Genomic DNA, 57671 nt, shown 5'->3' on the forward strand with positions numbered 1-57671 from the left:
CTGGAATTCCCCAAATTTCAATTCCATTTCCCATTCTCGCTGGGCGATACATAAATATATTTTCTGAAACTAATTGCGCAAAATCTTTATCTGGAGTAACCATATACACCTTATAGTTTGCTTTTTCCGCTTGTTTTGCTAGCGTTCCAATAATATCATCGGCTTCGTATCCTTCTTTTACAATACAAGGAATATGCATTGCTTTTAAAATATCTTGAATAATAGGAACTGCTATTCTAATGGCTTCAGGGGTTTCATCTCGGTTGGCCTTATAAGCTTCAAACATTTCTACTCGGTCTACACTCCCTCCTTTGTCAAAAGCAACCGCTAGATGGTCTGGTTGCTCTCTTTTGATAACATCTAAAAGAGAGTTCATAAACCCCATAATGGCTGAAGTATCCATTCCTTTTGAATTGATTCTAGGGTTTTTTATAAAAGCATAATATCCTCGGAATATTAATGCGTATGCATCTAAAAGAAAAAGCCTTTTTTGCTCAGCCATATTTTTTTGTTTGAAATTTAAGATTTAGAAAAATAGATAGTTTGTAAAGTTAAAAAAGTTAAATGAGATTTAAATGGCTCGTAGTTGTTTACTTTTCTTTGACGAAGGATCCTGAAGGATTATTACTTTGTCCTGTGCCATCATATTTGCTATAGCTAAACCCAGGGTGTATGCAGTAAGATCCTGTTTCTCCTTTTTTATTGATGGCTAAAAATCCTATCTGGAAGGTATCATGATTTTTATTTTTTGCTATAATTCTGTTCACAGCTTCTTCACAAGCTTTTTGAGGCGATTTCCCTTGTCGCATTAACTCTACAATTAAAAACGAACCTACAGTTTTAATTACTTCTTCTCCAACTCCTGTTGCTGTTGCTCCGCCAACTTCATTATCTATAAAAAGTCCGGCGCCAATAATTGGGGAATCTCCAACGCGCCCATTTACTTTATAGGCCATTCCACTTGTGGTGCAGGCGCCTGCAAGATCTCCATTTTTATCAATAGCAAGCATTCCAATAGTGTCGTGGTTTTCAATATTAATAATGGTTTCATATTTAGATTCTTCTTTCCATTTTAACCATTCTTTTTTGGATTGTTCGGTAAGTAAGTTTTCTTTCTGAAACCCTTTTTCATAAGCAAATTGTTCTGCTCCTTTTCCTGCTAGAATTACATGTGGCGTTTCTTCCATCACTTTTCTAGCTACAGAAATTGGATGTGCAATATTTTGCAAATAAACTACCGAGCCACAATTTCCATCTTTATCCATAATACAGGCGTCTAATGTAACATTGCCATCTCTATCTGGTCGGCCACCTTTTCCTACGGTTTGGTTGTTTACATCGGCTTCTTCTACCATTACGCCTTGTTCAACAGCGTCCAGAGAGGTGCCTCCATTATTTAAAACTTCCCATGCTTTTGCAGTAGCGTTTTTAAAATTCCATGTGCAAATAGCAATAGGAATTATAGGCTTTTCAATAGATTCTGGAGTCACGTTAATTGTATCTTCCGTCCAAGAAGCTAAAAACGGAACAGATAGTATTCCTGTTGCTCCTAATCCTGTCTTTTTTAGAAATTTTCTTCTTTGCATGGGTATATCTTGTTTATTTTTACTTGATGATGAAGAGGTTTGAATATTTCAACGCTTGCATCATTACTTTTTTTGACAATAAGAAATGGTAAATTTGGGTTAAATATAAGGAATATGATTATAGAAATTTGTGCAAATTCTGTGGAATCTGCGTTAAATGCCGAAGAGGGAGGGGCAAATAGAATAGAATTTTGCGGAGAACTATCGGTTGGAGGAATTACGCCTTCTTATGGAATGTTAGTGCGTGCTGTAGAACAATTATCTATTCCTGTTTTTGTGCTCATTCGTCCAAGAAGTGGAAACTTTACTTATTCTGATGAAGAATTTGAAGTGATGAAAGAGGATATTCTTTTTTGTAAGAAAATTGGTTGTAGCGGAATCGTCTCTGGAGTATTAGATGCCGATAATAATTTAGATATTGACAGAACTCGGGAGCTAGTGGAGCTTTCAAAACCTTTAGAATTTACTTTTCATAGGGCATTTGATTGGGTTTCTCAACCTGAGGAAGCGCTTAAGCAGTTAATAGAAATAGGATGTAAGCGGGTATTAACTAGCGGACAAGCGGAGAAAGCTATTGATGGATTATCATTATTGAAAAAGCTAAAAAGTAAATACGGAGATAGCATAGTTATAATGCCTGGTAGTGGAGTGAATATTGATAATGTATTGGAATTTAAAAAGGATGGTTTTTCTGAAATACATTTCTCTGCAAGTAGTGCGTATAAAAATCTCACAGCAACTCCTAAAATATCATTTAACGGAAATGCTAGTGATGAAAGTTTTATTACAAAATCCGACTTAACATTAATTAAGCAGATGGTAGATAAAGTTAAATAATCTGTAAAAAAGGGTTATTTGTCTGTATATAAGGTAATTTTGTTAAAAATAGCGAAGAAAAATATATGTCACGTTTTTTTATAGTCTTAGGTATAATATACCTTATAGGAGCCTTTTATGGCTTTCAAGCTTTTAGAACACTAGTTAAAAATCCATATTTACAAATAGTATACGGAATTGTTTTTATAGCAGTTTTAGCAAATGTATATCTGCAGTTTAGTCATTTTGATAGGAGTCATGGAATGACTCATAAAATGGGATTTGCTGTAGGTTTGTTTTTGGCGTTTATGGCTTTAGGGTTTAGCGCTGGAATTTTTATGCTGATAGAAGATGTTGTTCGGGTTTTTACATGGATTTTCGGTAAGGTTTTTCAGTCAGGTGAAGCTGCATCATCTGGACTTCCATCTCGAAGAAGATTTATGAGTCAGATTGCAATTGGAGTTGCAGCAGTTCCTTTTTTATCGCTTTTATATGGGATGTATAAAGGAAAATATGATTATCAAGTTTTAAAGCACACGCTGGAGTTTGACGATTTACCAGATGCTTTTGATGGTTATACCATTACGCAAATTTCGGATATACATAGCGGAAGTTTTGATGATAAAGAAAAGGTAGCTTATGCAGTAGATCTTATTAATAAACAGGAATCGGATGTAATTTTATTTACGGGCGATTTAGTAAATAATGTTGCTTCGGAAATGCATACGTGGAAAGATACTTTTTCAAAACTTAATGCAAAAGATGGGGTGTATTCTGTTTTAGGAAACCATGATTATGGAGATTATGCCGATTGGCCTTCCGAAGAAGCAAAAAAAGCAAATTTGGATGAGTTAAAGCAAATTCAAAAAGATATGGGCTTTAACTTGCTATTAAATGAAAGTAGGTTTTTAGAAAAAGAAGGTCAGCGTTTGGCGCTTGTTGGGGTTGAAAATTGGGGAGAAGGCGGTTTTAAAAAAGCAGGAGATCTTGAAAAGGCTATTGAAAATATAGATAAAAACGACTTTAAAATTTTAATGAGTCACGATCCGTCTCATTGGCAGTATCAAGTTGTAGACCATCCATATCATTATCATTTAACCTTAAGTGGGCACACACATGGAATGCAATTTGGAGTAGAGATTCCGGGTTGGTTAAAATGGAGCCCAGTAAAATACAGGTATAAATATTGGGCAGGAGTTTATGAAAAAGCGGGACAGTTTATTAATGTAAATAGAGGCTTAGGTTTTATTGGTTATCCAGGGCGTGTAGGAATTTGGCCAGAAGTAACGGTTATAAAATTAAAAAAGAAATCTAAAGAAATAGTGTAAGTAAAAGCTAGCTAAAAAGCCTTGTTTAGAGCATTTTATCTGTTTTTTTATTACATTTGATTTATCAAGTTGTTAAAATTGAATATTTATGTCAAAGTTTGGTGAGCTAATTCACGGTAACATTCCGGTGTTATTAGACTTTTATACAGAGTGGAATGAATCTTCTACAGCAATGCATCCAGTTTTAAGAGATGTTGCAGCAGCACTTGGAGATAAAGCTAGAGTTATAAAAATTGATGTTGATAAAAACAGCGAATTAGCCGAGGCTCTACGCGTAAAAGGATTACCAACATTGATGATTTATAAAGCAGGAGAAATGGTTTGGCGCCAAAGTGGGGAGCAAGACGCAAATACCCTCATTGGTTTGTTGCAAGATTATGTGTAGTTTATATTGCTGAAAAGGAATATCCTTGATTTTGTAAGTTTTTTAAGATTTCAGGAAGGGCTTGTTGCAGTATGGGAAAGGCTTTTAGGCTGTCGTGAAAAACTATAATACTTCCAGATTTTACGTTTTTAATAACGTTTTCTATACATTTCTCTGCTGAAATGGAAGTGTCGAAATCGGCACTTAAAATATCCCACATTATAATTTTATATCCCTTTTGTTTAATTGTTTTAGTAGCTTTTTTAGAGATTCTACCATAGGGTGGTCTAAAAAGTTGTACTTGGTTTTTAGGATTATATTTAAGAATAGTTTCTTCCGCTAAAAGTACATTCTCTATATATAAATCTAGTTTATGCTCCTTGCAATTGTAATGATTGTGAGTATGATTTCCAATAGGGTGTCCATCATCTAAAATACTTTTAAAAATTTCTGGATGCTTAGCAACATTTTTTCCTATACAAAAAAAGGTGGCTTTAGCATTGTATTTCCTTAATTCGTCTAAAACAAAAGTGGTAACTTCTGGAGTTGGACCGTCATCAAAAGTTAAAAACACTTCTTTGTCTTCAGTGTTAAAATCCCAGATAAGGTTTTTAAAAATGAATTTAACTACGCTAGGTGTTTTTGTAAGATAAGGTTTCATTTAAATTAGAGTTTACTATTTGTTAACCCCTCACAGAGGGATTGATTCCTCAGCTTCTACCCAGAGTTTGCCGAAAGGCTCTGTGTCGAAATAAATTAAGGTTGTTTTGTTGGAATACTTCGGGTTAGCGCCGAGGTAGTTGATTCCTTACTAAATTAAGAAATTCAGCGTAGCCAAAAATACTTTTTTTTAACTACGCTGAATGTTGTTAAGAGGCTGTTTAAAAAGCTCCTAAATTTTAAATATCTTCCTGAGCTTGTCGAAGGATTCTCTTGAATGTTAGTTGCGAAACTTCGACAAGCTCAGTTCGACAAGCTCAGTTTTGACAGGTATAAATTGCTTTTTAGTCAGCTTCCTATAGGTTGTTACTAATTATTTAAAGGGATAGAATCTATCTCTGTTTGAGGAATTACCTTTCCATTTACTGGAGCATTTTCTATCACTGCTGAATCCATATTTGCAGGTATTGCATTACCGTCAATAACAGGTTCTCCTTCTGGCATTTCTGTAGGACTTGCATTTCCAGGTCTTCTATAGAAATGACTAAAACGCTCTAAATACTCATTAAAAGTGGTTGTTTCTGGTAATCCAAATTCCTTATCATCATTCGCAACAACAATGTCGAGAAGACTTCTGTAACGCTCAATGTCGCTTACTATATCTGATGCATAACTATATTGAGTGTCTATTGGAAGGTTGCTATAATAGTTTAAGCTTTCTTGATATTTTTTAGCAACCTCTTTGTAAAGAGCTCTTGCTTTTTCTTTTTCGCCTACTTTGTAGTAACCTTCAACATAAGGTTCTAAGAATACATAATACCCGAAATACCCAAAAGGCATTTTTTCCATAGCTAAATCAAGTACATCTTTAGCCTTTTCTTCTTTTCCAGTATTAATAAGCTTTCCTGTAAGTCTCGCTAAATTACCACGGTAAGAAATACTATTTTTTCGTGTCTCTGGATCGTGATAAATATCTGGAGATTCAGAATTTCCCCATTCCCAATCGATTACAATGTTGTACATTAAATCTTCGTCAATGCGACCCATTTCATAAGGATTGTTTTTATCTATAGGCGTTTTTATAGGAACTAATTTATAAACAAGTCCATCTAGTTGTAAATAATCTTTCATCCATAGGTATTCCGCAGGATCAAAACTACCACCAGTAAAGTAAATTGGGCGTTCCCAATCGTTGTTTGCTAATAAATCGAGCATTAAAAGTCTATTTTTAGGCAAAGCACTTTTTGGTAAATCAATGTCTATATAATCTACAATTTCTGCTGAATCCTTTTCTTTTACCAATCCTGTTGCTAAGGCATTTTTCTTATTTACAGGTACTCTAATTTTATTGGTAGGGTAGAAAGGAAGGTTTAGGTAACTTTCTGGATACTGACTCGTATCTCCGCCTCTTTTTTTGATGAGGTTTCGAATAGTGTTATCGTCATTAGCAATCCAATCCATGAATTTTTTAATATCCCAACGCTCGTCTGTTAGTTGTTGGTAATAAACAACATCTCGAACTCCAAAGGCATATTTATCATGTGTAAGCTGAGATGGAATTGGAGCACTTTCATAGGCGGCGCGTTTCATTTGATCTATATACCAATCTGTAGCAAACAAACTGGTATTGATAGTTCTAACATCGGTACGGTATCCTTCTATCTCTTGTGCATACCAAAGGGAGAATGTATCGTTATCTCCAATTGTAAATAACATAGCACCCGCATCTTCTTCAATAGAATCGAGGTAAGATTTCGCCATCGATTGTGCGGTATATCTGTCGGATCTGTCATGATCGTCCCAGTTCTGGTAAGCCATAACTGTAGGAACGGCTAAAAAGCAAATAACCGTTACGGCAGGAGCCAATATTTTTGGATTTAGATATTTTTTGAATTCTTCAAATAATGCATAAACACCCATTCCAATCCACATAGAGAATACAAAGAAGGAGCCAACGAGGGCATAATCTCTTTCTCTAGGTTCAAAAGGACGTTCATTTAAGTATATTTTTAAGGCAATTCCCATAAAAAGGAAAAGCGAAAAGAGAATCCAGAATTGTTGTTTACTAGATTTTAAAATAAATAGAAAACCTATGAGTCCTAATATTAAAGGTAAGAAGAAGTAGGTATTTCTTGCTTTGTTGTTTAGTACATCCGAAGGAAGATTCTCTTGAGATCCTAAACGCCACTCATCAATAAATTTAATTCCACTTAACCAATTTCCATGGTCGTCTAGTCTTCCTTGGATATCGTCTTGACGCCCAGTAAAGTTCCACATAAAATACCTCCAGTACATATATCCCATTTGAAACTCAAAAAGGTAATGCATGTTTTGTAGGAATGAAGGCTTTTCAATAACAAGGTATTCATTAAATTGCTTGATAAAGTTTAAATATTCGTCCTCATCAATAACTCCATTTTCAAGGTCGCGTTTAAACTGACTTACAGCATCTGTTAATTGTTTTTCACTTCTATATTCTGGTTTTACGGTAATGTTTAAAGGTCCTGTAATCTTCATGTAGTTAGCAGCGTGTTCACTACTCCACATTCTAGGAAGAAAACCTTCTTGAGCACTATTTGGAGCAACTCTAGAGTTTTTATAATTGTTTACAATAACATATTTGTTGCCTTTTCTTTCGTATTTAGGCTTATCATCTTTGTAAGGATTATCTGGATCCTGACCAGCAAAGGCATCAGAATACATTGGTCCATAGAAAAGATGTGTCTCAGGGTATTGCTCTAAATTGTAATAAGCCAAAAGTTGTCGTGCATCTGTAGGACTATTTTCGTTAATAACCGTTCCTGCATTTGCACGGATTGGAACCATTAACCAAGTAGAAAAACCTATTAGAATAAATAAAACACTTAAAACAATTGTATTTAGAAGTTTATAATTCTTTTTTCTTGTATAATTTAATCCGAAGTAAAATAATGCAATAATGATAATTCCAGCGATAATCGTTCCAGAATTAAATGGTAATCCGATGCTATTTACAAAGAAAACTTCCAGATAACCGAATACTTTTAGAACATTAGGAAGTAGTAATTTAAATAAGAATAAAAGTACAGCAATGGAAATAATATTTGCTATTATAAAGGATTTAGCATTATAGTCTTTGTAATTTTTGAAGTAATAAATCATTCCTAATGAAGGAATGGTAAGGAGCGCCATAAAGTGAACTCCAAAAGAAAGTCCAACAACAAGAGAGATTAAAATTAACCAACGATTTCCTCTTGGGGTATGCATTTCGTCTGCCCATTTTAATCCTAACCAAACCATCAAAGAAGTCATGAGCATAGCCATGGCGTATACTTCTGCTTCCACTGCATTAAACCAAAAGCTATCTGTATATGTAAAAGTTAAAGCGCCTACAAATCCGCTTCCTAAAATGGCAATATATTTTGCAGATGTAAGTTCTCCAGATTTAGCAGCCAATTTTCTTGTAACATTGGTTATTGACCAAAACATAAATAAAATTGTAAAAGCACTAGAGAAAACCGACATATGGTTTACGGTAACTGCCACTGCTTCAGCATCTGGTGAAAACATGGCAAAGAAAGCCCCCATCATTTGGAAAAAAGGAGCTCCAGGAGGGTGTCCTACTTGTAATTTAGCTGAAGTAGCAATATATTCTCCAGCATCCCAAAAACTTGAAGTAGGCTCAACCGTTAAATGATAAGTGATTAATGCGATCAAAAAAACGATCCAACCAAGGATAGTATCCCATTTTTTAAATTGATTTGCAGACATGTAACTGTTTTTCGTATATAGCAGGCGAATTTAATAAATTATAAATGAAAGTACCCCACTTTTGATAAATGTTAACACGGCAGTTTTAAATGATTTAAAAATTATTTAAAAAAATGTTTGCGCATATCAAAGTTTGTCTTAAATTTGCACCTGCTTTTACGGATGAGAGTTCAATAAGCAGGTTTAATGGCCTATGGTGTAATTGGCAACACAGCTGGTTTTGGTCCAGTCGTTCTAGGTTCGAGTCCTAGTAGGCCAACAAAAAAATCCCGATGAAAATCGGGATTTTTTGTTTTTAATAGGTTCGAAAAGAGTTGTGAGCTATTTAGGTTTTTTGTTTGGGTTTTTTCTTGTGGGGAATGTGCGATATATTTTTACAATGTTGTTGTCTATCCTATATACTAAAACGAAAGGGTATTTTTTTAAAGGAACTTGTCTAAAATCTTTATAGGTAATCTTAAATTGTAAGGGATTGACCTCTAAGTAGTCAATAGTTTTTTTTATTTCTAAAAGAAAGTTGTTGGCTAAGGTCTCAGAAATTTTTTTGTACCAGTCATAAGAGTCAGCAATATCTATCTTTGCGCCATCCTCAAATAGGACAGTAAATCTAGACATTATCAGGATTCCTTACATAAGATTCAATTTCTGACCAAGAATGAAACCTAGATTCTCCTTTATCTTCTTTTGCTAAAGCTTTATCTAAATTAGCCTTTTGTTGTTTGGTAAATTCATGTTCTTTTTTATCAAACCATTCTTCAGGAAGTAAATTAAGGAGCTTTATCTTTTCTTTGTTAGATAATTCTTTTAGCGCTTGGGCTAATTGTTCTACTGTTAAATTTGAAGTTGTTGCCATAAGTCAAAGATAATTACATTATTGTAAGTTTTTTTAAAAATGTTTAGAGACAAAAAAAATCCCGATGAAAAATCGGGATTTTTTGTTTTTATCTACTTCTTAGTTTATTTGCTGTCTTCAGAAATTTCTTTCTTATTTTTTACATAAGTATCAAGCCATTGGTCTTGTTCCCAAATAACATGTAAAATACTTTCTTTGGCTCTGTATCCATGACTTTCTTTTGGAAGCATTACAAGTCTTACGGTAGCGCCTAGTCCTTTTAAGGCGTTAAAATAACGCTCGCTTTGCATAGGGTAGGTTCCAGAATTATTATCAGCTTCCCCATGAATTAAAAGGAGAGGGTTATTCATTTTTTCGGCATGCATAAACGGAGACATTGTGTTGTAAACTTCTGGAGCTTCCCAGTAACTTCTTTCTTCACTCTGAAATCCAAATGGAGTTAGGGTTCTGTTGTAGGCGCCACTTCTAGCAATTCCTGCTGCGAATAAATCGGAATGAGAAAGTAAATTGGCAACCATAAAAGCACCATAACTATGTCCGCCAACGGCTACCCGATTTCTGTCGATATATCCTAAATTATCCACCGCATCAATAGCTGCTTTGGCATTTTCCACTAATTGTTTTCTAAATGTATCATTTGGTTGTTCGTTATTCTCTCCAATAATAGGGAAGGATGCATCGTCTAAAACAACATATCCTTTGGTAACCCAAAATATTGGTGATGAATACGAAAGGTAAGTAAACTCATTAGGGTTTTGTGTGTTTTGAGATGCACTGTTTTTGTCTTTGTATTCTCTTGGATATGCCCATAAAATCATTGGCATTTTCTCCTTTTTATTCGTGTCGTAACCAACGGGAAGGTATAATGTTCCAGAAAGTTCTAATCCGTCATCTCTTTTGTAACTAATAACTTCTTTGTGGATGTCTTTTATGCTTGCAAAAGGGTTGTCGAAAAAGGTGAGCTGTTGAGGTCCTTTTCTTAGTTTAATATGTTTGTAAAAATAATTTGGATATTCGCTAGGAGACTCAACTCTTGTTAATAATAGGTCTTTTTCTGGGTTGTAATCTAGAAGATTTTCTTTTTTGCCTTCTAAATTAGAAGTGTATAAAGTTTCTTTCTCAAGGTTTTTAAAATTGATTTTATCTACAAATGGATGTTGTCCTTCATTAGAAAAACCATCACCTATTAAATAACCATTATTATTTTCATCTATAAATAAAACTCTTTCTTGATTTTCATTTTCATGAGTTACAAAATTTCCAGGATCGCTATAAACGTCTTGGTAATTTCTATCTGAAATTATTTGAGGAGTTTTTGAAGTATTTTCTGGGTTAAAGAGGTAGGTTTTTGTGTTTCTATTATTCCACCATCTATCATAAGCAATAGCTGTTGTTTTATTTCCCCATAAAATCCCACTGAATCTATTTTTTGTTTTTAAGATGCTTGTTCCTTTTCCTTCAAAAGGAGCTTCAAGTAAGAAAACTTCATCTCTGTATTCAACTTTATTTTCAGGGTCTCCACCATCCAATGCTTCCACATATACTAATGTAGCAGGTTTGTCTTTCCTCCAAGATAAATCTCTTCTTCCTTCTTCCGTAGCCATAAAACCTTTTGGTAATTCTTCTAAAAGAGGAGCGTTAAGAACTTCGTTTACTAAAGAGTTGTCTTTTTTGTAAATAGTTGTAGTTGAAGGGAATCTGTAGTAAGGAACAATGTAAGAAAATGGTTTTTTAACAGTGGTAACCATTACATATTCTCCGTTTGGCGAAAAGCTAATGCTGCGGTACATATTGCTTTCTTTCCATTTTGTAGTTGTTCCGTCTAATGAAATTTTATAAAGTTCTGACAGGGCAAGTTGCTCAAAATTAAACTCATCGTTAGGATTGCTCAGAAGGTCTTGATAGGTTCTGTTTTGAGCTTTCTTTCCGTTGTTGGTAGAAATAGTTGGGCCTGTAGGAATACTTTCTGCTTGATTAATTAATTCCTTGCGAGTATTCGGAATCATTTTTACTAATAATGACTTGCTGTCTTTAAACCAATTTATTACGTCGCCTAAGTTAGCATTCACAGTAGCTTCTGTAAGTTTTTTAGCCTCTTTAGTTTCTAGATCGATTACCCAAAGTTCTACACCCTTTTTGACAGTATTGGTAAAAGCAATTTTTGATTCATCTGGCGACCATTTGTAATTAGAAAGGCGTAATTTCTCTGGAAGGTTTTTAATTTCAGAAGCTTCCTTTTCGTTAGGGTTTTTAACAGTTATTTTATTGTAATAGGTAGTTCTGCTTCCAATATTTGTAGTTGGATTGATACGTAAACCTCCTAAGCGTAATTCAGGTTCAGAGAGTTCTTCAATGCTTTTATAACGATTGCTATAAAGCATAATCATAAATTCTCCATTATTGCTTATTCTTACGCTTGGTGCTAGTTGCACGTCTGCTAATTCTAAAATCTCCGATGGAGGTTTTTGATAAGTTAGTTTCTCTTGCGCAAAAGCTAGTCCTGTTACAAGAAATAGAAGGTGAAAGATTTTTTTCATCTAAAAAAAATTTGAATTTGTTATAAGTTTCGTTAAAAATATGATTAATGAATGGTTATAGCAAGTTGGAATTAAGTTTGTTTAAAATGCTTTTTTTATCATTAATGTCCGAGGGATAATACAAGACCGCTTGGCTATAAGAAAAAAGAGCAAAGACTGAATTTTAACTATCATAAAATAAGTAGTTTAAAGAAACAACATTATCAAAAACCCTCTTTTCGTTTATTTTACTAATAGCAAGGGATCTTATTTTAAAAACATCATTTAAACCTTGATATAAGTGGAATCCAATAAATTCCGTTAACTTCTATCGGGCAACAATAATTTTTTATTAAAAAGGAGTTATAAATCTAGATTTGCTTTTGAGATTGAGGTTGAAGAAGGGAGGAATAAATTCATTTTTAGAAAGATATGCAGTATAAAGTTGGGTTTAGGTGTTTTTAGGTTTAAAAAAAATTGTATATTTGCACCGTTGAAAGTGAATAATCTATTTCAGAGGGGACATAAAGTCCCCTCTTTTTATACAAATATTAGATGTTGAAGGAAAAAGTAACAGCGCTTTTAAACGAATTTTTTGAAGAGAATAAATCGTTTTTTTTGGTTGATTTCTCATTAACTCCCGATAATAAAATCAAAATAATTGTTGATGGAGATAACGGAGTTACTTTGAAAGATTGTATTGCAGTAAGTAGGCAAGTAGAACATAATTTGGATAGAGAAGAACTCGATTTTTCTTTAGAGGTTACTTCCCCAGGAGCTACAGAGCCTATAATAAACAACAGGCAGTACAATAAGAATATAGGTAGAAAATTTCAAGTAAAAACTGCTGAAGATAAATTTGAAGGAGAACTTACTGCTATTACAGAAAGTGGCATTCAGTTAAGTTGGAAAGCCCGAGAGCCTAAACCAGTTGGGAAAGGTAAAGTAACAGTAAAGTACGAGAAAGAGATCCCTTTTGCGGATATTGTGGAAGCTAAAGTGATGATAACATTTTAATTAAGGAATTGACATGGAGAATATTGCATTGATCGAATCATTTTCTGAGTTTAAAGACGATAAACTCATAGATCGTGTGACGTTAATGGCCATTTTAGAAGATGTATTTAGAAATGCGCTAAAGAAAAAATTTGGATCTGATGATAATTTTGATATTATTATCAATCCAGATAAAGGAGATTTAGAGATTTGGAGAAACCGAATTGTGGTTGCAGATGATGAAATAGAAGACGATAACCAAGAGATTTCATTAACAGAGGCTAGAAAAATCGAACCAGATTTTGAGGTTGGAGAGGATGTGTCAGAAGAAGTGAAGCTTATCGATTTGGGAAGAAGATCTATTCTTGCTTTAAGACAAAACTTAATTTCTAAAATACACGAGCACGATAATACAACCATTTATAAGCAATTTAAAGATCTTATAGGAGATATTTATACTGCGGAAGTGCATCATATTCGTCATAAAGCTGTTATTTTGTTAGATGATGAAGGAAATGAGATTATCCTTCCGAAGGATAAGCAAATCCCTTCAGACTTTTTCAGAAAAGGTGAAAATGTTAGAGGAATCATAGAAGGTGTTGAGTTGAAAGGAAACAAACCTATGATTGTAATGTCTAGAACGGCTCCTGAGTTCCTTGAGAAATTATTTGAACAAGAAATTCCAGAGGTTTTTGATGGCTTAATTACTGTTAAAAAAGTAGTTAGAATCCCTGGAGAGAAAGCAAAAGTTGCGGTAGATTCTTATGATGATAGAATAGATCCAGTTGGAGCTTGTGTTGGAATGAAAGGTTCTAGAATTCATGGAATTGTTCGTGAATTAGGAAATGAAAATATAGATGTTATTAACTTTACAAACAATCCACAGTTGTTTATTAGCAGAGCATTGAGCCCAGCTAAAGTAAGTTTAGTAACTTTGAATGATGAAACTATGCATGCCGAAGTGCTTTTAAAACCAGAAGAGGTTTCTAAAGCAATCGGAAAAGGTGGTTTTAATATTCGTTTAGCCGGACAATTAACCGGTTATGAAATTGATGTGCTTCGTGAAGGAGTAGAGGAAGATGTTGAGTTAACAGAATTCTCAGACGAAATAGAAGCATGGATAATTGACGAGTTTAGAAAAATTGGTCTTGATACTGCAAAAAGTGTGTTAGATCAGGATGTGGCTGATTTAATTAGAAGAACAGACCTTGAAGAAGAAACAATTATAGAAGTTGTTAGAGTTCTTAAGGAGGAATTTGAAGACTAATTTTATAGTATAAGTAGCCTTTGTATTTTTGTATAAAGGTATATTGAAGATAATAATAAGGATGTTTTTGGTGTAGCCGCTTTTGTAGCAACATTGTAAGCATTAAGCTCACCGAGTGAGTAAATAAAATTTAGGATAACAAATATTGTATGGCTGAAAGCGCAAAATTGAGGCTAAATAAAGTTTTAAGAGAGTTAAATATTTCATTGGACCGAGCGGTAGAATATCTATCGTCCAAAGGTCATGAAGTGGAGGCACGCCCTACCGCAAAAATTACCAATGAAGTATATAACGTGCTCTTAGACGAATTTCAAACAGATAGAAGCAAGAAAGTTGCCTCTAAAGAGGTTGGAGAAGAAAAGCGTAAAGAGAAAGAAGCGATTAGGCAGGAATTGGAAAAAGAGAATGAGCTAAAACGTCAGAAGCAAGAAGAACATGAAGTTGTGAAAGCAAAGGCGAATTTAGCAGGTCCAAAAACTGTTGGTAAAATCGATCTTGATGGAAAGAAAGAACAAGCTGCTCCAGAGAAACCGAAGGAAGAAGTTCAAGCCGAGAAAGTAGAAACGCCTCAGCCTGAAAAACAACCAGAGAAACCGAAGGAGGAAGTTAGTAAACCAGCGGAGTCTAAAGTTGAAGAAAATAAAAAGCTTGATAAAAAAGTAGAAGAGCCTAAAGCGGAGGTTGAAAAACCTGTTGAGGTTAAACCAACAGAAAGCAAGCCTGAACCTAAAAAGGAAACAGAGCCTGCTAAACCTAAGCAAGAAGTTCCTCAGCAAAAACCAAAACAAGAGCCAAAACAGGAATCTAAGCCAGAACCAAAACCAGTTCAAAAAGAACCTGTGGTTCCTAAGGAGACTAAAAAGGTTATTGTAGATGGGGAAGAGGTGGATTCTGAACAGGTTAAAACCAAGTACACAAAACTTTCTGGTCCAAATTTTACTGGGGAAAAAATAGATCTTTCTCAGTTTAATAAACCTAAAAAGAAAAAAGAAGATCCTAAAGCTGCTGATAAAAAAGGAGCTAAAGCTGCAGACGATAAAAAGAAACGTCGTCGTAGAATTAGTAAGGATAATAACAATAAAGGACCTAGACCAAATACAGGTGGAGGAAATAATGCAGGGGGTAACAGATTTTCTAAAGATAGAAATAATGCTCGTGGCAAAGGAAGAAGAAATACTGCTCCTGTTGAAAAGGTAGAGCCTACAGAAGAAGAAGTACAAAAACAAGTAAGAGAAACTCTTGAAAAACTTCAAGGGAAATCTAATAAATCAAAAGGTGCTAAATACCGTCGTGAGAAAAGAGATTTCCACAGACAAAAATCTGAGAAAGAATTAGCACAGCAGGAAGCAGAAAGCAAAGTGCTTAAAGTAACAGAATTTGTTACTGTAAGTGAAGTTGCAACTTTAATGGATGTTCCAGTTACTCAAATTATATCAGCATGTATGTCGCTTGGTATGATGGTAACAATGAATCAGCGTTTGGATGCGGAGACGCTATCTATTATTGCTGATGAATTTGGATATGAAGTTGAATTTATTACAACAGACATCGAAGAAGATGTTGAAGTGGTTCTAGATGCTCCTGAAGATTTAATACATAGAGCACCAATTGTTACGGTAATGGGTCACGTTGACCACGGTAAAACGTCTTTGTTGGATTATATCCGTGAAGAAAATGTTATTGCTGGAGAGAGTGGAGGTATTACACAGCATATTGGAGCGTATGGAGTTACATTAAAAGACGGTCAGAAAATAGCGTTCTTAGATACTCCTGGTCACGAAGCCTTTACGGCGATGCGTGCGAGAGGGGCTCAAGTAACCGATTTAGCAATTATTGTAATTGCTGCCGATGACAATGTGATGCCACAAACAAAAGAAGCTATTAGTCATGCGCAAGCAGCTGGAGTTCCTATTGTATTTGCAATTAATAAAGTGGATAAGCCAACGGCAAATCCAGATAAGATAAAAGAGAGTTTAGCTCAAATGAATCTTCTTGTAGAAGATTGGGGAGGTAAGATACAGTCTCAAGACATTTCTGCTAAAACAGGACAAGGTGTTCCAGAATTATTAGAAAAAGTATTGCTAGAGGCTGAAATATTAGAGCTTAAAGCAAATCCTAATAAAATAGCTAATGGTACCGTAGTGGAAGCATACCTAGATAAAGGTCGTGGTTATGTATCTACCGTATTAGTTCAGGCAGGAACATTAAAAATTGGAGATTATGTACTAGCGGGAACGCATAGTGGTAAGGTTAAGGCAATGCAAGATGAGCGTGGAAACGATATCAAGGTAGCTGGTCCTTCAACTCCAATTTCAATATTAGGTTTAGATGGAGCGCCGCAAGCTGGTGATAAGTTTAATGTTTATGAAGATGAACGTGAGGCAAAACAAATTGCTACTAAACGTACGCAGTTACAACGTGAGCAATCTGTAAGAACTCAACGTCATATTACTTTAGATGAAATTGGAAGACGTATTGCTTTAGGGGACTTTAAAGAGCTTAACATTATCCTTAAAGGAGATGTGGATGGTTCTGTTGAGGCACTAACCGATTCTTTCCAGAAATTATCTACAGAAGAAATACATATAAACATTATACATAAAGCTGTAGGTCCAATTACAGAGTCTGATGTATTGTTAGCTTCGGCTTCTGATGCAATTATCATCGGGTTTAATGTTAGGCCAATGGGTAATGCCCGTTCGGTTGCTGATAAAGAAGAAATCGATATCCGTACCTACTCAATTATCTATGATGCTATTAATGACCTTAAAGATGCTATGGAAGGTATGTTGTCTCCAGAGCTTAAAGAGGAAATTACTGGTACTGCAGAAATCCGTGAAACGTTCAAAATTTCTAAGGTTGGAACTATTGCAGGTTGTATGGTAACAGATGGTAAGGTTTATAGAAATTCTGGTATTAGATTAATACGTGACGGAGTTGTAGTGTATACTGGAGAATTGACTTCATTAAAACGCTTTAAAGACGATGTTAAAGAAGTTTCTAAAGGCTACGATTGTGGACTTCAAATCAAAAACTACAATGATATCCAAGTTGGAGATGTTGTAGAGAGTTTTAGAGAAGTTGAGGTTAAGAAGAAGTTGAAATAACATTCTATATATTCAATAAAAAAAGCGACTCTTAGAGTCGCTTTTTTTATGTCTAAAAGTTAATTTTTATTATGGTTGTAATAAAAATGCACTAGGATATTCGTTTTTAACTTGAATAAGATATCTGTCGGCTTCTAAACGTGTTCTAAATTTACCTACTCTTACTTTATAATTTGGAGTTTCAAATGCAATATCAGAAGTAATATCTTTAAATTCATTGCTAAAATTTCGCTTTGCTTTTTGTGCACCCTCTAAAGTTCCGTTGTAAATCTGAATTCTAAAACGTTTTTCATCATCAGTTTTATTCAGTTTTGTTTTGTAAGAAACCAGTTTTTCTATTTGAGCGTCTTGCTCAATAGTTACTTTTCCATCAGTTTTTGAAGTTTTAACATTTGTTTGTGCGTGACTTATTCCGCTAAAAATAAGGGCAAAAACGAGTGCCGCTACTTGTTTTTTATGTTCTAATAATCTCATAATGAATGCTATTTTATGCAAATGTAAATCTATTATTCTTTTTAAGTTTAATTTTTTTTATTTAGAATTGGTATAAATTATGTATTAACGCTTCTCTAACATTTCTAAAATCGAGACTATATCGTATTTTTGTGCTCGGATTAAAAAAACGGTTTATGACTTTTACAGTGTAAAAATCGTGCCAATTTATGATAGAAAATACATATTCTAATATGAAAAAGGTGATACACCCTAATTCAATTTCACGAATTTTAGGTATCGGATTAGCGATTCTGCTAGCATTTACGAGTTCTCTTTATGCTCAGGACGGAGGGGGAGACCCTGCGGCTGGGAAATCTTTATTTAACACTTATTGTGCGGCATGTCACCATCTTGATAGAAAGATGACAGGTCCTGCTTTGAGAGGTGTTGGAGATAAGCATGACAAAGAGTGGTTGCATGCTTGGATAAAAAATAGCCAAGCTTTAATTAAGTCTGGTGATGAAGAGGCGGTTAAGCTTTGGGATGAGTATCAGCCGTCTGTAATGACAGCTTTTCCTCAATTAAGCGAGGCAGATATAGATAATATCATTGCATATACTATGCAGCCTAAAGAAGAAAAACCTGCGCCAGCTGCTGGAGTTGTTGCTGCGGACGGAGGTAATGCGTCTTCTAATGGTGTAGGAAACGAAATTATATTAGGTGCGCTTATTTTAATATTTGGCGTGCTTGTGGTAATGCTTTTCTTAGTGAATAAAACACTTAGAAGAATTGCAGAAGCAAACGGTGTTGAGTATGCTGTGCCAGAAAAAAGACTTCCGTTATGGAAAGCTTTTGTTAAGAATCAATTTTTAGTATTGGTTTCTGTGGTTTTCTTGTTATTAGCTTCAGGGTATTTTGCTTATGGTTACATGATGCAAGTTGGAGTTGATCAAGGGTACCAACCAATTCAGCCAATTCACTTTTCGCATAGAATCCATGCTGGAGATAATGAGATCGACTGTAAGTACTGTCACTCTTCAGCTAGAACATCAAAAACATCTGGTATTCCTTCTTTGAATGTTTGTATGAACTGTCATAAAAGTATTCCAGAAGTTGCAGATGAAACTGGAACTGCGGAACATTCTAAAGAATTTTACGATAAAGAGATTGCTAAATTATACGATGCTGTAGGTTGGGATGTTGCTAACCAAGAGTATACAGGAGAAACTAAGCCAGTTAAATGGGTTCGTATTCATAATTTACCAGACTTTGCGTACTTTAACCATTCACAACACGTAACAGTGGGTAGAATTGCATGTCAAGAATGTCATGGTCCAATTCAGGAAATGGAAATTGTACATCAAGATGCGCCACTTACAATGGGATGGTGTATTAACTGTCACCGTAAGACTAATGTTAAAATGGAAGGGAATGAGTATTATACAAAAATACACGATGAGCTTTCTAAAAAATACGGTGTAGAAGAATTGACAGCGGCACAGCTAGGAGGAACCGAGTGTGCTAAATGTCACTATTAATTAAGTGATTTCTTAAAAGGAATTCAAAAACAAAAATCTAAGATAAGCCTGTTTAGGCAGGTTGATTTAAAATAGTTATATATAACATGGCATCAAACAAAAAATACTGGTCAAGTGTTGAGGAGCTAAATCCAAATAGCTCTATCGCTGAGACGCTTAAACAGAATGAGTTTGTTGAGGAAATCCCTAACGATGAATTTTTAGGAGATAAGGATTCATTGGGTTCTTCGTCTACCAGTAGACGTGATTTTCTTAAATATGTTGGATTTACTACAGCTGCTGCTTCTTTAGCAGCCTGTGAGGGTCCAGTTACTAAATCTATACCTTACGTAGTGCAGCCAGAGAACATTGTTCCAGGAGTTGCAAACTACTATGCAACTACTATTGCAGATGGGTATGATTTTGCTAGCATATTGATTAAAACTCGTGAAGGTAGACCAATTAAGATTGAAAGCAATACCGACGCTAAGGTAAATGGAGGAGCTAATGCTAGAGTTCATGCGTCTGTTTTAGGATTATACGATAGCATGCGTGTACAAGGTCCTAAGGCTAAAGGTGAGTATATTTCTTGGGATGATCTTGATACAAATGTAGCAAGCGGACTTAACGCAGCGAAAGCTAGTGGAAAGCAGATTGTATTGTTAACGCAAACTTTTGCAAGTCCTTCAGTAAAAAATATTATTGCTGAATTTTCTCAGAAGTATGGAAACGTAAAACATATTCAGTACGATGCCATTTCTGAAGATGCAGCCTTGAATGCTTTTGAAGCTTCTTATGGGGTGCGTGCTTTAGCAGATTACGATTTTTCTAAAGCTGAAGTAATTGTTTCTTTTGGAGCTGATTTCTTAGGAGATTGGCAAGGTGGTGGATTTGATTCTGACTACGCAAAAGGACGTATTCCTTCTCACGGTAAAATGTCTAGACATATCCAGTTTGAATCAAATATGAGTTTGACTGGAGCGAATGCAGATAAAAGAGTTCCTTTAACGCCAACACAGCAAAAAGTAGCTTTAGCTAAATTCTATGGTTTCTTAAACGGAAAATCTGTTGGAGGAGAACTTCCAGCTAAAATAGAAGAAGCTGTTAAGAATGCGGCTGCGCAAGTTGCTAGAGCAGGTAAAAATGCAGTTGTTGTAACTGGAATTAACGATATAGATGCACAAAAAGTTGTTTTGTCTATTAACAAATCAATCGGAAGTGTAGTAATGGATGCAGATGCGCCAAGAATGACGCGTCAAGGAAATGCAAAACAAGTAGCCGCTTTAGTAGAAGATATGAAAGCTGGTAAAGTTGGTGCTTTGATTATGAGCGGTGTTAATCCGCTTTATACGTTGCCAAATGCTTCAGAATTTGAAGCTGGATTGGCGAGCGTAGGTCTTTCCGTAGCATTCTCTTTAAAAGAAGATGAAACCTCTACAAAAGCAGGATATATTGCTGCCGAACCTCATTACTTAGAATCTTGGGGAGATGTAGAGATGAAAAAAGGTCATTATAGCCTAATGCAGCCAACAATTCGTCCTATATTTAATACAAGACAATTTCAAGAGTCTTTATTGAAATGGGCTGGAAATGATGTTAGCTATCATGATTATATAAAACAAACATGGGAATCTACTGTTCTTGGAGGTTCTTCATGGAATACTGCATTACACGATGGTGTATTTGTTGGAAATGGAAATGTAACTGTTGAAACAGATGAAGATGCGGTTCCATTTGCAGTTTCAAATGAAGATACTGAGCCAGTAAATGCTGAAGCAACTGTAGCTTCTGTCTCTTCTTCAGTAAATAAATTAGCTGGAGCTACTGCTAATGGAATGGAGATAACACTCTATTCTAAAACAGGAATGGGAGATGGTCGTCAAGCAAACAATCCTTGGTTGCAAGAATTGCCAGATCCAATTACTAGAAATACTTGGGATAACTACCTTACTATTTCTATGGCAGATGCTGAGGCTTTAGATCTTGAAAACTATACAGTTTCTAATGGAGCGCTAAATGGAGACTATGTAAAAGTTACTGTTGGTGGTGTTACTCTTGATAAAGTTCCTGCTTTAATTCAGCCAGGACAAGCTAAAGGAACTGTAGGTCTTTCTTTTGGTTATGGTAAAACATTAGGAGTTAAAGAAGAGATGAAAACTGGAGTAAATGCATATCCGCTTTACTTAGGTTTTAATAATACACAAGAAGTTAAGTTAGAGAAAGTTTCTGGTACGCATGAATTTGCATCTGTGCAAATGAAAAGTACTATGGACGGAAGAGGAGATATTTTAAGAGAAACCTCTTTAGAGATTTTCAATACTAAAGATTCTCACGATTGGAATCCTCAACCAGAGGTTTCTGTAAATCACCAAGAAGTATCAGCTGACGAAGCAGATATTTGGGCAGAGTTTGATTCTAGTATTGGGCATCATTTTAACTTGTCTATAGATTTAAATGCTTGTACTGGTTGTGGAGCATGTGTAATAGCATGTCATGCAGAAAACAACGTTCCTGTTGTAGGTAAAAGCGAAGTAAGAAAATATAGAGATATGCACTGGTTGCGTATTGATAGATATTATTCTTCTGAAGAAAGTTTTGAAGGAGATATGGATGTAGTTGAAGCTGCTCCAAATTCAATCAGCACATACCATCAGTTAGAACATCCTTCTGAGAATCCTCAGGTGGCTTTCCAACCAGTAATGTGTCAGCATTGTAACCACGCTCCTTGTGAAACTGTTTGTCCTGTTGCGGCAACGTCTCATGGAAAACAAGGTCAAAACCAAATGATATACAACCGTTGTGTAGGTACTCGTTATTGCGCAAATAACTGTCCATACAAAGTGCGTCGTTTCAACTGGTTCTTATATAGTCAAAACGATGAGTTTGATTTCTATATGAATGACGATCTTGGTAGAATGGTATTAAATCCAGATGTTACTGTAAGATCTCGAGGGGTAATGGAGAAATGTTCTATGTGTATTCAAATGACACAAAAAACAATTCTTGATGCTAAGAGAGACGGAAGACCGATTAAAGATGGTGAATTTAAAACCGCTTGTTCGGCAGCTTGTAGCAGTGGAGCAATTAAGTTTGGAGATGTTAATGATAAAGAAAGTGAAATCGTTGAATTGAAAGAAGATAAACGTATGTATCACTTACTTGGATTTAAAGGAACTAGACCTAATGTATTCTATCACACAAAAGTGAGAAATACAGAAGAAGCATAAAAAAAGAATTAACAAGAATAATTATATAAAGTATTATGGCGTCGCATTACGAAGCACCTATACGTGAACCTTTAGTAACGGGAGAAAAATCTTACCATGATGTTACTGTAGACGTTGCTGCTCCTGTTGAAGGAAGAGCGAATAAACAATGGTGGATTGTCTTTTCAATAGCTTTAGTTGCCTTCCTTTGGGGATTAGGCTGTATTATCTATACTGTATCAACTGGTATTGGTGTATGGGGATTAAATAAAACCGTAGGATGGGCCTGGGATATTACCAACTTTGTATGGTGGGTAGGTATCGGTCACGCAGGAACACTTATTTCGGCAGTATTATTATTATTCCGTCAAAAGTGGAGAATGGCCGTTAACAGATCTGCAGAGGCAATGACAATCTTCTCGGTTGTTCAAGCAGGTTTGTTTCCAATTATCCACATGGGGAGACCATGGTTAGCATATTGGGTACTTCCTATTCCTAATCAATTTGGATCCTTATGGGTTAACTTTAACTCACCATTACTTTGGGATGTATTTGCAATTTCTACGTATTTATCAGTATCATTAGTGTTCTGGTGGACTGGTTTACTTCCAGATTTTGCAATGCTTCGAGATAGAGCAGTTAAGCCTTTTCAGAAAAAAATATATAGCCTTTTAAGTTTTGGATGGAGCGGAAGAGCAAAAGATTGGCAACGTTTTGAAGAAGTGTCTTTAGTGTTAGCAGGTTTAGCTACACCATTAGTACTTTCGGTTCACACCATTGTATCTTTTGACTTTGCTACGTCTGTAATACCAGGATGGCACAGTACTATTTATCCTCCATACTTTGTTGCAGGAGCAATTTTCTCTGGATTTGCAATGGTATTAACTTTACTTATTATAATGCGTAAAGTATCTAACCTAGAAGCATATATTACTAGAGGACATATTGAGTACATGAATAAGGTTATTTTGCTTACAGGAGGAATTGTAAGTGTTGCCTATATTACTGAGTTCTTTATTGCTTGGTATTCTGGTAGTAATTATGAAGATTATACGTATCTTTCTATAGGTGCAGCAACAGGGCCTTATTGGTGGGCATTCTGGGCGCTTATTATCTGTAACTTTATAGTGCCTCAAACATTGTGGATTAAAAAGTTAAGAAGAAATTATATGTGGTCTTTCATTGTTTCGATAGTTATTAATATAGGAATGTGGTTTGAGCGTTTTGATATTATTGTTATCAACTTAAGTAAAGGTCACTTACCATCATCTTGGACAATGTTCTCTCCTACTTTTGTAGACGTAGGTATATTTTTAGGAACCATCGGATTCTTCTTTGTATTATTCTTATTATATGCAAGAACATTCCCAGTTATTGCGCAAGCAGAGGTGAAAACTATTTTGAAATCTTCTGGAGAACGTTACAAACGTTTGCGTGAAGATGGAAATAGCTTAGTAGGTACTGGAGCCGATAGTAGAACTTCTGATATAGTTGGAACTACTAAAGAAAATTTAGATCAAGACACAAAAAATAATTCATAAGACTATGGCTTCGAAAGTTATACAAGCAATATATAATGATGACGACGTTTTGATGTTAGCCGTAAAACGTGTTAAAGAAGCGCATCATCATATTGAAGAAATATATACGCCATTTCCAGTTCACGGACTAGATAAGGCTATGGGATTAGCTCCAACTAGACTTGCAATTACTGCATTTATGTATGGTTGTGTTGGTTTAACAGTAGCTATTACGATGATGAATTTTATTATGATTGAAGACTGGCCTCAAAACATTGGTGGAAAACCAAGTTTTAGTTTTATTGAAAACATGCCAGCTTTCGTTCCAATTATGTTTGAGTTAACTGTATTTTTTGCAGCGCATTTAATGGTTATTACTTTTTATATGAGAAGTAGACTGTGGCCATTTAAAAAAGCAGAAAACCCAGACGTTAGAACCACAGACGACCATTTTTTAATGGAAGTGTCTTTGAATGATAATGAAGACGAGTTAACAAGACTCTTGGTAGATACAGGAGCAGTAGAAGTTAAAGTTTCAGAAAAGCATTAATAATTCGAAATGAGAGTTTTTGTAAAAATAGCGATTGTTTTAGGTGTTGTTACCTTAGTAGCATCATGTCAAAACACATCATCAAGGAATTACCAATACATGCCTAACATGTACGAATCTGTAGGATACGAAACCTACCAAGAAACAAGTGCATTTAGAAATGGTAAAGAAGGGCAGTTGCCTGTAGAAGGGACTATAGCTAGAGGGCATATGCCTTATGAGTATCCAAATACTTTAGATGGATATAATTTGGCAAAAGCAAATCTTCAAAATCCATTACCTTTTGAAGCCTATAGAAATGCTGATTCTACAGTTACAGAAGATTATTTAAAGAAAGGGGAAGACCTTTTTGATATCTACTGTGCCGTTTGTCATGGAACTAAAGGAAATGGAAAAGGTATTTTGGTTGATCGAGAAAAGATACTAGGGGTTCCTAGTTATGACGACGCAGGAAGAGCTATAACAGAAGGTAGTGTTTACCATGTAATTCGTTACGGATTAAATGCTATGGGGTCTTATGCAAATCAACTGAATGAAGAAGAGCGTTGGCAAGTTACAGAATATGTAATGACGCTTAAACACGACTTAGAGAATAAATAATTAAAATCAACTATCAAAAAGAAGATATCAAGATATGTATACGTTTTCAAATAAATTAAAGATGGCATCTATCATACTAATGATAGTTGGTATTCTTGGGATAGGATACGGTTTTATTAGTTCTCCTTCTACAGTAGAAGAGGCAAAAGCTATGGTGGCAGCAGATGCACACCATGGAGGAGCTGCTTCACATGGAGAAGAGTCGCATGAAGCTACAACTACTCATCATTCAGAAGCAAGTGAAGATGCTCACCATGAAGCTAGCGCTTCTCATGGAGACGAAGCAGCAGAACATGCTTCTCATGATGCTCACACTTTAAGTAAATTACAAAATCGCCCTTGGGCAGCTTTCTTAATAGCAGGATTTTTCTTTTTCATGATTGCTTTGGGAGCTTTAGTTTTCTATGCAATTCAGCATGTAGCACAAGTAGGTTGGTCTCCAGTACTTTTTAGAGTAATGGAAGGAATAAGTTCTTACTTGTTCCCAGGAGCAGTAATCCTTTATGTGTTTTATGTTTTAACTGCTGGTTTCCACATGAATCACCTTTATATATGGATGGATCCTAATGTAATGGCGCATGATGAAATCCTTCAATTAAAATCTGGATACCTAAACGTACCATTCTTCTTAATAAGATCTTTTATTTTCTTAGCAGGATGGGTGCTTTACAGACACTTTGTAATTAAGAACTCTTATGCTCAAGATGAAGCTAAGGATAATACATACTACAGAAAGAACTTTAAGTTATCTGTATTTTTCTTATTATTTTTCTTCGTAACTGAGTCTATCATGGCATGGGATTGGTTTATGGGATTAGAGCCACATTGGTACAGTACATTATTTGCATGGTATGTATTTGCAAGTATGTTTGTTTCTGCAATATCTGTTATTGCAATGATTACAATGTACTTAAAATCTAAAGGTGTTTTAGAGTTTGTAAACGATAGTCACTTACACGATTTGGCTAAGTTTATGTTTGGATTAAGTATTTTCTGGACTTACCTATGGTTTGGGCAGTTTATGCTAATCTGGTATGCTAATATTCCAGAAGAGGTAGGATACTTTATAACTAGAATTGAACATTATAATTTTATATTTTTCGGAATGTTATTGTTCAACTTTGTATTCCCATTCTTAGTACTTATGAATAGCGATTTCAAGCGTGTAAATTGGTTTGTTATGATAGCTGGAGTTAGTATTCTAGTGGGACACTATATGGATATCTTCCAAATTGTAATGCCATCTACGGTAGGTGAATTATGGAGCTTTGGAATACCAGAAATCGGAAGCATACTTTTCTTCTTAGGATTGTTTATTTTTGTTGTCTTTGGAGCATTGGCTAAAACCCCATCGTTCTTAGCAAAAAGAAACCCATTCGTTGAGGAAAGTAAACACTTTCACTATTAATTAAATTTTAAAAAGTAAACAGGATATATACGATGACTGCTTTATTAACTATAATTGTTCTTCTACTTGTTGCCATTGCCATCTGGCAAATGACTAAAATCTTTGAATTGTCGCAAGTCAATACAGATAATTCTCAGGTTGCTAATGATAAAGACAACAAGCTAAATGGGTATTTGATGTTTGGATTTCTAATCTTCATCTACCTTATTACCATCTATTCATTCTGGGCATGGGGCGATGTTCTTTTAGGAACACCAGCTTCTGAGCACGGACCAGAATACGATAGCTTGATGAACATTTCGATGGCATTAATTTTCTTTGTACAAATTGTAACTCAAGCATTATTGCATTGGTTTGCTTATAAATACAAAGGACAAAAAGGTAAGAAAGCATTATTTTATGCTGATAATGATAAACTAGAGTTTATCTGGACAATTATACCAGTTATTACTTTAGCAGGTTTAATTATCTACGGACTTTTTACTTGGACTAGTCTTATGGACATCGATCAAGAAGAAGGAGATCCTATCATTATTGAGCTTTATGCACAGCAGTTTAACTGGAAAGCACGTTACGCTGGAGAAGACAATGTTCTAGGTCAAGCAAATGTTCGTTTAATTGATATTAACAAAAACAATGTTATTGGTATTGATGAAGCAGATTCTTACGGACAAGATGATATTGTTTCTCAGTCAGAATTACATTTACCAGTAGGGAGAAAAATTATCTTTAAGATGCGTTCTCAAGATGTTTTACACTCTGCATACATGCCTCATTTTAGAGCGCAAATGAACTGTGTTCCAGGAATGATTACTCAATTCTCTTTTACTCCAACAGTAACAACAGAAGAAATGAGAATGGATCCAGATATGGTTCAAAAAGTTCAAAAAATTAATAAAATCAGAGCTGAAAGAAGAGCTAACGGTGATGATAATGCTGATGCTTGGGAATTTGACTACGTATTATTGTGTAACAAAATATGTGGATCTTCTCACTACAATATGCAAATGAAGATTGTAGTAGAATCTCAAGAAGATTTTGATGCTTGGTTAGAAGGTCAGGATACTTTTAAGCAAACAATCGCAAAGGCAGAGTAAAAAGCTATTAATTAAGTTTATAAAAATAAAGGAAATAAGATTATGTCAGCAACAGCACAGACGCACTCAGAAGATCACGCACATGATCATGGACATCATCATAAGGAGACGTTTATAACAAAGTATATATTCAGTCAAGATCATAAAATGATCTCCAAGCAATACCTAATTACTGGTTTAATAATGGGTGTTATCGGTATTGCTATGTCGTTACTTTTTAGAATGCAAATTGCATGGCCAGGAGAATCTTTTAAAATATTTGAAGTTTTATTAGGAAAATGGGCTCCAGATGGAGTTATGGACCCTAATATATATTTAGCATTGGTTACCATCCACGGTACTATCATGGTTTTCTTTGTACTTACACAAGGATTGAGTGGTACCTTTAGTAACTTACTTATTCCATTACAAATTGGAGCTCGAGATATGGCGTCAGGATTTATGAACATGGTTTCTTACTGGTTGTTCTTCCTTTCTAGTATTATTATGATCTCTTCTTTATTCCTTGAAGCTGGACCTGCTGCTGCTGGATGGACAATTTATCCTCCATTAAGCGCATTGCCACAAGCACAAGGTGGTTCTGGAATGGGAATGACACTTTGGTTAGTTTCTATGGCAATATTTGTTGCGTCTTCTTTATTAGGATCGTTAAACTATGTTGTTACAGTAATTAATTTAAGAACAAAAGGAATGTCTATGACAAGATTGCCACTTACAATTTGGGCTTTCTTTGTTACTGCAATTATCGGGATTGTTTCTTTCCCAGTTCTTCTGTCTGCTGCATTGTTATTAATTATGGATAGAAGTTTTGGAACTTCTTTCTTCTTATCAGATATATTTATTCAAGGGGAGGTTTTACATTACCAAGGAGGTTCACCTGTATTATTTGAGCACCTTTTCTGGTTCTTAGGTCACCCAGAGGTATATATTGTAATTTTACCTGCAATGGGACTTGTGTCTGAAATTATGGCTGCAAACTCTCGTAAACCAATTTTTGGATACCGTGCAATGATAGCTTCTATCTTAGCAATTGCATTTTTATCTACTATTGTATGGGGTCACCACATGTTTATCTCAGGGATGAATCCATTTTTAGGTTCTGTATTTACATTTACTACCTTATTAATTGCAATTCCATCTGCTGTAAAAGCCTTTAACTGGATTACAACTATTTGGAAAGGTAATATACAAATGAATCCAGCCATGTTATTCTCTATTGGTTTTGTTTCTACATTTATTACTGGAGGTTTAACAGGGATTATTTTAGGAGATAGTGCATTAGATATTAACGTTCACGATACATATTTTGTAATTGCTCACTTCCACTTAGTAATGGGTATTTCTGCTCTTTACGGAATGTTTGCTGGGATTTACCATTGGTATCCTAAAATGTTTGGAAGAATGTTGAATAAAAATTTAGGGTATATCCATTTCTGGATTACTGCAATTTGTGCGTATGGAGTTTTCTTCCCAATGCACTTTGTAGGAATGGCAGGGGTACCTAGACGTTATTATACAAATACTAACTTCCCAATGTTTGACGATTTAACAAACATTCAGGTGGTAATGACAGTTTTTGCTTTAATCGCAGGATTAGCACAGTTAATCTTTGCTTGGAACTTTGTTTACAGTATTTTCTACGGAGAAAGAGCAACTCAAAACCCATGGAAATCTACTACTTTGGAATGGACTACACCTGTAGAGGCAACTCACGGAAACTGGCCAGGAGAAATTCCAGAAGTTCACAGATGGCCTTACGATTATAGTAAGACTGATGAGAATGGGGAGTACGTAATTCCAGGACAGGATTTTGTTCCTCAAACTGTTCCTTTACAAGAAGGAGAAGAAGAATTACAACACTAGAATATAACTTATATATCAAAAAAAGACCTTCACAATTGAAGGTTTTTTTTTTGGAATGAAGTTTTTGTTTGATGTTATTTTTTTATGCAATAAGGATTGCAACGGATAGCTTTTGTAGTGCTTTTGCTTTTGGCACTACAAAACTATGAGTGGAAAGCCTGGTACCGCACATTGGTGCGGTAATTGCAGACATAAAAAAACTGCTACCCAATTTGGATAGCAGCTTGCTTGTTTTAAGCTGAAATAGTTTTTTTAGTATCTGTAATATTCTGGTTTAAATGGCCCTTCAACAGTTACCCCAATATATTTAGCTTGCTCTTCATTAAGCTCTGTAAGCTCAACTCCAATCTTTTCTAAGTGTAGTTTTGCTACTTTTTCGTCTAAGTGCTTAGGAAGCATGTAAACGTCATTGTCGTACTTATCAGTATAATTCCAAAGCTCAATTTGTGCTAAAGTTTGGTTGGTAAAAGAGTTACTCATTACAAAGCTAGGGTGTCCAGTTGCACAACCTAAATTTACCAATCTCCCTTGCGCTAAAAGAATTACATCTTTACCATTAATAGTATATTTATCTACTTGTGGTTTAATATTTACTTTGTTTGCACCATGATTTTTGTTTAACCAAGCAACGTCAATTTCGTTATCAAAATGTCCAATATTACAAACAATTGTTTTGTCTTTCATTTTCTCGAAATGCTTGCTTGTAACAATGTCTTTATTTCCAGTAGTAGTAATAATGATATCTGCTTTTTCAACAACAGTTTCTAGTTTTTTAACTTCGTAACCGTCCATAGCAGCTTGAAGTGCACAAATTGGATCGATTTCTGTAACTGTAACAATAGAACCTGCACCTCTAAACGAAGCCGCTGTACCTTTTCCTACATCTCCATAACCACAAACAATAACGCGTTTACCAGCTAGCATAACGTCTGTTGCTCTTCTAATAGCATCAACCGCACTTTCTCTACATCCGTATTTGTTATCAAATTTAGACTTGGTAACCGAATCGTTTACGTTGATAGCAGGCATTGGTAGCGTTCCATTTTTTACACGCTCATATAAACGGTGAACTCCAGTAGTAGTTTCTTCTGAAAGTCCTTTTACATCTTTAGCAAGCGCTGGATATTTGTCTAAAACCATATTTGTAAGATCACCACCATCATCCAAAATCATATTTAATGGTTTTCTATCTTCTCCAAAGAAAAGTGTTTGCTCGATACACCAGTCAAATTCCTCTTCTGTCATTCCTTTCCAAGCATACACAGCTGTTCCAGCAGCAGCAATTGCAGCAGCAGCTTCATCTTGCGTAGAGTAGATATTACAAGAACTCCAAGTAACTTCTGCACCTAATGCAAGTAAAGTCTCAATTAAAACAGCTGTTTGAACCGTCATATGTAAACATCCTGCAATACGCGCGCCTTTTAATGGTTGCTCGTTTTTGTATTCTTCTCTAAGCGACATTAAACCTGGCATTTCTGCTTCAGCTAATTCTATTTCTTTTCTTCCCCATTCTGCCAAAGAAATATCTTTTACTTTGTAGGCCACATAAGGAACTGTTTTGGTACTCATATTACTTTTTCGATTTAAATTTTTGTTTCCTTAACGAGTTAAAATCTGTTATTATGAAGGATGATTCCCGAATAATTAAGTTTGTTTAAACTCATTTCTTATTTTTACGTCTGTTAAGCAACAATAGTTGCTTTGTAATAGTAATTTTTTCTGAAAAAAATCAGTGCAAAGTTACATAAATAACTTTTATTATTCATGCCTCTTTACAAAACTATAACGCCCGCTTCTAATACTAAAGTGCTGATTTGGAAGATAGAAGAATCTTATGATGATTTGCGTCAAGGAATTGAGCTCACTGCAAATTGCAAAGACCGTTTGAGTCATATGAAATCTGAAATTCATCAACGCGGATTTTTAAGTGTCCGACACTTACTGAAAGCGGCTGGCTATGTTACTTCAGATTTGTATTATGATGCTCATGGAAAACCGCATTTAAAAGATGGAAATTATATTTCAATAACACATTCTTTTACTTTTTCTGGGATTATAGTGAGTAGCAATACCAATATAGGAATTGATATAGAAAAGCAACGTAATAAAATAAGTGTGATTGCAAATAAGTTTGTAAATTATGAATACAATTTCCTTACAGATGAAGACGTAAGAAAACTAACCGTTGTTTGGTGTGTTAAAGAGAGTTTATATAAAGTTTTTGCTACGGAAGGAATGAGCTTTAAACAACATACGAAGGTTATTTCTTTTGATTTAGACGAAGGGAATACTATTGGTTGGATTTTTTACCACGGAATTATACAAAAGTATAAAGTAGAATTTTTAGAGTTTGATGGTTTTACTTGCGCGTATGCTTTGGAGGTTGGAAGTTTGGGGAGTTTGGAAAGTTGAAAGTTGAAAAGAAAAGTCGGAAGACGGAAGCCTGAAGTCTGAAAAAGGGTTGGAAGTAAAAAAGTTAATGAGGTAAGGAGAAGAAATCTGTTGTTTTAACCAACAACCAACAACCAATAACAATTAACCAATAACTAATAACTAATAACAATTAACCAATAACAACTAACACCTTATTCTAAAAAGAAAAGCATTAAAATTAGAAATATTATAACATGAACATATCAATAGAATTAACGTTAACGCCACTTCAAGACGATTTTGAACCAGCAATTATTCATTTTATAAAAAAAATGAGGGCAAGCGGACTCACAGTGTTAGAAAATCCGTTGAGTACACAAGTCTATGGAGATTATGACAAAGTGATGAAAGTAATAACTACAGAAGTTAAAGAAGCTTTTGAAATGATTGATAAAGGCTTGTTATATATGAAAATTGTAAAATCTGACCGAAGCGAGTATGAACCTCATTTTTGATTGGCTTTTCTCGCAATACAACGGTGTTCCTACTCATTATATAGTTCTTGAAATTATAGGAGTTGTTTTTGGTTTTTTAAGTGTGTGGTATTCTAAAAAGGAGAATATTTTAGTCTATCCAACGGGAATTATTAGCACCGCTATTTTTGTGTATTTATTATTGCAATATGGCTTACTTGGCGATATGATGATTAATGCGTATTATTTTTCCATGAGTATTTATGGATGGTATGTATGGACACGCAAAGTAGACGATACCCATTTTATTCCGATAACCAAAACCACTAAAAAGGAACAAATAATATCGGTGTTTCTTTTTATAGGAACTATGATTTTTGTGTTTGCTGTTTATGAGATTTTTGATAAATGGGAGTCGTGGATGTCGTATGTAGATATTTTAACTACCGCCATATTTTTTGTAGGAATGTGGCTTATGGCAAAGAAGAAATTAGAGAATTGGATTTATTGGATTATAGGAGATATTATTTCTGTTCCACTCTACCTTTTTAAAGGATTAGCATTTACAAGTTTGCAATATTTAATTTTTACAATTATTGCAATTTATGGTTACAAAGCATGGAAGAAAAACTTAAACAAGAGCCCTCAGACATTATTAAAATAGTAATGTTCGGGCCAGAATCTACTGGAAAAACCACCCTAGCACAGGCTTTAGCAGCTCATTATAACACTAAATGGGTTCCAGAGTATGCACGGGAGTATCTTCAGGAAAAATGGAACAGGGAACAAAAAACTTGTGAGCCTAAAGATTTGATTCCCATTGCTGAAGGACAAATTCACTTAGAAAATAAGCTCACAAAGCAAGCGAATAAAATCCTTTTTTGTGATACCGATTTGCTGGAGACAAAGGTGTATTCAGAAGCATATTACTTAGGGAATTGTGATCCAATTCTTGAAAAATATGCAGTAGAAAATACATACAATTTATATTTTTTGACGTATATTGATGTTCCATGGGAGAAAGATGATCTTCGTGATAAACCCGAGGAACGCGAAGAAATGTTTGATTATTTTAAAAACACCCTCGATACCTATAATAAAGGCTATGTGTTGCTAAAAGGCGATTTTGAAAGTCGTATGAAAACAGCTATTAACCATGTAGAAAAACTTATACAAGAAAATGACAACACTTACGGAAACCGATAAGAAGCAATTAAAGCAAAAGGGAATTAAGGAAACTCAAGTAGCTGAGCAGATCGAAATTTTTAAAAAAGGAATTCCATTTGTAAATTTAATAGCAGCAGCTACCATCAATCATGGAATTCATAAATTTTCAGAAAAAGAAAAAGAAAAGTATGTAGCTCTTTTTGAATCTGAAAAGGACAAACTCAATTTATTAAAATTTGTTCCAGCTTCTGGTGCGGCAACCAGAATGTTTAAGGCGTTGTTTCAATTCTTAAATACATATAATCCTGCACAAGAAACTATTAATGCATATATAAATAGAGAAAAGGCAGAGATTATTAGAACCTTTTTTATTGGGATAGAAAAGTTTCCGTTTTATGAAGAGGTTATAAAAAGATTTGTTGAAAAGCATCCCGATTTTTTAAATCTTCCAGACCATTTTCAGAAGTATTATGTGGTTAAAATATTACTAGATAAAGATGAGTTTGATTATGGATCGAGTCCTAAAGGCTTACTTCCTTTTCATAAATATAAAACGCATCCTGCAACTGCTTTTGAAGAGCATATGTATGAAGCCGCTCTGTACGATGAGTCTAACGGGGTAGCCAAACTTCATTTTACAATATCAAAAGAACATAATAATGACTTTGATGAGGAAATGGATAAAATCGAGAGTCGTGTTACAGAAAAAACAGGGGTTTCTTTTGAGACTTCTTTTTCATATCAAAAGGAATCTACCGATACATTGGCAGTTTCTATGGAAAACGAGCCTTTTCGTTTAGAAACAGGAGAAATATTATTTAGACCTGGAGGGCACGGAGCTTTAATAGAAAATCTAAATGACCAAGATGCAGATATTATCTTTATTAAAAATATTGATAATGTAGTGGTATATAAATATAAACATGAGTTGGCTCAGTTTAAAAAAATACTTGCTGGAAAGTTAATTGAAGTTCAGAATAGGGCATATAAATATGCCAAACTGCTAGATGAAACTACTCCAAATGAGAAAATGATAAACGAAATAAAAGATTTTCTGAGAACAGAATTAAATGTTCATGTAAAATCTGATGTAGATAAGTATAAGGAGGTTTATCAAATTGAATTTTTGAAGGAAAAACTAAATGCACCAATCCGAATTTGTGGAATGGTAAAAAATGAAGGAGAACCTGGGGGAGGACCCTTTTGGATAAAGGATGAAGATGGGAATATTTCTCTGCAAATTGTAGAGTCGCCACAAATAGATTCTAAGAATAAATTTCAGGAAGATATTTTAAAAGCAGCTACCCATTTTAATCCTGTGGATATTGTTTGTAGCACTAAAAATTACAAAGGAGAAAAATATAATCTTTTGGATTATGTTAATAAACAACAAGCTTTTATAACCAATAAAACCAAAGAAGGAAAAGAATTAAAAGCATTAGAATTACCAGGGCTTTGGAATGGAGGAATGGCATTTTGGAATACCATATTTGTAGAAGTTCCGTTAACTACCTTTAATCCTGTAAAAACCGTTGTAGATTTATTAAAACCTGCACACCAAGTAAAGGATAAGTAAGTAGTTGTTTTACGGTATTATATTTACAGAGGAGAATTTATAATGATTGAGTTTAAAGAAAACAACAATTTTTATATAATAACTGGAGGACCTGGAGTAGGAAAAACTACTTTATTGGAGGAATTAAAAAATAGAGGGTATAGTACAGTTCCTGAAATTGCTCGAGAATTAATTAAAGAAGAGCAGTCCAGAAATGGAAATGCTTTACCTTGGAAAGACAAAAATTTATATAAGGAGGTAATGTTTAACCGCTCAATAAATAGTTTTGAGCAAGTCTATAAGACTTTAAACATAAGTAATAAGAGCCCCATTTTTTTTGACCGTGGTTTTTTGGATACCATTTGTTATGCAAAATTAATCCAATCGGAAATAGATGAACAAATGGAACTTTATGCAGAGAATTGGAGATACAATGAGAATATATTTATACTTCCTCCTTGGCAGAAAATATACGAAACCGATACTGAGAGAAAGCAAGAATGGACGGAAGCAGTTTTGACATATGAAAAAATGTGTGAAACATACAGCAGTTATGGCTATAATATTGTAGAAATACCAAAAATAGCTGTACGTAAAAGAGTAGATTTTATATTGAAATTTATAAAGGAACTACACAGATAAGTACCTGCCAAAAGTGGCTGTCTAAATAGTAATTCATAGTTGTCAAACTTGTAGAACTGAGCTTGTCGAAGTTTCACAACTAACTCTCAAAAAATCCTTCAACAAGTGCTGGAAGACATTTAGAGTTTGGATTTTTTTGTTCCAACCACTAAAACTGTATCTTTTTTACCCATCTTTTTAAAATAAATACACTTTTTTACTCACTTATATTTTTCATATTTGGAACAGATCTCGTGTTAGTCATCTGATTATCATTTAGTTAAATCTTTATTGACTTCACATATTATAATTGGTATAAAATTGGCTTTATATTAATCAGAAAAAAATTAAATAAAATATATAGTATGAGAAAGTTAGCATTAGCATCAGCATTAGCACTAGGTAGTTTTGCATCGTTTGCAGCAACACCAGTAATTTTTCACGATGGAATAGCAGAAGAGATTTATGCAACGCAAGATGAATATGAAGAAATACAAGTAGCTGAAGTTCCTCAAGCTGTTTCAGATGCACTGGCAGCAGATTTTCCAGGAGCTGAAATCTCGAAAGCATATAAAAATGAAGCCTCTGAGTATAAATTAGAAGTTGCCGTTGGAGAAGAAATAGCAACTCTTTACGCTAATGAAAGTGGAGAGTGGATTCAAAAATAGAATGACATAAGCTTCGTTTATTTTAATTACGTTTGAAAAGGACTTGCCTTCGGGTGAGTCTTTTTTATGTTATAAAGTTATAGTAGTGTAATTTAGATTTACTCTGTACTCTTTTTCCTTGCAGTGAAGCAGTGATGATTCTTAATCTTGATACTTTTTTTTATAATTATTTCTGTGTAAAACAGTGTATTTTTTACTCAGGAAACGGGGTGCTTACACATTGTTTACACACTTTATATTTTATTTGCATTCGCAACATCATATTTAATAACCTGATTTTCAATTATTTAAATATTAACTTATCTAAGTTCATTTTTTTGGAACGAAGATGGTACTATACTAATCAGAAATAAATTAGTATTAATCATAAAAACATATAATCATGAAAAAGGTATTTTTAGTAGCAGCATTAGCATTAGGTAGTTTCGCAACATTTGCAGCAACACCAATAGTTTCTAATACAAACGGAATCTATATGATTCAAGATGAATATCAAGAAATTGATGTGGCAGAAGTACCACAAGCAATTACAGATGCACTTGCAGCAGATTTTCCTGGAGCAACAATTTCTAAAGCATATAAAAATGATGCCTCAGAATATAAAATTGATGTAGCTGTTGGCGAAGAAACGACAACACTTTACGCAAACGAAAATGGAGAGTGGATACAGAAATAGTAGCAAGTAAACTCCGTTTATTTTAATTACATTTGAGAGAAAGACTGTCTTTAAAGGCAGTCTTTTTTTATGGAGTTTTTTAAAGGGATGGAATCTTATTTTATACCTAAAATAAAACATACATACTCTTAAAGAAAAGTATACTTCTTACCCATTATTGTGTGCATATTACACACATTTTCACAGATAATGGGTATTTATTTTTTTATGAAAAGCCCATAATAACTGATAGTTAAGTGGTTATGTATGTGTTCTTGTTTTTGGTATAGAATTGGCTTTTAATAAAGTAAGTATTTAAAAGAAGTTTAATATAAAATAAAGAAGATATGAAAAAGTTAATTTTAGCATCAGTTATAGCATTAGGAAGTTTTACAACATTTGCAGCAGTTCCAGTAATTTCTAATAATGATTTTGTAGAAACAGTATATGTAGATCAGGATGATTATACTCCTATAGACGCTACAGAATTACCTGACGCAATTACAAATGCATTGGAGACAGATTTCCCAGGAGTTCAAGTTTCAAAGGCTTTTAAAAATGAAGCGGATGAATATAAAATTCAAGTATTGGTAGGAGATAAAACAACCAATTTGTATGCTACTAAAGATGGGGAGTGGATTCAGAATAAATAATAATTAGTAGTATTGAGAACAAACAATACACTCAAGTTTACTCTATAATTGAGATTAGAACATTTTGAATTTAAATCCCTCCTAATTTCTCTTGAGTTTACTAAAGAAATGAGTGATAGTAATACAAAAATCAACACTTAGCGTGTAAAACAAAGTCATATTTTGTTTAAGGATGGTGAAAGCCATCCTTTTTTTATGATTTTTTTAAATTGTTACACCTATTTACTTCCTATTTTTGTAGAAACCCACTTGAGAATGCCAAATATCCTATTGATAGAAGATGATGTTACTTTTTCGGCGATACTGGAACGTTTTTTAAAGAAAAACGGTTTTTCAGTAGAAGCTAGTTATTCGTCGGAAGAAGCGCAAAAAAAACTTTCCAATACTAAATACGATTTGGTATTTACCGATTTGAGATTGCCAGACGATGATGGAATTTCTATTTTGACAAAAGTTAAAGAAAAACATCCTGAAACTCCTGTTATTTTAATGACTGGATATGCAGAGGTTTCTACCGCTGTAAAAGCTATGAAAAAGGGCGCTTTTGATTATATTTCAAAACCTTTTAATCAAGATGAAGTACTTATTGTAATTCAAAATGCTTTAAAAGGAGATAATCAGCAAAAACAAAAATCTACTGAAGCTGCAGCTGCTCCACAAGCAAAGACTGAAAAAAAGAAAGAGGCTTTTCCTAAAAAAGCAGTTACAGGAATTAGTAGTGCCTCAACAAAACTTAATGAGTATATAAAACTAGTGGCTCCTACCGATATGTCTGTTTTAATTATGGGAGATAGTGGAACGGGGAAAGAAGTGGTAGCAAAAAGAATTCACGACAATAGTAGTCGAAAAGATTTTAGCTTTATTGCGGTAGATTGCGGAGCTATTCCAAAGGAAATTGCGGCAAGCGAATTTTTTGGTCATGTAAAAGGCTCTTTTACTGGTGCTGTAAACAATAAGATTGGACATTTTGAGGCTGCAAATGGAGGAACTATTTTTTTAGATGAAGTGGGGAATTTATCTTATGAAAATCAAATTCAGTTATTAAGAGCTCTTCAAGAGCGAAAAATCAAACCGATAGGAAGTAATCAAGAGATTGAGGTTGATATTAGATTAATTACAGCTACTAATGAAGATTTATTACAAGCTGTTGAAAAAGGACAATTTAGAGAAGATCTTTATCACCGATTGAACGAATTTACCATTAAAGTACCTAATTTATACGAGCGAAAAGAAGATTTGCTCATTTTTGCAGACCATTTTTTGAATATGGCAAATGAGCAGCTTAATAAAAATGTATTAGGATTTTCTGATGAAGTGATTACAATTTTTCAGCAATATAAATGGCCAGGAAATTTACGAGAAATGTCCAATGTAATAAAAAGATCGGCATTACTTACGCAAGGAGATTTGATTGAAAAATCGGTTTTGCCAATGGAACTTACAAATCCACCAAAAGAAAATCAGCATATAAAATCTTTTTCTACAAAAGATAATGAGCGCGACTTAATTATAAATGCGTTAAATGAAGTAGGAAATAATAAATCTAAAGCCGCAAGATTACTTAATATTACTCGTAAAACACTTTATAATAAAATTAAAGAATACGAAATAGAAGCATAGTTTCTAAGAAAGATAATTATTTATTGTTTTTAAGATGCTTATCGATAGCCGAAAAAGTTAGTTTTATATTCTTTTTTAAAGCTTTGTAATTAGAGGGTAATTGCTTTTTCTCTTCATCTTTGAAATGCTCTAAAAAATTAAGGATAGGCACTACTGTTTGTGCATCTATTTGCTTAAACATAGTTTGCATTTTGTGAGCTATTTTTCGGATTTCCTCTAAATTTTCTTTCGCTATATACGTTTTTAAATCTTTTAGGTCTTTAGAAGTATTCTCTTTAAATACCTCTAAGATGTCTAACATGGCTTCGTCATCACTCAAAAAAGAACTTAAAGAGGAAAGATCAAAAAGGGTATTTTTTTTGATAGTTGTCTCCGTTTCTTCTTCATTTTCAGTAGTTTCTTGCGTGTTATCTAAAACTTTAGAAATTTTGTGTAGTAAAGATTTTGGCTCATAAGGCTTGAATAAAAATTCGGCAAATCCAGCTTCTAGATAACTTTTTTTATTGAGATCTTTTCTTCCTGTAACAGCAATAATTGGTTGGTTGTTATATCCGTATTGTTTATCAGAACGTAAGGTTTCAGCAAAATAAAATCCGTTAAAAGATGGTAATTGAATATCGGTTACAATAAAATCATATTCAATACTTTTAATCTTATCAAGCGCTTTTTTACCACTATCAAAAGCAAATACTTTAAAATTATTTTTTTCTAGGATTTCTTTATTTAGTTTCAGGAGCGTTTCATCATCATCTATAACAATAGCAGTGTATTTTTTATTGAGAATAGTAAAATCGGGATTTTCAACATTTTTTATAATCACATCTTTACTGCTAAATTTTGCAGGAAAAACAAATGAAAAAGTACTACCTTTTCCTTCTTTACTTTCTAAATATAAACTTCCGCCCAATAACGAAGCAAGCTTTCTAGAAATAGTTAACCCTAGTCCGCTTCCTCCATATTTTTTTTCGGTGTTACCGTCGGCTTGTGTAAACTCTTCAAAAATAATATGTTGCTTTTCTTTTTTAATTCCTATCCCAGTATCAATAACAGAAATAGAAATTAACTGTTCATTTTCGCTTGTAGTTTTTAATCTTACTTTAACGGTTATACTCCCTTCTTCTGTAAATTTATAGGCATTCCCTATGAGGTTTGATAAAATTTGTTTTACTCGGAAGGGATCTCCTATTAAATGTTTATTTATTGATTTGTCGATGTCAATTATCAGATTTATATTTTTTGCACTATAGATAGATTGTACACCTTCTGCAGTTTCCGTAATTAGGGTATTCAGATTAAAAGCTACGTGTTCAATATTAATTTTTCCAGCTTCTAGTTTTGTAAAATCTAGTAAATCATCAACCAATTGTGTAACATAGCTAGAAGCATTTTTTATACGGTCGGTATAATGAGATTCTTTTTCGTTCAAATTGGCATCTTTAAGAAGTTCGGTATACCCCAAAATTGTACTTAAAGGAGTTCTTAAGTCGTGACTAACCATAGAAATAAGCTGTTCCCTGCTTTTTACTAAAAGTTTATTATGCTCATTAGAATCTTCAATTTGCCTTTTGTATTGCTGACTTCGCCAGGAATCTCTTAAAATAATAATTGAAAAAACAATCACTAAAATCGCACCAATAATGGCTGCAATTGTAATAACCTTAATGCTTCGCTGAAGTACACGCTCTCTTTCAACATTTAATATACGGGCATTATTTACAAATTCGTTTTCAAAAGCCGTTAGTATTTGACGTAATTGTTGAGAAGTAGTGAGGTCGTTTCTTAGTAATTGACGCTCTTTAATTGCCAAAGAAAGCTTTTGTGTTGAGGCTTTTTCTTTTACATTTTGAAGCATTTCTCTAGAAGCAGTAACAATAGAATCTAGGGTTCGTTCATCAACAGAATTACTGGAGTCTCTAGGAATATACCTATTATTAATAGCAATAAATTCTAATAACTTTTTCTTTGTTTCAAGATCTAAACTATCGGGGTTTGCTACAAAATCTTTTAAGGAAAGTCGCCCTAGTTGATCTTCTATATTTGAAAGTTTTTCAATAGCACTTTCAATTGTTTTTTCAGAGGTGTCGTTAATCCTAAGCTCTCTAAGTTCGTTGATGTTCTTTATTTTCTGCTGAAGTAAAAAATTAACACTATCTAGTAATTTGGATTGATATGGCTGATTTATAATTTGTTTTAAGGAATCTATTTGTATGGAAATAGAGTCATTCTTCCGAAGAAAACTTACATAAGGTTGTTGAGAATTTGATTGAATAGCCGAACGCGCAAAGCTTTCACTTTCGTACATAAGAGTAAGGAGTTTACCTATACGAAGGATCTTATTTTTCTCAATAGTTTCATCTTTTTGCGCTTGGGTAAAAGAACTTATCTCTTGATATACCAACCAGCCAACAATTACAACTAGAGAAACCAAAGCTAAATAGCTCAGCAATACTTTTAAAGGGATTCTGCTCTTCGAATTTTCCATTTTTTAAAGATAAATAAAGGACGTCAAACCGATGTGAAATTTTTGTCAAAATATTTTCCGAAACCAGCATTCGTTTTGTAATTTTGCGGCATCTCATAAGGGGTGCTTTTTAGGGGTTAAATTTTATATTTTTCAACTAAAAAAAGGCTGAGATTATACCCATGGAACCTAGAACAGGTAATGCTGTTTAGGGATGGCCGAGTTTAAAAGCGGTTTTAAATATAAATTCGAAAAGGAGTTAATAAACAACTGTCTTTTTGAGTGGAGTTGGGAAGAAATATTTTCCCGAAGCTTTGTAGGCAACAAATTAATTTTAATCAAACTAAAGAATAATAACCCCTTTTATTCGTAAAACAATTACGAATGAAGTTTTTATTCACATTTTTAAGTCTTTTATTTCTAGGAGTCGAATTGAGTTCTGCCCAAGAATTTAAAGTATCAGGAACCTTTACCGATCAAGAAAATGTTGGTGTTCCTGGAGCTACGGTAATTTTAGAAAATACCAATAATGGTACGCAGACGGATGCAGATGGATATTATGAATTAGCTGTTCCACAAGGAAAGCAAGTTTTAGTTTTTACATTTTCAGCGCAAAATCCAATTACAAAAACAATTAATGTTACAGAAGATATGGTACTTAATGTGCAAATTTCTGAAGACGATGTTATGTTGGATGAGGTTTTGGTTTCTGCAATTAGGGTAACTAGTGATACTCCAGTAACTTTTTCAAATCTTTCTGCGGAAGATATTGCACCTAGAAATTTAGGACAAGATATCCCTGTTTTAATGGGGTATTTACCGTCGGTGGTAACCACTTCCGATGCTGGAGCTGGTGTTGGATATACTGGAATTCGGGTGCGTGGGAGTGATGCTACCCGTGTCAATGTAACCATCAATGGAATCCCATATAACGATTCGGAATCTCATGGTAGTTTTTGGGTGAATATGCCCGATTTTGCATCTTCTGTTGAGAATTTACAATTGCAACGTGGAGTTGGAACTTCTACTAATGGTGCTGGAGCTTTTGGAGCGAGTTTAAATTTATTAACGGATGCTGTAAATAAAGATCCTTATGCCGAGATTTCTGGTTCTGTTGGGAGTTTTGATACCCGAAAAGCAAATATAAAATTTAGCAGTGGCCTGGTTAATAACCATATAGAAGTTTCTGGGCGTTTGTCTCGAATAAAATCTGATGGATATATAGATAGAGCTGCCTCCGATTTGGAATCATACTTTTTACAAGGGGCTTATGTGGACGATAATACCTTGATTAAAGCGCTCGTTTTTGGCGGACATGAAATTACGTACCAGTCGTGGAACGGAGTTGAAGACTGGCAAATAGAGCAATATGGAAGGACTTTTAATAGTGCTGGAGCTATTTATGATGAAGATGAAAATGTGGTGGATTATTATGATAATGAAGTAGACGATTATAAACAAGACCATTTTCAATTGCATTGGAATGAACAAGTTTCTGCAAATTGGAATACAAATTTAGCGATTCACTACACCCGTGGACGCGGATTTTTTGAGCAATACCGCCAAGATGATGATTTTGCAACCTACGGATTTGAGCCAGTTACCATAGATGGGGATTTGGTAAATACTACAGATTTAATTCGCCGTAGATGGCTTAGTAATCATTTTTATGGGACTACCTTTTCTGTAACTTACGAAAATGAAACGATGGAATTTATAGCTGGTGGCGCTTGGAATAAATATGAAGGCGACCATTTCGGGGAAATTATTTGGGCACGTTATGCTGGCGATAGTGAAATTAGAGATCGCTATTATGATGATAACTCAACAAAAACCGACTTTAATAGTTTTGCAAAGTTAAATTATAAATTGACTGATAATTTAAGTCTTTATGGAGATTTGCAATACCGCCGTGTAACTTACCAAGCTAATGGAGATGATACAGGTTTGGTAGACGATGAATTTGACTTTTTTAATCCGAAAGCAGGACTTACGTACAGTCTTAATGAAGCCAATAATTTATATTTTTCTTATGCCCGTGCTAATAGAGAGCCTAATCGTAACGATTACGAAAGTGGAAGTCCAGAGCCAGAAACTTTAAACGATTTTGAATTAGGATGGCGCTATGCTTCGCCAACAATTAAAGTAAACGCAAATACGTACTATATGCGTTATAAAAACCAGTTGGTGTTAACAGGGGAGTTAAACGATGTTGGAGCGCCATTACGTAAAAATGTGGGCGATAGCTACCGATTAGGACTTGAAGTAGATGCTACTTTTTTCTTTGCTGATAAGTTTTTGCTTAAACCTAATTTAGCATTAAGTACTAATAAGAATCTAGATTTTTATTCTCAAATAGATGGAGAAGTGCAAGATTTAGGACATACCAATATATCGTATTCTCCTAATTTTGTTGCAGGAAATAACTTTACTTATTTACCCATTAGAAATTTACAATTGTCTTTCCTTTCTAAATATGTTTCTGAGCAATATTTAGGGAATACCGATGCCGAAAGTTCAAAATTGGATAGTTATTTTGTAAACGATTTTAATGTGCAATACACCATAGAGACGGAAAGTTTTTTTAAATCCATTGTATTAAGTGGCTTGGTAAACAATATTTTTGATGCTAAATACATCTCTAATGGATATTATTATACGTATGATGTTGGTAATGACGATGGTTCTACCACTACTTTTGATGGAGCTGGGTATTATCCGCAAGCTGGAATTAACTTTCTAGTTGGTGCTACAATTACTTTTTAATCCTCATAGAGGGTTTTTATTACAAGGAAATAATTAATAGTAGGCTGTCAAAAAGTAATTCATAGTTGTCAAACTGAGCTTGTCAAACTGAGCTTGTCGAAGTTTTAAACAATTAACACTTAAAAAATCCTTCGGCAAGCTCCGGATAACATTTAGAGTTTAATTACTTTTTAGACAGCCTCTTTTTTGATGCTCATAATTACCTTAACTTTGAATGATCTCATAAAAAGTACCTCTAAGATGAATCATTTTTTTCAGCATTTAAACAAATTTGTATCGGTAACAGACCAAGAATTTCAAGAGATTAGTACGTATTTTGAGGTATTGAGTTTGGATAAAAAAGAGTGTGTTATGTTAGCAGGAAATCACTGCGATACAAACTATTTTGTTTTAAGTGGTTGTCTTCATATGTTTTTTACTGATGAAAGAGGAATAGACCGAACCGTTCAATTTGCTATTGAAAACTGGTGGCTCACAGATGCACAAGCGCTTTATCATCAAAAGGTAACAGATTTTAATATTCAAGCTGTAGAAAATTCAGAAATATTAGTTATTAAATCTGATAAAGAAAGAGCGTTATTAGCACGTTTTCCGAAGCTGGAAATATATTTTAGAAGCATTTATCAAATTGCATACGGGGCTGCTTTAAAAAGAATGCAATATATTTTTAGCTATTCAAAAGAAGAGATTTTCTTTAGGTTTCGAGAAGAATTTCCTGAATTTGTAAATCGTGTTCCTCAATATTTAATTGCTACTTTTTTAGGATTAACTCCAGAATACCTCAGTAAAATTCGAGCCAAATGATTTTCTTAAACTAGATTAATTTTTTTGAGATTTATAGATTCTATTTTTGAGGATAATTAAAACAATTACTCATGGAAAAGAGAATTCAAATAGATGTTTTAGAGCCTGAAGCTTATAAAGCCATGTACGCATTAGAAAAATATTTGGCAGCAAGTAAGCTTAGTAATACGCATAAAGAACTTGTTAAAATCCGTGCTTCTCAAATTAATGGTTGTGCTTTTTGTATTGATATGCATACCAAAGATGCTTTAAAAAACGGCGAAACACAGCAACGTATTTTTTTGATCAGTGCATGGCGAGAAACCGATTTATTTTCTGAGGAAGAAAAAGTAGTGTTACAGCTTACCGAAGAGGTTACATTAATCCATAAACAGGGATTAACATCTGAAACTTATAATAAAGCACTTGATTTTTTTGATGAAAATTATTTAGCACAAATTATAATGGCTATTACAACAATTAACGCTTGGAATAGAATTGCGGTAAGTACGCATAAACCTTTTTAATATTCTATGAGGATTTAAAACTAGAAAAGGAAAGCGAGATTTTAAAAAGGATTCTCTATAAATTAAAGATTTTAGGGGATTAAAATATAGTCTTTGTTCTTTTTCCTAATAGGGAGGCGGTCTTGTATTTTTACTCGGACATTAATACATTAAAATAATAAAAATAAACACATTAAATTCGCTATACTAATTTTGGAATCTAACCAAGATGTTGATTTGTGAATTTTATCAGATAAATAAAAAATAAATATTAACAGATGAAAACCATTATTAAAGTTTTAGTTTTAGCGCTATTTGTTTTTGCGAGTTGTACTGTAAAAAACTCAAAAGAGGATGCTAAAAAAGTTACAGAAACAGTAGAAATAGAGAGTACACAAAAGAGCACAAAAGAAATTGATGAAAGTCTTCCTACCATCGGACTTTTAATGTACGACCGTGTTTTAATGACCGAAGTAACAGCTCCTATGGATGTGTTTTCTAAGCATACCGAAGCAGGAGACACATTATTTAACGTAATTACCATTGCAGAAACGTTGGATCCGGTAGAAACCGAAGAAGGGCTAGTTGTAGTTCCAGATTTTACATTTGATACCGCACCAAAACTCGACGTTTTATTTGTGCCAAGTGCTTATGATATGTGGACTGCCGTTAGGAATGAAAAATTGGTGAATTTTATTATTGAAAAAAATAAAGAAACCACATATACGGTTAGTAATTGTGGTGGGGCACAACTTATTGGTAAATCTGGAATTGCCAGTGGAAAGAAAATTGTTACGTGGATTGGTGGGGGAGAACAACTGCAAAAGGATTATCCAGATTTATTAGTGCAAAACGATGCTGAGGTTAGCTTTGTAACCGATGGAAAATTCTACTCTTCTAACGGAAATTTAGCTAGTTATATTTCTTCTTTAGAGCTTTTAGAAAAAATGACTAGCAAAGAACAACGATTGTTTGTAGAATCGTATTTGTATTTAGATAGATTGAAAGATTGGGATTTTAACGAGCAGAAATAGCGAGAAAGCTTTTAATCCCCCAAAGACTAAAACCAAAAAACTATTTGTAGTCTATAACCGAGCTTTTAGAAGTTTATATAGATGCTTCTATAGGTGTACAAGAATGCAATTTCCACTCTCAAAATCAGTATAGACAACCTTTAGTTACAATAAAATGCTTTCAATTTCTTTCCAGTTGTTAACTCGTTGATGTCCTTTATCGCGACCCATATTATGGGGTTGAGTATATAAAAGAGTTGTTTTTTTAAAGTAATCGAGGTTTTTGAAATGGTCGTCAATTAAAATATCCCCTTGAACAGGAATTTTAGATCCGCAAAGAATTATTTGCTTCCAGTGTAAAAAAGGGAAATGTTCTTGTAGCCAATCGTATTTTTCGCGCAAGCTATTTGGAAATTCCATTGCCGATGAGACAATAAAAATATCATATACGTTATTAAGCTTTTTCATTACTTCAATAGCGTTTTCAATTACAGGAGCATCCCGAAAGAAACCAGCCTTATGGATATAGCTGAGATAATTTGGAAAAGCATCTGCTTCAGAAACTCCAATTACATCTTCTCTTTCTATTTTTTTACCTGTAATATTAGATTCTAATCGGAAAAACTGCTGATAGGTATCGGCTAACACCCCATCCATATCAACTAGAAGTCTTTTTTGTGCCATAATAATTAATTATATATCCGAACGTTGCTACCTTCTGCTGAAACACTATATTCTTGTAGTGGGTATGCTTTACCTTCACCAGAAAATTCAGAAACAAGGCTTCCCCCAGCTAGTTCATATTCATAATCTTCACAACTACATTTACAAGTTACCCCACTCAGCGTCATTGTAGAACAATTGTTTGGTGGATGATTTGGGCAACTAGCTTCCCAAGCTCTATAACTTCCGAAAAGATTAATAACAAAAATTCCTCTAATTCCAACATTAGAATTGTTTACATAAACCGCTGTTCCAGGAGTTGCTAAATTAGCGTATTGAGGAAGGTTTAAGTTTATGTTATAGCTAAAACCAGGTTCTATTAAATTTGGATTATCAAAGGAAGAATCGTCACTGCTACATGCAGTAACAATAAATAGAATTGATAAAATGTAAAAAAGATGTCTCATTAATAAATGTTATAAAGTGCGCAAGTTACAATAAATTCAATCTGAAAAATATTGAACGTAAAACGAATCAATATATTATTTGATAGTATATGATATTTTCTACAATAATTTTCGTCGTTTGCGTTGACTAAAATTTTGTATATTTGTTTAAATCCTCTTTGGAAAAGGGGATTTTTTGTATTTATAAAAGATGAAGTCATGAGTAACGTATCTTATTACACAGAAGAGGGAATAAAAAAATTAAGAGCAGAATTAGAGCAACTAAAAAGTATTGAGCGCCCAAAGGCATCACAAGCAATAGCAGAAGCAAGAGATAAAGGAGATTTATCTGAAAATGCAGAATATGATGCGGCAAAAGAGGCGCAAGGGTTATTGGAAATGCGGATTTCTAAAATGGAAGCAACATTGGCAAATGCCCGTGTTATTGATGAATCTCAATTGGATACATCAAAAGTTTTAGCACTTTCTAATGTTAAAATAAAAAACCATGCCAATGGGATGGAAATGACCTATAAATTGGTAGCAGAAAGTGAAGCCGATCTAAAAACAGGAAAAATATCTGTAAATTCTCCTATCGGAAAAGGTCTTTTAGGGAAGTCTGTTGGAGAAATAGCAGAGGTTAAAGTGCCAAATGGAACTTTACAATTTGAAATATTAGAAATAACAAGAGGATAAAATTCATTTGCAGTTTTTGGTTTTTTGTATATTTAACTTTCATTATAAAAACCAGAACTAATGCACAGAAGAAAATTTCTTCATAATACAATAGCAACAAGTGTTGGGGCTTCAGTATTTACTACTGGAGCCTTTGCTTTTTCTAAGTCTATACAAACACCACCACATCAATTTAATTTAAAGTATGCTCCACATATTGGAATGTTTAAAAATCATGCTGGAGAGGATGTTATCGACCAATTAAATTTTATGGCAGATCAAGGCTTTACAGCCTTTGAAGATAATAATATGCGTACCCGTCCCATTGCCGAGCAAGAAGCCATGGCTAAAACTATGGAGAAAAGAGGAATAACCATGGGTGTTTTTGTAGCTCATGAAATTTATTGGAGTGAACCAAACCTTACAAATGGAGACGAAAACCTGCGCAAAGAATTTTTAAAGTATATCCAAGATTCTGTGGCAGTTGCTAAGCGTGTAAATGCCAAATGGGTTACAGTAGTTCCTGGGTATGTAGACTTAAGATTAGAACATGGCTATCAAACTGCTAATGTTGTGGAATCGCTTAAGCAAGCATCGGCAATTTTAGAGCCTCATGGTATAACAATGGTATTAGAGCCACTAAATTATATGAATCATCCTGGGTTATTCTTAAAAAAATCTGCTCAGGCATATGAAATTTGTAAAGCCGTTGATTCGCCTTCGTGTAAGATTCTTTTTGATGTGTATCATCAGCAAATAACTGAAGGGAATTTGATTCCGAATATAGAAGCTTCTTGGGATGAAATTGCTTATTTCCAAATGGGTGATAACCCAGGAAGGAATGAGCCTACCACTGGAGAAATTAACTACAAAAATATTTTTAAATATATTCAAGAGAAAGGATTTGAGGGTGTTTTAGGGATGGAACATGGAAACTCAAAAGCGGGTAAAGAAGGAGAGCTTGCAGTAATTGAAGCTTATAAAGAAATGGATAATTTTTTAGGGTAATTTCTGATGAAAGAGATAGTTGAAAAATTAGGCTACTTACCAACCGATAAACTTTTAATAATTCATGCGGACGATGCTGGTTTGTGTTTTGCAGAAAACGAAGCAACTAAAAAAGCATTAGAGAAAGGGATTGTTAATTCTACAAGTATTATGATGCCTTGCTCATGGGCATATGAAATGGCAGTTTATGCCAAAGAAAATCCGCAGTTTGATTATGGAATTCATTTAACATTGACTTGCGAATGGAAGAATTATAAGTTTGGTCCTGTGCTTTCAGCAGCAGAAGTACCTAGTTTAGTGGATAAAAATGGGCATTTTTATCCGAAGCGTGCCATGGTAAAACAAAATGTAAATCCTTCTGAAGTAAAAAAAGAATTAAAAGCTCAAATAGAATTGGCTATTGCTTGGGGGGTAAAACCAACACACTTGGATTCTCACATGTTTTGTTTAGGCTTAACCAAGGAAATTATAAATGTATACAGGGAGTTAGGGAAAGAATATAACCTAGCTGTTTTTCTGAGCAAACAGTTGTTGGGCGATTTTAATATGGAAACTGAAAAATATATTTTGGATACAGATTTTACTATTGAAAGTGTTTTTACAGGTGAGTGGAAATGGTTTGATGGTGCTGGTCTTGATGCTTATTATAAACATGCTATTGAAAGTTTGCAAAATGGAATAAATATTATTTTAATTCACCCTGCTTTTAATAACGAAGAAATGCAAGGAGTTGCTATCGATCATCCAAATTTTGGTGCTGAATGGCGACAAGTAGATTTTGATTTTTTTACTGATGAAAGCACTCAGAAGTTGTTAAAAGAAAAAGAGGTAAAACTGATTACGTGGCGAGATATTAAAAAAGTTTTATCATAAGGAACTGTATTTATGGGTAATAAAATAGGGTTAAAAGAAGCAGTTTCTATAGGAATTGGCGGGATGGTAGGTGGAGGAATTTTCGCCGTACTTGGGTTGGCAGTTTCTTTAGCAAAAGGCGGAACCCCTATTGCTTTTTTAATAGCTGGTATTATTGCATTGGTAACCTCTTATAGTTACGTAAAATTATCATTGGCATATCCAGATCGTGGTGGAACTGTTAAGTTTATAAACGTAGGTTTTGGAAAGTCTATTTTTAGCGGAGGGATTAACAACCTGCTTTGGATAAGTTATATTATTATGTTGGCTTTGTACGCTTCTGCATTTGGCTCCTACGCTCCAAATTTATGGGAGATTACAACTAATAATGCTACAGATACTCATATTTATTCTAGTGCCATTGTAATTTTTGCAACTGCTATTAATTATTACAGCATAAAAATTGTAGGTAAAATAGAGGATTATGCTGTAGTTATTAAATTAATCATTCTTATAGGTTTTGTAATAATAGGTTTATATGGATTGAAAGATAGTTCTAATTTAGAGCAATTAGCATTTTCAAATTGGGAAGCTCCTATTCAATTACTTACTGGCGGGATGGTTATTTTTGTTGCCTATGAAGGTTTTGAGTTGATAGCAAATTCAGTTTCAGATCTAGAAAATCCAGAGAAAAACGTACCGAAAGCCTATTTTTATGCTGTACTTTTTGTTATTTTCTTATACATTGTTATAGCAATAGTAACTGTTGGTTCTTTACCCTTTTCTAAGATTGCAGAGGCAGAAGATTATGTGCTTGCCGAAGCGGCAAAACCGATGTTAGGTCAGGTAGGGTTTACAATTATTACTGTTGCGGCACTTATTTCTACTTTTTCTGCTATTAATGCTACCCTTTATGGAGGAAGTAGGGTAAGTTATGAAATTGCAGAAGATGATGAATTGCCACACGAATTAACAAGTACTTTTTGGAATCAACCTATTGGATTGTTAATTACAGCTATCTTAACACTTGTTCTAGTTAATTTACTAGAATTGGAAAGTATTTCTACCGCTGGCAGTGTTGGTTTTCTACTTATTTTTGCTACCGTAAATTTTGTGGGCTATAAAAAAGCTACCAAAGTAAAAGCCAAAAAAGCAATCCCTTTTATTGGGTTTCTATTATGTGTTATTGCTTCACTAGCACTTATAATTCAGCAATATAGCTCCAATCCCCTAGGAATAAGTATTTCATTGGGGATTGTAATAATCTGTTTTATAATTGAGTTTGTCTATAAACGTTACTTTAAAAAATCATCGTAGCGGAAAGCCTTTTGCAGCCCACCTAGGATGGATTTCTATTTTAATTCTACCAATTTTTAAACGGATTTTCACTGAGTTGTGAGTTGTAATAAGCAACATTTCCAGTAACCTCTTTTCCAAGCCAATAAGGTTTTTCAAAACCTTCTTTTTCTGATGCTAATTCAACTTCAGCAACAATCAAACCTTTATTATCTCCTAAGAATTCATCAACTTCAAAAGTGTGTTTACCTATTAATATTTCATATCGGTATTTGTCGATAACACCTTTTTCACAAATGTTTAATAACGATTTCGCTTCCGAAACAGATATTTCTTTTTCCCATTCAAACCTACTAGTTCCAGATGCGTTTGAAATTCCTTTTACAGTAATAAATCCCTTTTCTCCTTTAATTCGAATTCTCACGGTTCGTTCTGGATCTTTATTTAAAAAACCTTGAACAATATGTTCTCTTTTTGAAGCTGCTTTTTTGAAATCATCAGAAACTACCAAAAACTTACGCTCAATCTCTATCATTTGTTTCTGCAATTTGTTTGATTTTATCATTTTTAATTCTCCCAGAAGGGAAGTTATTATTCGCCAAATATACCATAGTTGTAGCTATTTTTTCTGGAGCAACCGATTGATATTTTTTTAATGGTCCCACCATAATGTAGTTTAAAGCTTTCATGAGTTGTTTAAAAAACCATTCTCCTGCTCTTTTTTCTTCTCGTTTTCCACTAATTAAAGAGGGCTGTAAAATATAAGTGTTGGGAATATTTATTTTTAAAACATCTTTTTCCATTTTACCTTTTATACGGTTGTAAAATAATTTGCTTTTTGGATTGGCGCCTAAGGCAGAAATAACTATAAAAGTGTTAATGTTATTAGCTTTGCTTAACGTGGCGGCTGCCATGGGAATTCCGTAATCAATAGCTTTATAAGTGCTTTTGTTGGGAGTTTTTGATTTGGTAGTTCCAATACAGCAATACACCTCATCTGCAGTAAAATCTGTATTGGAAAGCTCAAGATTTAATAAATCTACAATGTGTTCCTCAATTTTTGGGTCGGAAATAGTTGTAGCGCTCCTAGAAAATAGTTTTATGGTTTTATAACGATCGTCTTTTATGAGTTTTTTTAATAATAGAGAGCCAGTAAGACCAGTTGCACCAAGTATAATTGCTATTTTTTCTGTAGCCATAATCTAATAACTTTTCAGTTTTATAAAGTTAGGTATTATTTTTTGGGAATTTAAGAGCGAAGATTTTTTTGCTTATTAAGTAAGATTTTAATATCCTCCTGTTGTCGTACAAATCCATTCGAGTGGGAATTCTCCTTCATCTAGAGTGTTCATGTTTTGTATGGTTTCTATTTTATTACTATCGTTATACAAAGCGGTGCAATTGCGAATAAGTGGAGTAGTCTTAAATCTCCCCTTTGCTTAGAGAAATTTAGTTATAAGTGTGCATTTTTACATCCCCCTAGCTCCCTTCTAAGGGGGAATTGATTCGGGCTTCGTATTCAATATCCCCTTGAGGGGATTATAGGGGTGTTTGTTTGGTTGTTTTTGCTTCTTACTCATAATCGGCACGAGCATGATGCTCGCGCTAGCGGGGGGATGTTATCGTTTTATGCAATTTCTTAAAATGATATTGATTGAAATTCTTTTAATTTTAATAATTCCTGGTTCGCTCTAAAGTTGTTTAGTTTAAATTTGCATATGCAAAATTCAGTCCTTTTACGAAAGATAATCCATGTGGATATGGATGCATTTTATGCATCTGTTGAGCAAATGGATAATCCAGAATTAAAAGGAAAACCATTGGCAGTAGGAGGTAATGAAAAGCGTGGAGTGGTATCGGCAGCTAGTTATGAGGCACGTAAATTTGGAGTTCGAAGTGCAATGAGTGGCTATCAAGCCAAGAAAAATTGTCCAGAACTTATTTTTGTTCGTCCCCGCTTTGACCGCTATAAAGAGATTTCAACTAAAATTAGAACTATTTTTTTAGAGTATACCGATTTAGTTGAACCTCTTTCTTTGGACGAAGCTTATTTAGACGTTACCGAAAACAAAAAAGGGAATCCATCGGCTAGTAATATAGCTAAAGAAATTCGAGATCGTATTTTTGAGGAGGTGGGATTAACAGCTTCAGCAGGAATATCAATTAATAAATTTGTAGCTAAAATTGCGAGCGACTATAATAAACCAAACGGACAAAAAACAGTAGAACCCGATGAGGTAATTCCTTTCTTGGAGGATTTAGAGATTCGTAAATTTTATGGAGTAGGAAAAGTAACCACCCAGAAAATGTATTCCCTTGGAATTTTTACAGGAAAGGATTTAAAAGAAAAATCAGTTGAGTTTTTAACCGAGAATTTCGGAAAAAGCGGTGCTTTTTATTATAATGTCGTTCGTGGAATTCATTTAAGTGAAGTCAAACCAAATAGAATTCCGAAATCGGTTGGTGCAGAACGTACTTTTAGTGAGAATCTAAGTAGCGAAGTGTTTATGTTGGAACGCTTAGAAAGTATTGCAAACGAATTGGAACGCCGATTAAAAAAGAGTAAGATAGCTGGGAAAACAATTACTTTAAAAATTAAGTATAGCGACTTCAAGCTGCAAACACGAAGCAAAACCCTTGATTATTTTATTGCTGATAAAAGCCTTATTCTAGAAACAGCAAAAGAATTATTATATCAAGAGAAATTAGAAAACTCCGTCCGTCTTCTAGGAATTTCGTTGGCTAATTTAAACACAGAAAAAAAGAAAAAAGAGACGCCAATTCAAAAGGAAGTTTCTGTACAGTTAAAGTTCGATTTTTAAGGGTAAGAAAATCACTTTTTTCGAATATTTCCTATTTGTTTAGTTTTAGCTAACAATTACATAATATTGATATTCAGCATCTAAAAATTAAATAATGTTATTTTTGTAGTAATCAACCTATTAAAAATAATATATGAAAAGATTTTTACTTTCTTTATTTACTGCATTTTTATCAATATATAGCTTTTCACAAAGTGTATTTATTAATGAAATTCATTACGATAATGCAGGAACAGATGTAGGCGAAAGCATCGAAATTGCTGCGCCAGCTGGAACCGACCTTTCTCTCTATAGTTTGGTTTTGTATAACGGCTCAAATGGCACAGCGTATAACACATTAAATATCAATACTGTAGTTGCCAATTTAAGTAATGGATATGGGGTGGCTCATATTGCATTGCCGTCAAATGGTTTACAAAATGGAAGTCCTGATGGAATTGCCCTAATTGATGGGAGTAATTCTGTAGTACAGTTTTTAAGTTATGAGGGAACTTTTACTGCAGTAGGAGGTCCTGCCGATGGAATGCTAAGTGAAGATATTGGTGTAGCGGAAAGTAGTACAACTCCAGAAGGTGTTTCATTAGCACTTGTAGGGCAAGGAACAGACTATTCAGAATTTTCTTGGGAAGTACAAAACCCTTCAACTTTTGGAGGTATAAATGCCAATCAGACTTTCGGATCAATAGAAATTACTCCTGTAATTAATGAGTTTGTTTTTAACCATATTGGGGGTGATACAAACGAATTTGTAGAGGTTTTTGGTAAGTCAGGTGCCGATTTATCATCTTATTGGATTCTAGAAATTGAAGGAGATGTTTCTTCCGCAGGCACTATAGACGGTGTCTACCAATTAGGAAGTACGAATGCCGATGGGTTCTATACTACAGCTTTTTTAGCTAATGAGTTTGAAAATGGTACGGTAAGTTTGCTTTTGGTTGAAAACTTTACTGGAAGCATAGGGGAGGTAGTAGATACGAATGCTGATGGAACTTTAGATAATACACCTTGGGAAAAAATAGTAGATGGTATTGCAGTTTTAGATGGAGATGCTGGAGATTTAACCTATGCTGATGTTGTTCTAGCACCTACTTTTGATGGGGCTACTTTTACCGTAGGAGGCGCTTCTAGAATTCCTAATGACAATGTTATCAATTCTACATCCAACTGGGTTCGAAATAATTTTAATGGAGCAGGATTATCCGATTTTCCTGATATTACTGCTGAAGAAGGAGATGCTTTGAATACGCCAAATACTGTTAATAAAATCTATGAAGGAGATGGAAGCGGAACAGATGCAGTGGTGCTAATTAATGAAATTGATGCAGATACTGAAGGAACAGATATTGCTGAATTTGTTGAATTGTATGATGGAGGTGTTGGAAATTCTTCTTTGGATGGACTTACACTTGTGTTTTATAATGGTTCTAATAATTTGAGTTATCAAGCCTATAGTTTGGATGGTTATACAACCGATGCTAATGGATATTTTGTATTAGGAAATGATGGGGTGCCAAACGTTTCTCTTGTTTTTGGGAGTAACGGTCTCCAAAATGGAGCAGATGCTGTAGCATTATATCAAGCAGATTCTAACGATTTTCCTAACGGAACTGAAGTTACTACCACCAATTTAATAGACGCTGTTGTTTATGATACTAATGATAGTGATGATGTTGAGTTACTTGTACTATTAAATGAAAATCAGCCACAAATAAATGAGGATTTTAATGGTAATAAAGATTTCCATTCGCTTCAACGCTATGAAAATGGAAGTGGAGGATTAAAAAATACGGAGTCGTATGTTGCAGCTATTCCAACTCCAGGAGCTAGAAATACCAATGCAACTGAGCAAATTAATCTATTGATAAACGAAATTGATGCCGATACTCCAGGAACCGATGTTGCCGAATTTATTGAATTGTATGATGGAGGAAAAGGGAATACTTCGCTAGATGGTTTTGTAATAGTTTTATACAACGGAAATGGAGATACTGTTTATAATGCTTTCGATTTAAGTGGCTTTACCACAAATGCTGAAGGATATTTTGTGTTAGGAAATGAAGGAGTTACTAATGTTTCTCTTGTTTTTGGGAGTAATGGTCTCCAAAATGGAGCAGATGCTGTAGCATTATATCAAGGAACTATAAATGATTTTCAAAATGGGACATCAATTACAACAAATGGATTGATTGATGCGGTAGTGTATGATACAGATGACGACGACGATGTGGAACTACTAGCGTTGTTAAACTCTGGCGAACCACAGTTAAATGAAAATGAATTAGCAGATAAAGACAATCATTCCTTACAGCGAATTCCAAATGGAAGTGGAGGTGCGCGGAATACAAGCGCTTATATAACTGAAATGCCAACTCCAGGAACCAAAAACGGAGACACCGTTGTAGTGCCTACCGAGCCTATTCCAATTGCCGAGGCTAGAGCGCTTCCAGACGGAACTACCGTAACTATTAGTGGAGTTTTAACAGTAGCCGATAATTTTGCTGGTCCCGCATATCTTCAAGATAAAACTGGTGGAATTGCTATTTTTGATGAACAAATACATGGCGGGAGTTTTGCTATAGGAGACTCGTTAACCGTTACTGCTAGTCGCTCTTCCTTCAATAGTCAAATTCAGTTAGGGAGTGTTTCTTCCGTAGAAAATAACGGACTGCCTAATGAGCCTATAGAACCAAAAGAGATTACACTTGCAGAATTGGCCAACCATAGAGGAGAACTCGTTAAGGTGGTAGCTATTAGTTTTCCAACGCCAGGGAATTTACTTTTTGGAGATTCTAATGTGTTAATTACAGATGCATCTGGAACTGGAGAACTTAGAATAGATAATGATGTAGCGGGTTTATCAGGCTTAGCTCAGCCTGAAAGTTGTGATGAAGCTATCGGAGTGATTGGTACATTTAATGAAATAGCACAATTGTTACCAAGGATGAAAACCGATTTAGCCTGTGCAGAGCCGTTTGATCCTAACAATGGAATTGATATTCCTAAAAATGAAACTTTAGATCTTGTAACATGGAATATTGAGTGGTTTGGAGATGAAGGAAATTCTCCAGCAGCTGGAAACCCAAATTCAGATGCCATCCAAAAAGACAGCGTTGTAACTATTATGAAGAAACTTGATGCCGATATTTATACGGTAGT

General features: G+C 34.2%; 48 protein-coding genes and 1 tRNA gene (2 of these 49 only partly in view). 35 read left to right on the forward strand and 14 right to left on the reverse strand.

Annotated features, from left to right (window positions below; translation table 11 throughout):
- Together polA and AC13CQ_RS16770 are read right to left on the reverse strand one after the other, a co-directional pair.
- Positions 1-502: the 5' portion of a DNA polymerase I gene (polA, locus tag AC13CQ_RS16765; protein ID WP_337901754.1), read on the reverse strand. It extends 2330 nt beyond the left edge of the window; the window shows 502 of its 2832 coding nt (coding positions 1-502); it begins with the start codon at positions 500-502; its stop codon lies off the left edge, out of view.
- Positions 503-590: 88 nt separating this feature from the next.
- A complete protein-coding gene (locus AC13CQ_RS16770; RefSeq protein WP_008611810.1) occupies positions 591-1586 on the reverse strand; it encodes an isoaspartyl peptidase/L-asparaginase family protein in 996 nt (331 codons plus the stop codon).
- Positions 1587-1700: 114 nt separating this feature from the next.
- Between AC13CQ_RS16770 and AC13CQ_RS16775 the strand changes: the two genes are divergently transcribed.
- The 3 genes from AC13CQ_RS16775 (at position 1701) to AC13CQ_RS16785 (ending at position 4115) form a co-directional block, all read left to right on the forward strand.
- Positions 1701-2423 (forward strand): copper homeostasis protein CutC, encoded by a 723-nt coding sequence (locus tag AC13CQ_RS16775; RefSeq protein ID WP_474506749.1) that lies wholly within the window; start codon positions 1701-1703, stop codon positions 2421-2423.
- A gap of 65 nt (positions 2424-2488) precedes the next feature.
- Entirely contained in the window at positions 2489-3730 is a 1242-nt protein-coding gene (locus AC13CQ_RS16780; RefSeq protein WP_335587162.1) for a metallophosphoesterase, read from the forward strand.
- Positions 3731-3818: 88 nt separating this feature from the next.
- Positions 3819-4115 (forward strand): thioredoxin family protein, encoded by a 297-nt coding sequence (locus tag AC13CQ_RS16785; protein WP_008611813.1) that lies wholly within the window; start codon positions 3819-3821, stop codon positions 4113-4115.
- A gap of 1 nt (position 4116) precedes the next feature.
- Here AC13CQ_RS16785 and AC13CQ_RS16790 read toward each other — a convergent pair whose 3' ends face one another.
- Together AC13CQ_RS16790 and AC13CQ_RS16795 are read right to left on the reverse strand one after the other, a co-directional pair.
- On the reverse strand, positions 4117-4755 hold the full coding sequence (locus tag AC13CQ_RS16790; protein WP_474506748.1) for a polysaccharide deacetylase family protein: 639 nt from the start codon (positions 4753-4755) through the stop codon (positions 4117-4119).
- A 368-nt stretch (positions 4756-5123) separates the two neighbouring features.
- Positions 5124-8504, reverse strand: a complete 3381-nt coding sequence (locus tag AC13CQ_RS16795) for a protein O-mannosyl-transferase family (protein WP_474506913.1) — start codon at positions 8502-8504, stop codon at positions 5124-5126.
- 187 nt (positions 8505-8691) lie between these two features.
- Between AC13CQ_RS16795 and AC13CQ_RS16800 the strand changes: the two genes are divergently transcribed.
- Positions 8692-8763, forward strand: a tRNA-Gln gene (locus AC13CQ_RS16800).
- Positions 8764-8825: 62 nt separating this feature from the next.
- On the opposite strand, the gene AC13CQ_RS16805 is transcribed toward AC13CQ_RS16800, so the two are convergent.
- The 3 genes from AC13CQ_RS16805 to AC13CQ_RS16815 all read right to left on the reverse strand — a co-directional run bounded on the left by AC13CQ_RS16805 (position 8826) and on the right by AC13CQ_RS16815 (position 11894).
- On the reverse strand, positions 8826-9119 hold the full coding sequence (locus AC13CQ_RS16805; RefSeq protein ID WP_008611818.1) for a type II toxin-antitoxin system RelE/ParE family toxin: 294 nt from the start codon (positions 9117-9119) through the stop codon (positions 8826-8828).
- The gene (locus AC13CQ_RS16810; protein ID WP_456868179.1) at positions 9112-9357 is read right to left on the reverse strand and encodes a hypothetical protein; all 246 of its coding nucleotides are present in this window, start codon (positions 9355-9357) and stop codon (positions 9112-9114) included. Before AC13CQ_RS16810 ends, AC13CQ_RS16805 begins: the two co-directional genes overlap by 8 nt.
- Positions 9358-9461: 104 nt before the next feature.
- Complete coding sequence (locus AC13CQ_RS16815; RefSeq protein ID WP_456868180.1) at positions 9462-11894, reverse strand: S9 family peptidase; 2433 nt, start codon at positions 11892-11894, stop codon at positions 9462-9464.
- Positions 11895-12428: 534 nt separating this feature from the next.
- Between AC13CQ_RS16815 and rimP the strand changes: the two genes are divergently transcribed.
- The 3 genes from rimP to infB all read left to right on the forward strand — a co-directional run bounded on the left by rimP (position 12429) and on the right by infB (position 17243).
- Positions 12429-12890 (forward strand): ribosome assembly cofactor RimP, encoded by a 462-nt coding sequence (rimP, locus tag AC13CQ_RS16820; protein ID WP_008611825.1) that lies wholly within the window; start codon positions 12429-12431, stop codon positions 12888-12890.
- A gap of 13 nt (positions 12891-12903) precedes the next feature.
- On the forward strand, positions 12904-14136 hold the full coding sequence (gene nusA / locus AC13CQ_RS16825; protein WP_337901749.1) for a transcription termination factor NusA: 1233 nt from the start codon (positions 12904-12906) through the stop codon (positions 14134-14136).
- Positions 14137-14285: 149 nt separating this feature from the next.
- The gene (gene infB / locus AC13CQ_RS16830; RefSeq protein ID WP_456868181.1) at positions 14286-17243 is read left to right on the forward strand and encodes a translation initiation factor IF-2; all 2958 of its coding nucleotides are present in this window, start codon (positions 14286-14288) and stop codon (positions 17241-17243) included.
- 69 nt (positions 17244-17312) lie between these two features.
- Here infB and AC13CQ_RS16835 read toward each other — a convergent pair whose 3' ends face one another.
- Positions 17313-17717 carry an SPOR domain-containing protein gene (locus AC13CQ_RS16835; protein WP_008611828.1) on the reverse strand — a complete coding sequence of 135 codons (405 nt, stop codon included), beginning with the start codon at positions 17715-17717 and terminating at the stop codon, positions 17313-17315.
- Between the two features lie 212 nt (positions 17718-17929).
- On the opposite strand from AC13CQ_RS16835, the gene AC13CQ_RS16840 reads away from it, so the two are divergent.
- The 8 genes from AC13CQ_RS16840 to AC13CQ_RS16875 all read left to right on the forward strand — a co-directional run bounded on the left by AC13CQ_RS16840 (position 17930) and on the right by AC13CQ_RS16875 (position 29439).
- Positions 17930-19216 carry a c-type cytochrome gene (locus AC13CQ_RS16840; RefSeq protein WP_474506914.1) on the forward strand — a complete coding sequence of 429 codons (1287 nt, stop codon included), beginning with the start codon at positions 17930-17932 and terminating at the stop codon, positions 19214-19216.
- A gap of 86 nt (positions 19217-19302) precedes the next feature.
- Complete coding sequence (locus AC13CQ_RS16845; RefSeq protein WP_474506911.1) at positions 19303-22422, forward strand: TAT-variant-translocated molybdopterin oxidoreductase; 3120 nt, start codon at positions 19303-19305, stop codon at positions 22420-22422.
- A gap of 35 nt (positions 22423-22457) precedes the next feature.
- Positions 22458-23942 (forward strand): NrfD/PsrC family molybdoenzyme membrane anchor subunit, encoded by a 1485-nt coding sequence (gene nrfD, locus AC13CQ_RS16850; protein WP_008611831.1) that lies wholly within the window; start codon positions 22458-22460, stop codon positions 23940-23942.
- Between the two features lie 4 nt (positions 23943-23946).
- Positions 23947-24471, forward strand: a complete 525-nt coding sequence (locus AC13CQ_RS16855) for a DUF3341 domain-containing protein (protein ID WP_008611832.1) — start codon at positions 23947-23949, stop codon at positions 24469-24471.
- A gap of 9 nt (positions 24472-24480) precedes the next feature.
- Positions 24481-25071, forward strand: a complete 591-nt coding sequence (locus AC13CQ_RS16860) for a c-type cytochrome (protein ID WP_335587168.1) — start codon at positions 24481-24483, stop codon at positions 25069-25071.
- Positions 25072-25105: 34 nt separating this feature from the next.
- Complete coding sequence (locus AC13CQ_RS16865) at positions 25106-26479, forward strand: quinol:cytochrome C oxidoreductase (RefSeq protein WP_040879551.1); 1374 nt, start codon at positions 25106-25108, stop codon at positions 26477-26479.
- A 32-nt stretch (positions 26480-26511) separates the two neighbouring features.
- Complete coding sequence (locus AC13CQ_RS16870) at positions 26512-27576, forward strand: cytochrome c oxidase subunit II (protein ID WP_008611838.1); 1065 nt, start codon at positions 26512-26514, stop codon at positions 27574-27576.
- A 42-nt stretch (positions 27577-27618) separates the two neighbouring features.
- The gene (locus tag AC13CQ_RS16875; RefSeq protein ID WP_008611839.1) at positions 27619-29439 is read left to right on the forward strand and encodes a cytochrome c oxidase subunit I; all 1821 of its coding nucleotides are present in this window, start codon (positions 27619-27621) and stop codon (positions 29437-29439) included.
- A 252-nt stretch (positions 29440-29691) separates the two neighbouring features.
- Here AC13CQ_RS16875 and ahcY read toward each other — a convergent pair whose 3' ends face one another.
- On the reverse strand, positions 29692-31008 hold the full coding sequence (ahcY, locus tag AC13CQ_RS16880; protein ID WP_008611840.1) for an adenosylhomocysteinase: 1317 nt from the start codon (positions 31006-31008) through the stop codon (positions 29692-29694).
- Positions 31009-31203: 195 nt separating this feature from the next.
- Between ahcY and AC13CQ_RS16885 the strand changes: the two genes are divergently transcribed.
- From AC13CQ_RS16885 to AC13CQ_RS16930, 10 genes are all read left to right on the forward strand, one after another.
- Positions 31204-31851, forward strand: a complete 648-nt coding sequence (locus AC13CQ_RS16885; protein WP_335587169.1) for a 4'-phosphopantetheinyl transferase superfamily protein — start codon at positions 31204-31206, stop codon at positions 31849-31851.
- Positions 31852-32066: 215 nt separating this feature from the next.
- Positions 32067-32327, forward strand: coding sequence for a thiamine-binding protein (locus AC13CQ_RS16890; RefSeq protein ID WP_337901744.1), 261 nt, complete (start codon positions 32067-32069; stop codon positions 32325-32327).
- Positions 32311-32949 carry a nicotinamide riboside transporter PnuC gene (pnuC, locus tag AC13CQ_RS16895; protein ID WP_008611846.1) on the forward strand — a complete coding sequence of 213 codons (639 nt, stop codon included), beginning with the start codon at positions 32311-32313 and terminating at the stop codon, positions 32947-32949. Before AC13CQ_RS16890 ends, pnuC begins: the two co-directional genes overlap by 17 nt.
- Positions 32904-33491: an AAA family ATPase gene (locus AC13CQ_RS16900; RefSeq protein ID WP_474506910.1), complete on the forward strand. Its 588-nt coding sequence runs from the start codon at positions 32904-32906 to the stop codon at positions 33489-33491. The genes pnuC and AC13CQ_RS16900 overlap by 46 nt, the downstream gene beginning before the upstream one ends.
- Complete coding sequence (locus tag AC13CQ_RS16905) at positions 33466-35028, forward strand: DUF4301 family protein (protein ID WP_008611848.1); 1563 nt, start codon at positions 33466-33468, stop codon at positions 35026-35028. Before AC13CQ_RS16900 ends, AC13CQ_RS16905 begins: the two co-directional genes overlap by 26 nt.
- Before the next feature lie 42 nt (positions 35029-35070).
- A complete protein-coding gene (locus AC13CQ_RS16910; protein ID WP_474506909.1) occupies positions 35071-35649 on the forward strand; it encodes an AAA family ATPase in 579 nt (192 codons plus the stop codon).
- Between the two features lie 344 nt (positions 35650-35993).
- Positions 35994-36296, forward strand: coding sequence for a hypothetical protein (locus tag AC13CQ_RS16915; protein WP_335587171.1), 303 nt, complete (start codon positions 35994-35996; stop codon positions 36294-36296).
- A 382-nt stretch (positions 36297-36678) separates the two neighbouring features.
- The gene (locus AC13CQ_RS16920) at positions 36679-36972 is read left to right on the forward strand and encodes a hypothetical protein (RefSeq protein ID WP_008611853.1); all 294 of its coding nucleotides are present in this window, start codon (positions 36679-36681) and stop codon (positions 36970-36972) included.
- Between the two features lie 326 nt (positions 36973-37298).
- Positions 37299-37604, forward strand: a complete 306-nt coding sequence (locus AC13CQ_RS16925; RefSeq protein ID WP_008611854.1) for a hypothetical protein — start codon at positions 37299-37301, stop codon at positions 37602-37604.
- Between the two features lie 255 nt (positions 37605-37859).
- Complete coding sequence (locus tag AC13CQ_RS16930) at positions 37860-39224, forward strand: sigma-54-dependent transcriptional regulator (RefSeq protein WP_474506908.1); 1365 nt, start codon at positions 37860-37862, stop codon at positions 39222-39224.
- A gap of 16 nt (positions 39225-39240) precedes the next feature.
- Here the strand turns inward: AC13CQ_RS16930 and AC13CQ_RS16935 are convergent, their stop codons facing one another.
- On the reverse strand, positions 39241-41706 hold the full coding sequence (locus tag AC13CQ_RS16935) for a hybrid sensor histidine kinase/response regulator (RefSeq protein ID WP_474506907.1): 2466 nt from the start codon (positions 41704-41706) through the stop codon (positions 39241-39243).
- A gap of 363 nt (positions 41707-42069) precedes the next feature.
- Between AC13CQ_RS16935 and AC13CQ_RS16940 the strand changes: the two genes are divergently transcribed.
- The 4 genes from AC13CQ_RS16940 (at position 42070) to AC13CQ_RS16955 (ending at position 46774) form a co-directional block, all read left to right on the forward strand.
- Positions 42070-44451 (forward strand): TonB-dependent receptor, encoded by a 2382-nt coding sequence (locus tag AC13CQ_RS16940; protein ID WP_474506906.1) that lies wholly within the window; start codon positions 42070-42072, stop codon positions 44449-44451.
- Positions 44452-44691: 240 nt separating this feature from the next.
- Positions 44692-45255, forward strand: coding sequence for a Crp/Fnr family transcriptional regulator (locus AC13CQ_RS16945; protein ID WP_337901738.1), 564 nt, complete (start codon positions 44692-44694; stop codon positions 45253-45255).
- Between the two features lie 71 nt (positions 45256-45326).
- On the forward strand, positions 45327-45761 hold the full coding sequence (locus AC13CQ_RS16950; protein ID WP_008611863.1) for a carboxymuconolactone decarboxylase family protein: 435 nt from the start codon (positions 45327-45329) through the stop codon (positions 45759-45761).
- Positions 45762-46018: 257 nt separating this feature from the next.
- Entirely contained in the window at positions 46019-46774 is a 756-nt protein-coding gene (locus AC13CQ_RS16955; protein WP_337901736.1) for a DJ-1/PfpI family protein, read from the forward strand.
- Between the two features lie 144 nt (positions 46775-46918).
- Here AC13CQ_RS16955 and AC13CQ_RS16960 read toward each other — a convergent pair whose 3' ends face one another.
- Positions 46919-47437, reverse strand: coding sequence for a 5' nucleotidase, NT5C type (locus AC13CQ_RS16960; RefSeq protein ID WP_335587175.1), 519 nt, complete (start codon positions 47435-47437; stop codon positions 46919-46921).
- A gap of 5 nt (positions 47438-47442) precedes the next feature.
- Entirely contained in the window at positions 47443-47883 is a 441-nt protein-coding gene (locus AC13CQ_RS16965) for a Rieske (2Fe-2S) protein (RefSeq protein WP_008611866.1), read from the reverse strand.
- A 198-nt stretch (positions 47884-48081) separates the two neighbouring features.
- Between AC13CQ_RS16965 and greA the strand changes: the two genes are divergently transcribed.
- From greA to AC13CQ_RS16985, 4 genes are read left to right on the forward strand one after another with little or no spacing between them, the layout of a single operon-like run.
- Positions 48082-48558 carry a transcription elongation factor GreA gene (gene greA / locus AC13CQ_RS16970; RefSeq protein ID WP_008611867.1) on the forward strand — a complete coding sequence of 159 codons (477 nt, stop codon included), beginning with the start codon at positions 48082-48084 and terminating at the stop codon, positions 48556-48558.
- A gap of 60 nt (positions 48559-48618) precedes the next feature.
- On the forward strand, positions 48619-49545 hold the full coding sequence (locus AC13CQ_RS16975; protein ID WP_474507637.1) for a hydroxypyruvate isomerase family protein: 927 nt from the start codon (positions 48619-48621) through the stop codon (positions 49543-49545).
- Positions 49546-49551: 6 nt separating this feature from the next.
- A complete protein-coding gene (locus AC13CQ_RS16980) occupies positions 49552-50418 on the forward strand; it encodes a polysaccharide deacetylase family protein (RefSeq protein WP_474506904.1) in 867 nt (288 codons plus the stop codon).
- A gap of 12 nt (positions 50419-50430) precedes the next feature.
- Positions 50431-51714, forward strand: a complete 1284-nt coding sequence (locus AC13CQ_RS16985) for an APC family permease (RefSeq protein ID WP_474506903.1) — start codon at positions 50431-50433, stop codon at positions 51712-51714.
- A 46-nt stretch (positions 51715-51760) separates the two neighbouring features.
- Here the strand turns inward: AC13CQ_RS16985 and AC13CQ_RS16990 are convergent, their stop codons facing one another.
- Positions 51761-52228 carry a CYTH domain-containing protein gene (locus AC13CQ_RS16990; RefSeq protein WP_337901730.1) on the reverse strand — a complete coding sequence of 156 codons (468 nt, stop codon included), beginning with the start codon at positions 52226-52228 and terminating at the stop codon, positions 51761-51763.
- Positions 52215-52892 (reverse strand): NAD(P)H-binding protein, encoded by a 678-nt coding sequence (locus AC13CQ_RS16995; RefSeq protein WP_008611875.1) that lies wholly within the window; start codon positions 52890-52892, stop codon positions 52215-52217. The genes AC13CQ_RS16990 and AC13CQ_RS16995 overlap by 14 nt, the downstream gene beginning before the upstream one ends.
- A 519-nt stretch (positions 52893-53411) precedes the next feature.
- Between AC13CQ_RS16995 and dinB the strand changes: the two genes are divergently transcribed.
- Positions 53412-54515: a DNA polymerase IV gene (gene dinB, locus AC13CQ_RS17000; protein ID WP_008611877.1), complete on the forward strand. Its 1104-nt coding sequence runs from the start codon at positions 53412-53414 to the stop codon at positions 54513-54515.
- Positions 54516-54648: 133 nt separating this feature from the next.
- A protein-coding gene (locus AC13CQ_RS17005; RefSeq protein WP_474506902.1) for an endonuclease/exonuclease/phosphatase family protein crosses the window boundary here: on the forward strand, positions 54649-57671 show its 5' portion. Its footprint extends 1633 nt past the window's final position; the window shows 3023 of its 4656 coding nt (coding positions 1-3023); it begins with the start codon at positions 54649-54651; the stop codon falls past the right edge of the window.

The sequence above is a fragment of the Galbibacter sp. L-19 genome (assembly GCF_056857615.1).

Excerpts from the sequence above, each read along its gene's own strand:
- AC13CQ_RS16770 (WP_008611810.1), bottom strand. The coding sequence starts at position 1,586 with ATGCAAAGAAGAAAATTTCTAAAAAAGACAGGATTAGGAGCAACAGGA.
- AC13CQ_RS16775 (WP_474506749.1), top strand. The coding sequence starts at position 1,701 with ATGATTATAGAAATTTGTGCAAATTCTGTGGAATCTGCGTTAAATGCC.
- AC13CQ_RS16780 (WP_335587162.1), top strand. The coding sequence starts at position 2,489 with ATGTCACGTTTTTTTATAGTCTTAGGTATAATATACCTTATAGGAGCC.
- AC13CQ_RS16785 (WP_008611813.1), top strand. The coding sequence starts at position 3,819 with ATGTCAAAGTTTGGTGAGCTAATTCACGGTAACATTCCGGTGTTATTA.
- AC13CQ_RS16790 (WP_474506748.1), bottom strand. The coding sequence starts at position 4,755 with ATGAAACCTTATCTTACAAAAACACCTAGCGTAGTTAAATTCATTTTT.
- AC13CQ_RS16795 (WP_474506913.1), bottom strand. The coding sequence starts at position 8,504 with ATGTCTGCAAATCAATTTAAAAAATGGGATACTATCCTTGGTTGGATC.
- AC13CQ_RS16805 (WP_008611818.1), bottom strand. The coding sequence starts at position 9,119 with ATGTCTAGATTTACTGTCCTATTTGAGGATGGCGCAAAGATAGATATT.
- AC13CQ_RS16810 (WP_456868179.1), bottom strand. The coding sequence starts at position 9,357 with ATGGCAACAACTTCAAATTTAACAGTAGAACAATTAGCCCAAGCGCTA.
- AC13CQ_RS16815 (WP_456868180.1), bottom strand. The coding sequence starts at position 11,894 with ATGAAAAAAATCTTTCACCTTCTATTTCTTGTAACAGGACTAGCTTTT.
- rimP (WP_008611825.1), top strand. The coding sequence starts at position 12,429 with ATGTTGAAGGAAAAAGTAACAGCGCTTTTAAACGAATTTTTTGAAGAG.
- nusA (WP_337901749.1), top strand. The coding sequence starts at position 12,904 with ATGGAGAATATTGCATTGATCGAATCATTTTCTGAGTTTAAAGACGAT.
- infB (WP_456868181.1), top strand. The coding sequence starts at position 14,286 with ATGGCTGAAAGCGCAAAATTGAGGCTAAATAAAGTTTTAAGAGAGTTA.
- AC13CQ_RS16835 (WP_008611828.1), bottom strand. The coding sequence starts at position 17,717 with ATGAGATTATTAGAACATAAAAAACAAGTAGCGGCACTCGTTTTTGCC.
- AC13CQ_RS16840 (WP_474506914.1), top strand. The coding sequence starts at position 17,930 with ATGAAAAAGGTGATACACCCTAATTCAATTTCACGAATTTTAGGTATC.
- AC13CQ_RS16845 (WP_474506911.1), top strand. The coding sequence starts at position 19,303 with ATGGCATCAAACAAAAAATACTGGTCAAGTGTTGAGGAGCTAAATCCA.
- nrfD (WP_008611831.1), top strand. The coding sequence starts at position 22,458 with ATGGCGTCGCATTACGAAGCACCTATACGTGAACCTTTAGTAACGGGA.
- AC13CQ_RS16855 (WP_008611832.1), top strand. The coding sequence starts at position 23,947 with ATGGCTTCGAAAGTTATACAAGCAATATATAATGATGACGACGTTTTG.
- AC13CQ_RS16860 (WP_335587168.1), top strand. The coding sequence starts at position 24,481 with ATGAGAGTTTTTGTAAAAATAGCGATTGTTTTAGGTGTTGTTACCTTA.
- AC13CQ_RS16865 (WP_040879551.1), top strand. The coding sequence starts at position 25,106 with ATGTATACGTTTTCAAATAAATTAAAGATGGCATCTATCATACTAATG.
- AC13CQ_RS16870 (WP_008611838.1), top strand. The coding sequence starts at position 26,512 with ATGACTGCTTTATTAACTATAATTGTTCTTCTACTTGTTGCCATTGCC.
- AC13CQ_RS16875 (WP_008611839.1), top strand. The coding sequence starts at position 27,619 with ATGTCAGCAACAGCACAGACGCACTCAGAAGATCACGCACATGATCAT.
- ahcY (WP_008611840.1), bottom strand. The coding sequence starts at position 31,008 with ATGAGTACCAAAACAGTTCCTTATGTGGCCTACAAAGTAAAAGATATT.
- AC13CQ_RS16885 (WP_335587169.1), top strand. The coding sequence starts at position 31,204 with ATGCCTCTTTACAAAACTATAACGCCCGCTTCTAATACTAAAGTGCTG.
- AC13CQ_RS16890 (WP_337901744.1), top strand. The coding sequence starts at position 32,067 with ATGAACATATCAATAGAATTAACGTTAACGCCACTTCAAGACGATTTT.
- pnuC (WP_008611846.1), top strand. The coding sequence starts at position 32,311 with ATGAACCTCATTTTTGATTGGCTTTTCTCGCAATACAACGGTGTTCCT.
- AC13CQ_RS16900 (WP_474506910.1), top strand. The coding sequence starts at position 32,904 with ATGGAAGAAAAACTTAAACAAGAGCCCTCAGACATTATTAAAATAGTA.
- AC13CQ_RS16905 (WP_008611848.1), top strand. The coding sequence starts at position 33,466 with ATGACAACACTTACGGAAACCGATAAGAAGCAATTAAAGCAAAAGGGA.
- AC13CQ_RS16910 (WP_474506909.1), top strand. The coding sequence starts at position 35,071 with ATGATTGAGTTTAAAGAAAACAACAATTTTTATATAATAACTGGAGGA.
- AC13CQ_RS16915 (WP_335587171.1), top strand. The coding sequence starts at position 35,994 with ATGAGAAAGTTAGCATTAGCATCAGCATTAGCACTAGGTAGTTTTGCA.
- AC13CQ_RS16920 (WP_008611853.1), top strand. The coding sequence starts at position 36,679 with ATGAAAAAGGTATTTTTAGTAGCAGCATTAGCATTAGGTAGTTTCGCA.
- AC13CQ_RS16925 (WP_008611854.1), top strand. The coding sequence starts at position 37,299 with ATGAAAAAGTTAATTTTAGCATCAGTTATAGCATTAGGAAGTTTTACA.
- AC13CQ_RS16930 (WP_474506908.1), top strand. The coding sequence starts at position 37,860 with ATGCCAAATATCCTATTGATAGAAGATGATGTTACTTTTTCGGCGATA.
- AC13CQ_RS16935 (WP_474506907.1), bottom strand. The coding sequence starts at position 41,706 with ATGGAAAATTCGAAGAGCAGAATCCCTTTAAAAGTATTGCTGAGCTAT.
- AC13CQ_RS16940 (WP_474506906.1), top strand. The coding sequence starts at position 42,070 with ATGAAGTTTTTATTCACATTTTTAAGTCTTTTATTTCTAGGAGTCGAA.
- AC13CQ_RS16945 (WP_337901738.1), top strand. The coding sequence starts at position 44,692 with ATGAATCATTTTTTTCAGCATTTAAACAAATTTGTATCGGTAACAGAC.
- AC13CQ_RS16950 (WP_008611863.1), top strand. The coding sequence starts at position 45,327 with ATGGAAAAGAGAATTCAAATAGATGTTTTAGAGCCTGAAGCTTATAAA.
- AC13CQ_RS16955 (WP_337901736.1), top strand. The coding sequence starts at position 46,019 with ATGAAAACCATTATTAAAGTTTTAGTTTTAGCGCTATTTGTTTTTGCG.
- AC13CQ_RS16960 (WP_335587175.1), bottom strand. The coding sequence starts at position 47,437 with ATGGCACAAAAAAGACTTCTAGTTGATATGGATGGGGTGTTAGCCGAT.
- AC13CQ_RS16965 (WP_008611866.1), bottom strand. The coding sequence starts at position 47,883 with ATGAGACATCTTTTTTACATTTTATCAATTCTATTTATTGTTACTGCA.
- greA (WP_008611867.1), top strand. The coding sequence starts at position 48,082 with ATGAGTAACGTATCTTATTACACAGAAGAGGGAATAAAAAAATTAAGA.
- AC13CQ_RS16975 (WP_474507637.1), top strand. The coding sequence starts at position 48,619 with ATGCACAGAAGAAAATTTCTTCATAATACAATAGCAACAAGTGTTGGG.
- AC13CQ_RS16980 (WP_474506904.1), top strand. The coding sequence starts at position 49,552 with ATGAAAGAGATAGTTGAAAAATTAGGCTACTTACCAACCGATAAACTT.
- AC13CQ_RS16985 (WP_474506903.1), top strand. The coding sequence starts at position 50,431 with ATGGGTAATAAAATAGGGTTAAAAGAAGCAGTTTCTATAGGAATTGGC.
- AC13CQ_RS16990 (WP_337901730.1), bottom strand. The coding sequence starts at position 52,228 with ATGATAGAGATTGAGCGTAAGTTTTTGGTAGTTTCTGATGATTTCAAA.
- AC13CQ_RS16995 (WP_008611875.1), bottom strand. The coding sequence starts at position 52,892 with ATGGCTACAGAAAAAATAGCAATTATACTTGGTGCAACTGGTCTTACT.
- dinB (WP_008611877.1), top strand. The coding sequence starts at position 53,412 with ATGCAAAATTCAGTCCTTTTACGAAAGATAATCCATGTGGATATGGAT.